Genomic DNA, 57,671 nt, shown 5'->3' on the forward strand with positions numbered 1-57,671 from the left:
CGCCAGGCCCGTCATGCCCGCGCCTCGCGGATCACGCCCCGGTCCGGCACCTCGTGGGCGGCCAGGAATGCGGCCACCGAGCGGTCCCAGCCGAAGAGTTCGGCGCGTGCTCTCGCCGTGGCGCGGCGCTCGTCGGCCGGGCGGTCGAGCAGCTCGCGCACGGCGGCGGCGAACGCCTCGCCGGTGTCCTCGGCGGCCGCTCCGGCGCAGCCGATCACCTCCGGGAGCGCGGAGCTCGCGCTTGCCACCACCGGGGTTCCGCAGGCCAGCGCCTCCAGGGCCGACAGACCGAACGTCTCGGCGGGACCGGGCGCCAGGCAGACGTCGGCCGCCGCCTGCAGATCGGCCAGGGTCTCCCGGTCCCGCACATGGCCCAGGAATTCGACCGGCAGCCGCTGTGCCCGCGCCCTGGCCTCCAGGCCCGCGCGCAGCGGTCCGTCGCCCGCGACGACCAGCGCCGCCCGCACGCCCCGACACCGCAGCGCGGCGACGGTCTCCAGGGCCCGGCCCGGACGCTTCTCGACCGAGAGCCGCGAGCACAGCAGGATCAGCACGTCCCGGCCGTGCAGGTGTCCGGCGCGCAGCACCGTGCTGCGGCGTTGCGGGCGGCAGCGCCGCAGGTCCACGCCGAGCGGTGCCCGCACCACATTGCGGGCGCCGATGCGCAGGAACTCCCGTTCCGCCCATTGCGTGGTGCAGACGATCCGGGTGTAGGCGTGGGCGCTGCGGGCGTTGAGGCGGTCGGCGGCGCGTCCGGCCGCGCCGGCCGGGAGGCCCCAGGTGCGCAGCACTCCGTCGGCGGTCTCGTGGGAGACCATCACGGCGGGCACCCTGGCGCGGCGCGCCCATTCGCCGGTCCAGCGCAGCGTGGTCCGGTCGGAGACCTCCAGCCGGTCGGGCCGCAGCGTCTCCAGGAGGGGGCGGAGCCGGTTCCGGCCGGCCAGTACGCGGTAGCCGCCGCTGCCCGGCACGACCGGTCCGGGGAGCGTGATCACCCGCCCCTGTTCCGTGCGCTCGTCGCCCGGCCGGCTGCCGGGGACGACGAGTACGGGTTCGTGGCCGGCGGCGAGGTAGCCGCGGCCGAGTTCGTGCAGGGCGGTGCGCAGCCCGCCGGACGACGAGGTGATGAAGTTCGCCAGCCGGACGATGACCATCCGCTCTTCGCGGCCGTTCATGCCGCCACCGCCGTACGGTCGCGGAGCACCTCGTCGTAGTGGTCCAGGAGTTGATCGCCGACCGCCTGCCAGCTCCGGCCCGCCACCGCGGCCCGGCCGGCGGCGCCGTAGGCGGCGGCTCGTGCGGGGTCGGCCGCGAGTGCGCCGACGGCGTCGGCCACGGCGCGGGCGTCGAGCGGGGGGACGAGCAGCCCGGTGCGCCCGTGGTCGACGAGGTCGAGCGGTCCGCCCGCCGCCGGGGCGATCACCGGCAGCGCGCAGGCCATGGCCTCCTGGACCGTCTGGCAGAACGTCTCGTACGGACCGGTGTGCACGAACACGTCCAGTGAGGCGAAGACCCGGGCGAGGTCGTCGCCGGTCCGGCGGCCGAGGAGGACCGCGCCGGGCAGGGCGGTCCGCAGCGAGGCCTCGCTGGGGCCGTCCCCGACGACCACGACCCGGATGCCGGGCATCGCGCAGGCCGCGGCAAGGAGTTCGACGTGCTTCTCGGGGGCGAGCCGCCCGACGTATCCGACGATCGTCTCGCCGCCGGGCGCGAGGCGGCGGCGCAGCGGCTCGTCCCACAGCGCGGGCCGGAACCGTGCGGTGTCGACGCCTCGTGGCCAGAGCCGCACCCGGGGCACGCCGTGCCCGGTGAGGTCGCGCAGGGCGGCGGTGGACGGGGCGAGGGTGCGGTCGGCGGCGCTGTGCACGGCGCGCATCCGGCGCCAGGCGGCGTTCTCGCCGGTGCCGAGGTAGGTACGTGCGTAGCCGGCCAGATCGGTCTGGTAGACGGCCACGGCCGGCAGCCCGAGCCGGGCGGCGGCTGCCATGCCCCGTGCTCCGAGCACGAACGGTCCGGCGAGATGGACGAGTTCGGCGCGGTGGGCGGTGAGTGCGGCGGTCAGCCGCCTGCCGGGGAGTGCGATCCGGACCTGGGGGTAGCCGGGCAGCGGGAGGGAGGGGACGCGCACCACGGGGCAGGGCGCATCGGTCTCGGGGACGTCGCAGGGGTCGCGGCGGGACGCGGTCGTAGTGCCGGCCGGGGCCGGGGCGATGACGAGCGGTTCGTGGCCGCGGGCGACGAGATGACGGGCCGTCTGCAGGGTGCAGTGGGCCACGCCGTTGACATCGGGAGGGAAGGATTCGGTGACGATGACGACACGCATGTTCGTGTTGTCGCCACGCCGGGCGTGACCGGGCCGACTTGGATCTTTCCGCCCGGGGAACGTCCCATGAGCGTTTGAGCCGGGGGGTGTGGCGCCGCCCGCCCGTACACGCCGCGCGCCCCCCGACGCGCGTCGCTGTACCGCTCGGTCAGGCCGCCGGGGTGTCGGGCCCGATCCTGCTGCGTACCGCCGTCTGCACCTCGGCCTCCTCGGCCGGGTCGGCGGCGAGGCGGCGGAGTCGCTCGGCGACCCTGATGTCCCCGGTCTCCGCGTGGAGTGCGGCGACCTCGCGGGTGGTCTCCTCGCAGTCCCACAGGCACTCGACGGCGAAGCCGGTGGCGAAGGAGGGGTCGGTGGCGGCCAGGGCACGGGCCGCCCGGCCGCGCAGATGCGAGGAGGACGTCTCCCGGTAGACGTGCCGCAGTACGGGAGCGGCGCAGCCGATGCCCAGCCGTCCCGCGCCGTCGACGAGGGTCCACAGCCTTGGTGCGTCCGGTCCGTCGCCCCGTACGGCCTCGCGGAGTGCGCCGAGGACCAGGGGGGCGTCCTGGGCGCCGCCCCGGCAGGCGAGCACACCGGCCGCGGAGGCGCCGAGCGCGTCGGGCCGCCGGGCCCAGCTCCGGGCGCGGTCCACCGCCGCGTCGCCGCACATCCGCTCGAAGGCGGCGACGGATGCGTCGGCGACGGTGCGGGAGGCGCTGACGGCTCCGGCCTCGATCAGGTCGAGCACGGCCGGGTCCCTGGCCTCGGCCAGGTAGTGCAGGGCGGCGCAGCGGGCGCCGTCGGGGCCGCTGCGGGCGGCCTCGACGATCACGGGCCGGTCCTCGGGGCCCGCGACGGCGGTGAGACAGCGGGCGGCCGGCACGTGGAGGGTGCTGCCGCGTTCGAGCCCCTGCTGGGCCCAGTCGAAGACCGCCTGGACGCTCCAGCCCGGGCGGGGGCCGCCGGGGCGCATCTGGCGCTGCCAGCGGTCGAACGAGCCCTGTTCCGAGGCGGCTCGGATCCTGGCGCCGACCTCGTCGCGCGGGTCGTCCGCCCACAGCCGCCAGGGGCGGGGCTCGTAGGCGTCCCGTACGGCGGCGGCCAGCTCGGCCGCGCCCTCCTCGGTGGCCGGGAACCGGCCGAGCACGGGCACGGCCAGGGAGTGGAGTCCCGCGTCGTCGTCGCGCAGGGCGAGTTCGTCGAGGGCCCAGGCCCAGTTGGCGCCGGTCGCGGCGTACCGCCGCAGCAGGGCCAGGGCGTCGCCGCGTCCGTACGAGGCGAGGTGGCCCAGCACGGCGAGGGCGAGCCCGGTGCGTGAGTCGTCGGTGTCGAGGTGGTCGTCGGGATCGCACAGGTGCCGTTCGATCTCTTCGATGCCGCCGTCGAGGTCGAGATAGAGGCGTGCGTAGTAGAGGGAGCGGTTCTCCACCTGCCAGTCGTGACGCGGATCGCTCAGGACGCAGTGGTTGAGAGCCGCCAGGGCCTCGGGGCGTGGTGCGGCGAGCGCGTGGAGCGTGCCGTCGCCACGGCCCCTCTGCAGCAGGCCGAGCAGGGTGCCGCTCGGCGCTATGAACGGATCAAACATGGAAAAAGCCTCACATCAAGCTGTCGACGCAACCGGGACTGTGCAGTTCCAAGTGCCGGGTGGGCACTACGCCGCGCAGCAACATGATCGGCCGACCGCCGTCTTCTGCTTGGTGTAGACCATCTTCCTCTGCCTCTCGTCGGTGGCCCGGAGCCGGGCCCGCGACGTCATGATGACCCAGCCATTTCGCCACCGCGACCACATTTACGCCTGTACCCGGTCAGCGGGAGCCGAAGAGTTCCAGCAGGTCGGCCTTGCCGAACATGCGGGCCGTGTCCACGGCGGAGGGCGTTCCGGCGGCCGGATCGGCCCCTGCCGAGAGCAGTGCCTCGACGACCCCGTCCTCACCCTTGAAAACGGCCCCGGCGAGCGGCGTCTGGCCCCGGTCGTTGGCCCGGTCCGGGTCGGCGCCCCGGCCGACGAGGGCCGTGACGGCGGCGGCGTGGCCGTGGTACGCGGCGAGCATCAGCAGCGAGTCACCCCGGTCGTTGGTGAGGTTCGCGGGGACACCCGCGTCGACGTACGCGGCGAGTGCGTCGGTCTCACCGCGGCGAGCGAGGTCGAAGACCTTCGTCGCCAGCTCGACCACCTCGGGATCGGGTGTTTCGCTCATCGGACGGACCGCCTTCCATCAATCGGTTTCACCGCTGTCGACCTGCCGGGGGCGTACGCCGTGGGAGCCGTACGAGTGAACCGACAGGGTACTGCCCGGCCGGGCACATGACTCCTGCCCACCCGTGGCAAAGGATCACGAATGGTGCGCCGGAACAGTACGCGACACCGGTTGTTCCGCCCCGTCGGGATCACCCGGGCAGCCATTCAAGTGAAAATAACGACTTTTCACCCGAATGCAGCTTTTATCGTATAGATACTTCCGGTGAACCTGGAAGGACTCATGGTGACTGTCCCCACAACCAGGAGAACCACTCATGATCCTGTCCATGTCAGGCGTCGTCATCCTCGGCATCATCGTCTTCCTGTTCTTCAGGAAGGACGGCCTCAAGGCATCGCACGCCCTCGTCACTGCCCTGTTCGGCTTCTATCTGGCAGGCACCGCCATCGCACCGAGCATCACCGCCGGCGGCGCGAGTCTCGCCGGCCTCCTGGGCGGGATCAAGTTCTGACCCTCCGCGACCGCTCCCACCCCTTCAGGAGACCGACGTGGCCCGGCGACCACTCCCCCGCATTCTGAGCAGCGGCAGCGCCTCGATCACTCGCAGTCGCGAGTTCGCGCGCACGGCCGCCGACAACGCCACGGACGTCCTCCATCCGCTGATCACGATCACCCGTGGCCTGCGGATGCTGGCCGCGACCGGACGGCAGAAGTGGGCCGCGACGCCCAAGGACAGGCGTGGCCCCACGCTGTCCGTCGTCGCGGCCTGCGTCCTCGCGTGCGCACTCATGCCGTACGGGGGCCTGATCGCCCTGGTCACGGTGATGGGCGCCGCCGCCTGGGCGGGGCGGGACCGGACCCCGGCGAAGACCGGCCCGGACGAGGCGGAGACCGCGCGGCTGCGGTCCCTGTACGAGGCGCTCGTGCCGTACTTCTCGGTGGCGGACGACCCGGGTCCGCTGTTCTCCCACGGCGGCGACTGGGAGAAGGCCTTCAGCGGCTACGAGTTCGACGCCGACGGGCGGGTGACCCGCCTCCAGGTGACGTATCCCGCCTATTTCACCGACAGCGAGGCCGCCTCCCGGGCCCGGATCGAGCAGCTGCTGCACGCCAAGTCCGGCCGCGGCCGCGAGTACCACTTCGCCTGGGACGAGGAGGGCAACCGGCTGGTCATGAGCGTCCTCGGCGCCCTGCCCACCTCGATCGGCGCCCAGCGCTTCGTCACCGCCCCCGGCGAGACCGTACTGGGCTTCACCGACGGTGACGCGGTGCAGCGCACGGTCCCGGTGCACGACGGCGACGCCACCCGCGACGCCTCTCCGGTCGTCTGGCGGACCGGCGCCCGCTCCACCGAACCCCATCTGCTGGTGATCGGGCAGCCCGGCAGCGGCACCACCACCCTGCTGCGGTCCATCGCCCTCCAGGCGCTCCAGCACGGCGACATCCTGATCGTCGAAGGCAGCGGAACCGGCGAGTACGCGTTCCTGACCGGGCGCGACGGCGTGCTGGCCGTGGAGTGCGGGCCGGCCGGCGCGCTGGCCACCCTGGAGTGGGCGGCCCACGAGACGGAGCGGCGGCTGCTCGCCACGAACCGGGCGCGGCAGTCCGGCCGTCCCGCGCCGCAGGACACCAGGCGCCCGCTGTGGATCCTGCTGGACCGCCCCAGCACCCTCGCCCACCTGGCCGCCGCCGACGGCGGGCCCGACCCGCAGGAGCTGCTCCAGGTGCCGCTGCGGCACGGCCGGGCGGCCAATGTCGTCGTCGTCCTGTCCGACCAGTTCGACGCCCTGGGCACCCTCGGCGAGACCGTACGCACGCACTGCCGGGCCCGGGTGGTGCTCGGCCACTGCTCCCGCGAACAGGCGGAGTCGGTCCTCGGCGCCGAGCCGCACACCACCCCCGCCCCCGATGTCCCGCCCGGCCGCGGCTACGCGCGGCTCGGCACCGCTCCGGTGCTCCGGCTCCAGGTCCCGGCCACGCCCGATCCGTACGACGAGGCGACCGGCGAGGCACAGCGGCAGGCGGTGCTCGGGCTGCTCCCCGAACGGCAGGCACCGGTCGAGGCGGCCGTGCCGGACGGGACGGGCGTTCCCGAGCCGGTGCCGCCGCGCGCCGTGACGGCGGCCGTGGCGGTCGAGGGCCTGGCGGTCGGCGACTGAACGGAACAGCACGAAGGGGTGGGGGGGGGGGGGGGGGGGGGCGGCCCCCCCCCCCCCCCCCCCCCCCCCCCCCCCCTTCGGTACGCCGGACGCCGGATCAGGCGACGAACGTACGCGGTGCCTCGATCCCCGCGCCCGCCCCCGAGCCGACCAGCTGCGCCGCCGCCGCGAGCCGTACCGCCGCCTCGTCCGCGACCGGACCCGCGACCGTGAACGGCAGCCGCACATACCCCTCGAAAGCGCCGTCGACCCCGAACCGGGGACCGGACGGAACGCGCACCCCGACCCGCTCCCCGGCCACCGCCAGCCGGGAGCCGGAAAGGCCGCCGGTCCGTACCCAGAGCGTCAGGCCGCCGCGCGGCACCGAGAACTCCCATTCGGGCAGCTCCCGGCGGACCGCGGCGACGAGCGCGTCCCGGTTCTCCCGTGCCTGGTCGCGCCGGACCTGCACGGCCTCCTCCCAGCCGCCGGTGCGCATCAGCCAGTTCACCGCGAGCTGTTCGAGGACCGGCGTGCCCATGTCGGCATAGGCGCGGGCGGCCACCAGGCTGCGGATCACGTCCGGGGCGGCACGCACCCAGCCGATCCGCATGCCCGCCCAGAAGGCCTTGCTCGCCGATCCGACGGTGATCACGGTGGAGCCCGCCGGATCGAAGGCGCAGACCCGGCGGGGCATCCGTACGTCGGGGTCGAGGCAGAGTTCGTTCATGGTCTCGTCGACGACCAGGACCGTGCCGGCGGAGCGGGCCGCGTCCACCAGTTCGCGCCGCTGGTCCTCGTCGGCCAGCGCGCCGGTGGGGTTGTGGAAGTCGGCGACGACATAGGCGAGCCGCGGTGCCGCGTCCCGCAGCACCTGGCGCCACCGGTTCATGTCCCAGCCGCCGAGCCCCTCCTCCATCGCCACCGGCACCAGCCGGGCACCCGCCTCCCGCATCAGCTGGAGGATGTTGGCGTAGCTCGGGGACTCCACCGCGATCCGCTCGCCCCGGCCCGCGAAGAGATGGCAGATCGCGTCGATCGCCCCCATCGCCCCGGTGGTGACCATGATCTGTTCGGGCATGGTCGGGATGCCGCGTCCGGTGTAGCGGTCGGCGATCATCTGCCGCAGCGCGGGCAGTCCCGCCGGGTAGTCGCCGTGGGTGTGGGCGTACGGCGCGAGCTCCTCGATGGCGCCCTGGACCGCCCGGGTCAGCCACGGCTCGGGGGCGGGCAGCGAGGCGCAGCCCAGGTCGATCATCGAGCCGAGCGATTCCGGGGGCAGCGGCTCCAGACCGCGTGCGGGCAGCGGGTTCCCGGCGGGCACCGCGGTCCAGCTGCCGGCTCCCCGGCGGGACTCCAGGAATCCCTCGGTCCGCAGCGCCTCGTACGCGGCGGCGACGGTGGTTCGGCTGACGGAGAGGGCCAGCGCCAGTTCGCGTTCGGCGGGGAGCCTGGCGGCGACGGGCACCCGGCCTTCGAGGACGAGCAGACGGACCCCGTCGGCCAGCGCACGATAGGCGGGCGGCCTGCGGGCGCCCGGTCCGGCGGGCCGGGGCTGTTGGGCCCGGAGCTGCCGGGCGAGCTGGGCCGCGCCCACTGCCGAAGTCCACTGAGCCATGGAAATCAGTCCACCTTCCTCGGATTGGCCATAGTTGGCAGCCAATCCCCTGCCACAGAGTGACATGCGGCAGTCCACTTCCACCACACCAGGGGGCACCTCTTGTCCATCACCGCCGTCCCTCGCGGGGCGCACCTCACCCGACGGCTGGTCCAGCTGTACGTCGGTCTCGCGCTCTACGGGGCGAGCTCGGCGCTGCTGGTCCGTGCCGGCCTGGGGCTCGAACCCTGGGGCGTGCTGCATCAGGGGCTCGCCGAGCGCACCGGTCTGTCCATCGGGGTCGTCTCGATCGTCGTCGGCGCGGCCGTGCTGCTGCTGTGGATCCCGATCAGGCAGCGTCCGGGCCTGGGCACCGTCTCCAACGTCTTCGCGGTGGGCATAGCCATGGACGGCACGCTGGCGCTGGTGCCCGATGTGCACGGCCTCGCCGCGCGGATCGCCGTGCTGACCGCGGGGGTCGTGGTCAACGGCGTCGCCACGGGGCTGTACATCGCGGCACGGTTCGGCCCCGGACCGCGTGACGGGCTGATGACCGGGCTGCACCTGCGTACCGGCCGCTCCATCCGGCTGGTGCGGACACTGATCGAGGTGGCGGTGGTGGCGACCGGATTCCTGCTCGGTGGCACCCTCGGCGCGGGCACGGTCGTGTACGCGCTGGCCATCGGCCCGCTCGCCCAGTTCTTCCTGCGCTTCTTCGCGGTCGGCGGGAATCCGGTCCCGGGGGGCGGGGCCGCCGCCGAGGTCACCGGGGCCGGCGCCGCGGACGCCGCCGGGGAGAGCGCCGTCGTCGCGCCCGCGCCGGACGGCGGCGACACCACCGTCACCGCCCGGACACCAGGGCAGGCCATACTTCCGCAGTGACCTCAGTACGCCACCCCTATCTGGACCATCCCGCGACGATCCCCTTCGCCCATCGCGGAGGTGCGGCGGACGGGATCGAGAACACCGCGGCCGCGTTCCGCCGGGCGTCCGACGCCGGGTACCGCTACTTCGAGACCGATGTGCACACCACGTCGGACGGCCGTCTGGTGGCCTTCCACGACGCCACCCTGGACCGGGTGACGGATGCCCGGGGCCGGATAGCCGAGCTGCCGTGGAGCGAGGTGCGGCAGGCCAGAGTGGCGGGCCGGGAACCGCTGCCGCTCTTCGAGGAGCTGCTGGAGATGTTCCCCGGGGCCCGCTGGAACGTCGACATCAAGGCCGGGTCCGCCCTGGCCCCGCTGGTCGGGCTGATCCGCCGGACGAACGCCTGGGACCGGGTGTGCGTCGGCTCCTTCTCGGAGGCCCGGGTCGCCAGGGCGCACCGGCTGGCGGGCCCCCGGCTCGCCACCTCCTACGGCGTCCGGGGCGTGCTGGGCCTGCGGCTGCGCTCGTACGGAATACCGGCGGCGCTGCGGGCCGGCGCGGTCTGCGCGCAGGTGCCGGAGAGCCAGAACGGCGTCCGGGTGGTCGACCGGCGCTTCGTGCGCGAGGCCCACTCGCGCGGGCTCCAGGTGCATGTGTGGACGGTGAACGAACCCGAGCGGATGGCCGCGCTCCTCGACCTCGGTGTGGATGGCATCATGACCGATCACATCGAGACGCTGCGCACGGTGCTGAGCGGGCGGGGAGCCTGGGCCTGATGCCGGCCGTGCGACGTCTTCACGGGGCGAGACGAGGGGGTGCGGGTTGAGCGCCGAGACCGCGGAAACCGCTGAGCCGACGGAACCGGCAGCGGATGCCGGCGAGGCCGCGAGCCGTAGACGCGAACAACGCGGCTGGTATTTCTACGACTTCGCCTGCTCTGTCTATTCGACGAGCGTCCTGACGGTCTTCATCGGCCCCTATCTCACCTCGACGGCCAAGGCGGCCTCCGACGCCGACGGCTTCGTGCACCCGCTCGGCATACCGGTCCGCGCCGGATCACTGTTCGCGTACGCGGTCTCGGTGTCGGTGGTGGTCGCGGTGATCCTGATGCCGATCGTGGGCGCCGCCGCGGACCGTACGGGGCGCAAGAAGCCGCTGCTGGCGGCCGCCGCCTACACAGGAGCCGTCGCGACCGCGGGCATGTTCTTCCTGGACGGCGACCGCTATCTGCTGGGCGCGTTCCTGCTGATCGTGGCGAACGCCTCGATCTCGGTGTCGATGGTGCTCTACAACGCGTACCTGCCGCAGATCGCCGGACCGGAGGAGCGGGACGCGGTCTCCTCGCGCGGCTGGGCCTTCGGATACACCTCGGGCGCCTTCGTACTGATCCTGAACCTGGTCCTGTACACGGGCCACGACTCCTTCGGCCTGTCCGAGTCCGACTCGGTACGGATCTGTCTCGCCTCGGCGGGCCTGTGGTGGGGTGCCTTCACGATCGTGCCGCTGCGCAGGCTGCGCGACCGGAACGTGGCACCGGACGGCGAGGGGGCCGTCGGTTCGGGGTGGCGGCAGCTGATGGCCACCCTGCGCGACATGCGCCGCCATCCGCTGACGCTCTCCTTCCTGCTGGCGTACCTGATCTACAACGACGGCGTGCAGACGGTGATCTCCCAGGCCTCGGTGTACGGCTCGGAGGAGCTGGACCTCGACCAGACGACCCTGATCACGGCAGTGCTGCTGGTGCAGATACTCGCGGTGGCCGGAGCCCTGGGGATGGGCCGGCTGGCCCGGGTGTACGGCGCGAAGCGCACGATCCTCGGTTCACTCGTCGTCTGGACGCTGATCCTCGTCGCCGGATACTTCCTCCCCTCCGGGGCGCCGGTCTTCTTCTATGCGCTGGCGTCGGCGATCGGCCTGGTGCTGGGCGGCAGCCAGGCGCTGTCGCGCTCGCTCTTCTCCCATCTGGTGCCGCGCGGCAAGGAGGCCGAGTACTTCTCCGCGTACGAGATGAGCGACCGCGGACTGAGCTGGCTGGGGCCGCTGGTGTTCGGGCTCGCGTATCAGCTGACCGGCAGTTACCGGGATGCGATCATCTCGTTGGTGATCTTCTTCGTGGTCGGTTCCGTGCTGCTCGCGAGGGTGCCGGTCCGGCGTGCCGTGGCGGCCGCGGGCAATCCTGTTCCGGAACGGATTTAGACGTTGAAGTGAAAGGCCGGTAGTGTACGCCTTTGGCCTGCCCGGAGGACCGTTACTGCGAGCGGAAGAAGCCGAACTGTTGGGTGACAACTTCCGCCAAATGTGACAAACCGGGCATCGCTGGGTACTTGAAACCCTGGGAAACCTGAAAAAGCAGCGGCACGACGGGCGACGCATGACCGGCAACGGGAATCTTTACCGCCGACCGGACGTTGACCGGATGACGACGACAGCGACACCTGTCCTGTGGGCGACAAGCCCGGGAGGCACGATTCATGAGTGAGCGAGCTCTCCGCGGCACGCGACTCGTGGTTACCAGCTACGAGACGGACCGCGGCATCGATCTGGCCCCGCGCCAGGCGGTGGAGTACGCATGCCAGAACGGACATCGATTTGAGATGCCGTTCTCGGTAGAGGCGGAAATTCCGCCGGAGTGGGAGTGCAAGGCGTGCGGCGCCATGGCACTCCTGGTGGACGGGGATGGCCCCGAGGAGAAGAAGGGCAAGCCTGCGCGTACGCACTGGGACATGCTCATGGAGCGGCGCACGCGCGAGGAGCTGGAGGAAGTGCTCGCCGAGAGGCTGGCGGTTCTGCGCTCCGGAGCCATGAACATCGCCGTACACCCGCGGGACAGCAGGAAGTCTGCCTGACCGCGTAACAACACCCGAGTACGACAGAGCCGCGGGCCGTGACACCGGATGTGTGTCACGGCCCGCGGCTCTTTCACGCCCGGACGGCTCTTTCGTGCCGCCCGTCCGGCGGCCGGGTCCGAGACCGGCCGCCGGACGGGTGTCCGGCTCAGGGAGTCAGCGGCGGCCGGGGGCCGTCGTCGGGGCGTGCGCCCGGCTGCGTGCCGTCCTCGCGGATGACCTCACCCTGGACCACCTTCCCGTCCGGCCGGTGAATGCGGGCCTGCTGGAAGGCGTCGGAGAGGCTGCCGGGGGTCGCGGCGCGCATCCGGCGCTCCAGCGACCGCTCCGCGTACCGGCCGAGCCGGGAACGGACCGGCGGCACGAGCAGCAGGAGCCCCGCCACGTCCGAGACGATCCCCGGAATGATCAGCAGCAGCCCGCCGAGCATCAGGAAGCCGTTGCCCCTGCCGCCCGAACCGGTGGCCGGAGGAACGTCGGCGGCGCCGGGCCGGCCCGGCGTCTGCTGAAGCGTCTCGGTGAGATTGCGGAAGGCCCGGCGGCCGGCCCGCTTCATCACGGCGGCGCCCAGGACGATCCCCGCCACCAGGAGCAGCAGCACGGTGAACCCGCCCGCCGCGTCGGCCACGACGGTGAGCAGCCAGATCTCCAGCACCGCCCAGGCGGCGATGGCGAGGGGGACGAAGGTACGGGCGCGGGAGCGCCTGCGGGCGGTCGGGGGCGGTGTGCCGGTCGTCATGGTCACCAGTGTGCCCGTACGGGCGTCCGAACGGCGCAAGGGGGTGATCACGGGCGCAGCCCCGATGCCCGCCGCCGGTCGCGGCGGGCGCGGTGGATCAGAGCGCCTTGCGGCCCAGGACCCGGTTCGTGCGGGAGGAGACGCCCCAGGAGGTGACCCGCCAGAGCGCCTCGACGAGGATGTCGCGGCTCATCTTCGAGTCGCCGATCTCCCGGTCGACGAAGGTGATCGGCACCTCGACGACGTGGTAGCCGGCCTCGACGGCACGGCGGGCCAGATCGACCTGGAAGCAGTAGCCCTGCGAGGCGACCTGGTCGAGGCCGATGCCTTCCAGGGTCTCGGCGCGGAAGGCCCGGTAGCCGCCGGTGACGTCCCTGGTCTGCAGTCCGAGGAGGAGCCGGGAGTAGGTGCTGCCGCCGCGGGAGATCATTTCGCGGGACTTGGGCCAGTTGACCACGCGCCCGCCCGGCACCCAGCGCGATCCGAGCACCAGGTCGGCGCCCTTGAGCGCGGTGAGCAGCCTGGGCAGTTCCTCGGGCTGGTGGGAGCCGTCGGCGTCCATCTCCACCAGCACGCCGTAGCCGTGCTCGGTGCCCCAGCGGAAGCCCGCGAGATAGGCCGCGCCCAGTCCTTCCTTGCCCTTGCGGTGCAGCACCTGGACCTGGCTGTCCTCGGCGGCGATCTCGTCGGCGACCTTGCCGGTGCCGTCCGGACTGTTGTCGTCGGCGACCAGGATGTCGGCGTCCGGCACCGCGGCACGTACCCGGCTGACGATCGGCCTGATGTTCTCCGCCTCGTTGTAGGTCGGAATGATCACCAGGATTCTGCCGAGCGGGCCGTACCGCCGCTGACCGCCGTCGTTCACTTACTGCCCCTTAAGTCCGTACGCAGATGCACACCATATCCAGCGCGCAGGGGCCGGTCTCCGACACGGTCGGAAGGTGCCGGGCGCCGCCGGGGACAGAAGGCCGGAAGTACGGACAGAAACACGGGTACGAGCATGTACGGGAACTACGGATGGGGGCCCGGCGCCCTTCGGGCCGACCTGGGACCCGCTGGCTGCGGGTCGACCTAGAGCCGTTGTCTACTGAACGTCCGGGCCCCACCCGGGTCGCACCGCCGTCCGGCTGAAACCTTCCCTCGCCCCCGAGGCGCGGGCGCTGAACCTGGCTGCCAGTGGTGGTGCGCCGGTGCGGCACACCACCCCATGGCCCAGCGGCGTTCGACGACTGCGTGGAGGTTTAACCGGTCGGACGTCCTGTGGTGGACTCGGCCGAACCTACCGGCCGGTGGGCGCGTTCTGTCAATAGCCGTCTGACCTGCAATATTTACGAAACTTGCCTGGTCAGTAGCGAAGATGCGCAGGTCGCGGCGGAACGGGGACCGCCGCGGGTGACGGCAGGGGACGGCCGGACGTCACTCGTTCGGCCGCTCGTAGACAGTTCGTCCGAACACCACCGTCCGCAGGCAGACCGGCAGATCGACACCGGGGGTGAGATCCGGCAGGCCGGGCGTGCCCGAGCGGGGGTCGGTCGACCAGCGGGCGACCCGGTCGTCCGGGGCCTGGACCACCAGGTCAGCGGTCCGCCAGACCGCGTAGTCGGCCGGGGCTCCGGGCACCAGGATGCCCGCGTCGTCCCGGCCCACGGCCCGCCAGCCGCCCCGGGTGTGGGCGGTGAACCCGGCCCGTACGGAGATCCGGTGCTCGGACGTGCGGTGGAAGGCGGCGGCCCGCACGGTGCCCCACGGGTCGAGCGGGGTCACCGGGCTGTCGGAGCCGAAGGCGAGGGGCACACCGGCCCGCAGGAGCGCCGCGTACGGGTTGAGGGTCCTGGCCCGCTCGGCGCCCAGCCGCCGGGCGTACATGCCCTCCTCGCCGCCCCAGGCGGCGTCGAAGGCGGGCTGGACGGAGGCGGTCAGCCCCAGCTCCGCGAATGCGGCCACGGTCTCGGGGGTGAGCATCTCGGCGTGTTCGACGCGGTGCCTGGCACCCCGGATCCGGGGCAGCCCGAGCGTCCGGGCGGCGGCCCCGACCCCGTCCACGACGGCGGAGAGCGCCGCGTCCCCGATGGCGTGGAAACCGGCCTGGAGCCCCGCCTCGGTGCACGCGGTGACATGGGCGGCGATCTGCGCCGCGTCCAGGTGCGCGGTGCCGGTGCCGCCGGCCGGGCCGTCGGCGTACGGCTCGTGCAGGCAGGCGGTGTGCGAGCCGAGCGAGCCGTCCACGAAGAGGTCCCCGGCCGCTCCGACGGCCCCGAGTTCCCGGATCCGGCGGGCGTCCTTCTCGTCGGCGACCTGCTCGGCCCAGTAGCCGAAGACCCGCGGTCCGCGCTCGGCGGCGGCGATCTTGAGCAGTCCGGCGAAGTCCTCCTCGTCGGAGATGTCGGGGCCGCCGCACTCGTGGACGGTGCCGATGCCGAGCGACGCGGCGTGCCGCAGGGCGGCGCGCTGGGCGTCGGCGCGCTGGCGCGGCGAGAGGGCGTCGTGGGCCGCGGCGCGGACCGCGTGGTGGGCGGCGCCGGTCAGCGGGGCGTCGGAGTGATAGCCGGTCAGCCCGGTGACGCCCGGGACCAGGTCGAGCAGGGCGGTGGTGACGACCGCGGAGTGCACATCGACCCGGGGCAGGTAGACCGGGTGCCCGCCGGCCGCCGCATCCAGCTCGCCGCGCGACGGGGGGCGCTGCTCCGGCCAGCGGGCGGCGTCCCAGCCGTGGCCGAGGACGACCCGGTCCGCGGGGTGCGCGGCCACGTACGCGCGCAGCAGGCCGAGCGCCTCGTCGAGGGTCCGGGCGCCGGACAGGTCGAGGCCGGTGAGGGCCAGGCCGGTCGCTGTGGTGTGGACGTGGGCGTCGGTGAACGCGGGGGTCACCAGCGCGCCGTCGAGGTCGATCACTTCGTCGACGCCGCTCGCGAAGGCGTCGGCGGCCCCTTCCGAGCCCACCCAGGCGACGTGGCCGCGTTCGACCACCATGGCGGTGGCGAAGGGCTCGGCGGGGCTGTGGACGTCTCCACCGCGCAGCAGCACGGTGCGGTGTTCGCTCTGGGGGGCGGTGCTCTCGGTCATGGGACCAGTCTCGCGCCTGTCCGGAGCCGCGCGGTCCGCGACCCCCTCAGATCTGCGGCGGCCGTGCCTCGTACGGCGTGGACAGGACGACCGTGGTGCGGGTGGAGACTCCGGCCAGCGACCGGATCCGGGTGAGCAGGTGCTCCAGCTCCAGGGGGGTCGCCACACGCACCTTGAGGATGTAGTTCTCGTCACCCGCGACGCTGTGGCACGCCTCCAGCTCCGGGACGTCGGCCAGCCGCTCCGCGATGTCGTCCGGCGCGCTGGGGTCGAAGGGTTTCACCGAGATGAACGCGGTGAGCGGCAGGCCGACGGCCTCGGGGTCGACGACCGCGGCGTAGCCCCGGATCACCCCGCGCTGTTCCAGCCTGCGGACCCGCTGATGAACCGCCGATGTGGACAGGCCCGTGGCCCTGCCCAGGTCGGTGTAGCTCATCCGCCCGTCCTTGACGAGCAACTCCACGATCTGTCGGTCCAGCTCCTCCATACGGACCAACCTATTGCCCCAGGTCCCTCCAGGCACAGCCGCAGGGGCCCCGGAAGGGGCACCTGCGGCGGGCATGTGACGAATGCCACAGGTTTACGGGTCGGTAGCCGACCCCCTCGCGGTTACGGCCGATGCGCGACGGGAAGTGCTTGCTGTGGTCGAGGCCGTGTCGCCTGGTCGGCCCACCTGAGGGGGGAATTTCCCATGCAGAGCCTGAAGCTCACCGGACGCAGCGAACCGGATCCCGGCGGGGACGCCGTCGACGTCGAGGACACCGCTCCCGACGCGTACGACACCTTCGAGATGTACCGGGTGATCTGCCCGGACTGCGCGCAGCCGATCGCGCTGCTGGCGGACGAGGACGTGCTGCCGGAGCACGCGCTGTGCCCGACGCCGTGGAATCCGTTCGTGCTGACCGTCTGTGCCGGTACCGGCCGCGCGGCCGCGCAGTCGCGGCCCGCCGACGAGTCGCTCGACGTCCAGGAGCAGGAGACGGGCCTGCTGTTGACGCTCCCTCAGGGGCTCGACTGGAGGACGCAGCCGTTCTCGCACGCCGGTGGCCCCGGCTCGCGCCCGCTGCGGATGCCGCAGATGCGGCGTCACGCCGCCTGACGGCAGCTCCGCGCGCGACCGCCCGGACCCCGTCCGGGCCCGCCCCGCACATCAGCGCCGCACCACGACGGCCCGGCCGGCGTGGTGCCCGCGGCGACGACCGTCCGCCGCGCGGGGACGGGCGAACGGGCTCTCGAATCCGCCGGACAGTGACCGGGGTCCGCCCCGCACCGTTGGCCAGTCATGACCCCGCTGCATTCAACGGCCGGTCCCGGCCGTCGCCGTCTCGCCGCTTCCACCGCCGAAGAATCGGTTCCGCAGCCCATGGCTCCGCGGTCGGTGCCGCGACCCGTGCCGCACTCCACCGATCCGCCCATCTACCGGGCACTGCTGAGTCGTTGGGAGAGCGCGGACCGGACCCTGCCGGGCCGCCATGACCAGGAGTGGAACCGGATCATGACGACGCCCGTGTGGTCGGACCGGCCGCTGCGGGTCAGCGCGTCTCAGGACCCGCGAGGTGGCGCGCGATGACCATCCGCTGGATCTGATTGGTGCCCTCGACGATCTGCAGGACCTTCGCCTCGCGCATCAGCCGCTCGACGGGGAAGTCCTGGGTGTAGCCGTACCCGCCGAGCACCTGGACGGCGTCCACGGTGACCCGCATGGCGAGGTCCGTGCAGAACAGCTTGGCCATGGCCGCCTGGCGCGAGAAGGCCTTGCCCTCGTCGCGGAGCCGTGCCGCCTCCAGGTACAGCGCCCGGCCCGCCTCGATCTGGGTGGCCATGTCGGCGAGCATGAAGCGCAGGCCCTGGAAGTCCGCGATCGGGCGGCCGAACTGCTGCCGTCCGGTGGCGTAGCCGACGGCCTCGCTCAGGGCCGCCTGGGCGACACCGATGGCGCAGGCCGCGATGCCCAGGCGCCCGGAGTCGAGTGCGGACAGGGCGATCGCGAAGCCCTGGCCCTCCTCGCCGATCCGGCGCGCGTCGGCGACCCGTACGCCGTCGAAGTTCAGCTGGGCGGTGGGCGAGCCCTTCATGCCCATCTTCTTCTCGGGGGCGGCCGCGTCGAGCCCCTCGGCGTCGCCGGGGACCAGGAACGCGGTGATGCCGCGGGGGCCCTCGACGCCGGTGCGGGCCAGGACCGTGTAGAAGTCGGCGATGCCGCCGTGCGTGATCCACGCCTTGGTGCCGGTGACGACCCAGTCGTCGCCGTCGCGTACGGCCTTCGTGCGCAGCGAGGCGGCGTCGGAGCCCGAGGCGGGCTCGGAGAGGCAGTAGGCGCCCAGCAGGCCGCCTCCCAGCATCGCCGGGAGGTGTTCGGCCTGCTGCTCCTTGGTGCCGTATCCGGCGACCGCGTGACAGGCCAGGGAGTGGACGCTGACGCCGAGGCCGACGGTCAGCCGGGCCGCCGCGAGCTCTTCGAGGACCTGGAGGTAGACCTCGTACGGCTGGTCGCCGCCGCCGTGGGCGGAGTCGTAGGGCAGTCCCAGCAGTCCGGACTCGGAGAGCAGCGAGAAGACCTCGCGCGGGAACCGGCCCGCTTCCTCCTCCTGGGCCGCCCGGGGCACGATCTCCCGCTGGGCGATGTCGCGGACGAGCGCGACGAGCTCCTTGGACTCCTCGGTGGGCAGACGGCGTTCCACCAAATACGGGGCACGGTCGGACATGACGGCGCTCTCCTCCCTGTCGGGCGTTGCGACGGTCGCGCGCGAGGGGTGTGGGCGGCGCCGCCGGGGGCTTCCGGGCCGGGCCCGGAGAAGCACTGCTACCCAGCCGACGCCGACCCCCTCGGATTACGAGAGATGCTGGCCAGCGGCTGTGGCGGCTTGAGTATGCCCGATCGGACGATATCCGTCACGGGGTCACCGGGCGACTCGGCGCCGGACACGACGATCACCGGAAATGGTCCGAACCATTGACCTCACTGGTCTAGTCCATCTACGGTTCCCAGCGAACGGCCTTTGCACGTTCATGCCAAATCCACGCGATGGCCGACTGCTCGCCCCCACAAGCAAGTTCCCTCCCCCACGAGGAGACAAGATGTTCGGCAAGCACCGCCCCCGCGCCCGCTTCCGGGCGCTCGCCGCAGCCGCCTGTACCGCCGCCCTCGGCGCCACCCTGCTGGGTGTCGCGGGCTCCGCCTCGGCCGGCACTCCCCCCACCGACGCGCGGGCCGCGGCCCCCGCCTCCGCCGACGCGGCCCCCACGGCGGCCGGCGACAAGGTGGTCGGATACTTCACCAACTGGGGTGTCTACGGCCGCAATTACCACGTCAGGAACATCGAGACGTCCGGCTCGGCCGACAAGCTCACGCACATCAACTACGCCTTCGGCAACGTCACCGGAGGCAAGTGCACGGTCGGCGACTCGTACGCCGACTACGAGAAGGCGTACACCGCCGACCAGTCCGTCGACGGCGTGGCCGACACCTGGGACCAGGATCTGCGCGGCAACTTCAACCAGCTGCGCAAGCTGAAGAAGCTGCACCCGGACCTCAAGATCATCTGGTCGTTCGGCGGCTGGACCTGGTCCGGCGGCTTCGGTGAGGCCGCGAAGAACCCGGCCGCGTTCGCCGAGTCCTGCTACAACCTGGTGGAGGACCCCCGCTGGGCCGATGTCTTCGACGGCATCGACATCGACTGGGAGTACCCCAACGCCTGCGGCCTGACCTGTGACACCAGCGGCCCGGCCGCGCTGAAGGGCCTCACCTCGGCGCTGCGCTCGAAGTTCGGCAGCAACAACCTGGTGACCGCCGCCATCACCGCCGACGGCTCCGACGGCGGCAAGATCGACGCCGCCGACTACGCCGGCGCCGCCCAGTCCCTGGACTGGTACAACGTGATGACGTACGACTTCTTCGGCGCCTGGGACGCGAAGGGCCCGACCGCCCCGCACTCCCCGCTCACCGCCTACGAGGGCATCCCGAAGGAGGGCTTCAACAGCGAGGCCGCCATCGACAAGCTGAAGGCCCAGGGCGTCCCCGCGTCCAAGCTGCTGCTCGGCATCGGCTTCTACGGCCGCGGCTGGACCGGCGTCACCCAGGACGCCCCCGGCGGCACCGCCACCGGAGCCGCCCCCGGCACCTACGAGGCCGGCATCGAGGACTACAAGGTCCTCAAGAACAGCTGCCCCGCGACCGGCACCGTCGCCGGCACCGCGTACGCCCACTGCGGCACCAACTGGTGGAGCTACGACACCCCCGCCACCATCGCGTCCAAGATGGAGTACAAGAACCAGCAGGGGCTCGGCGGCACCTTCTTCTGGGAGCTCAGCGGTGACACCACCGACGGCGAACTGATCAAGGCGATCAAGTAGTTGCCCGACTCCGGGACGGGGCGGCGGGCCGATCGGCCTTCCGCCCCGTTTCGCCTGTGATGAGGCGATCCGCGCGGGGGTCGACGCCCCGTGGTTCACGAGCCGTTCCCGCTCCGGCCGAGGCTCTCGCGGCTCACTCCGGCATGATGGAGCCGCACCCGCTCCGACAATGTGTTCCCAGGACCGCGGTGTGGCCCCAAGGAGGAGGATTCCGCTTGTCACGCCAGGTTCTGACGGTCTGTCCCGAGCGGCCCGACGGCTTTCGAACGATCGGTGAGGCGCTCGCCAGGGCGCGCAACGGCGCCGTGATCAGTGTCCGTTCCGGCACCTACGCCGAGAGTCTGGTCATCACCGTCCCCGTCACCGTCGTCGCCGAACAGTCCCGCGGCAGCGTCGAGATATGCCCGCCCCACGGCAGTGCCGTGGTGCTCCAGGCCGAGGCCGTGATGCTCACCGATCTGGTGCTGCGCGGCCGCGACGAGGAGCTGCCGGTGGTGGACGCGCCGCGCGGCCAGATCGCGATGGACGGCTGCGACATCACCGGTGCCGCGTGGACCGCCCTGCTGGCCCGCGGCTCCGGTTCGGTGGCGCTGCGGGACTGCCGGGTGAGCAATCCGCGCGGCGCAGGAGTGGTGGTGACCTCGGCGGTGGAGAGTTCCGCCGAGTCCTGCACGGTCGAGCACCTGGGCACCTCGGGCGTGGTGATCGGTGAACGCGGCCGGATCACACTGCGCGGCTGCACCATCCGTGACGCGCGCGCCAATGGAGTGCTCGCCAACGGCGAGGGACAGGGCTCGGTGGAGGAGTGCGACATCTCCTCCACAGACAAGCCGTCCATCGCGCTGGAGGAGCAGAGCACCACCCGGGTCCTGCGGACCGTGGTCCACGACACCGGGGTGGGCGTCCATCTCTCCTCGTCGGCCCGGACGGTGCTGGAGGACCTCCGGGTGACCGGTACCAACGGGCCGGGCATCGTCCTGTCCGGCGGCACCGATCCGCTGCTGCGCCGGTGCCGTACCGCCCGTACGAAGGGCCCCGGCCTGCTGGTGTCGGACCGGGCCCGGGGTACCTTCGAGGACTGCTGGCTGGATTCGGCCGAGGACGCCGCGCTGCACGTGCGGGGCTCGTCCTCCCCGGTGCTGGTCGGGCTGACCGTCCGGGACAGCGTGCAGACGGGGGTGCTGCTGGAGGAGGAGTCGGTCGCCGAACTGGACCGGCTCGAAGTGCTCGACGCGGGCGGCGCGGGCCTGCGGATACGCAGCGGCGCCAATCCGCTGGTGCGCAGGGCCAGGATCGGCGCCGCGAAGGGGCACGGCGTCGAGGTCGTCAAGGACGGCCGGGGCCGGCTGGAGGACTGCGAGATCGAACGGCCGGGCGGCAGCGGGATCCGGGTCGCCGACAACGGCAACGTCTATGTCGGCGGGGGCGCCGCGCACGGCGCCGCGCACGGCATGTCGGTGGCGGCGGGCGGCAGCGCCACCGTCCGGGACTGGGACGTCCGGGAGGCCACCGACTCGGGTGTGGTGGTCGAGGACGGCGGCGAACTGACCGCGACCCGGCTGCGGATCGCCGCCGCGGCGGGACACGGGGTGCTGCTCGCCCAGGGCAGCCGGGGCGCCTTCACCGCCTGCGAGGTGAGCGGCTCGGGCCGGGACGGCTTCCGGGTGGAGACCACGGCCGCGGTGTCGGTGGTCAACTGCACGGCGCGGGACAACGAGGGCGGCGGTCTGGTGCAGGCCCTGGCGGGCGACCGGCTGGCGGTCGAGCACCTTACCAGCACGGAGAACGGCAAGCGGGACGCCTGGGGGCTCGGCGAGGCCGAGGGCACCGATCCGGCCGGCACGGGCGCCTCGGGCACCGGCGCGGGGGCGGCGCGCGAGGACGGCCCGCTGGCCGAACTGGACGCGCTGATCGGTCTGGAGAACGTCAAGCACCAGGTGCGTACGCTGGTCAACCTGATCCAGCTCGCCCAGCGGCGGGCCCGGCTCGGTCTGCCGGCCCCGCCGATGAGCCGGCACCTGGTCTTCTCCGGGCCGCCCGGCACCGGCAAGACCACGGTCGCCCGGCTCTACGGGGCGATCCTCGCCGAGCTGGGCGCGCTGCCCTCCGGCCATCTGGTGGAGGTGTCGCGCGCGGACCTGGTGGCGCAGATCGTCGGTGGTACGGCCATCAAGACCACCGAGACGTTCAAACGGGCGCTGGGCGGGGTGCTGTTCGTCGACGAGGCGTACAGCCTGCTGTCGGACGGACGGGGTTCGGGCGCCGACTTCGGCCGGGAAGCGGTCGACACGCTCCTGAAGCTGATGGAGGACCACCGCGACGACGTCGTCGTGGTCGCCGCCGGGTACGCGGACGAGATGCGGGACTTCCTCGGCTCCAACCCGGGTCTCGCCTCGCGCTTCTCCCGGACGGTCGAGTTCGAGAACTACGCGGTCCCCGAACTCGTCGCGATCATCGACAGCATGTGCGCCCAGCACCGTTACGAGCTCGACGAGTCGACGCTCGGCGCGCTCGCCGCTCACTTCGAACGGATGCCCAGGGACGCCGGCTTCGGCAACGGCCGGGCCGCCCGGCAGGTGTTCGAGGAGATGGTGGACCGTCAGGCGTACCGGCTGGCCGCCCTGCCCGACGCCGACGAGCAGGACCTCACCCGGCTGCTGCCCGAGGACGTCGGCGAGGAGGCGGCGGCCGCGGTGTCCGGCCGGCCGGGCGACGGCGGGGCGGAGAGCGACCCGCTGGCCCGGCTCGGGGACATGGTGGGCCTGGCCGCCGTCAAGCGCGATGTCACCGACCTGGTCAATCTGCTGGCCACCGCGAAGAAGCGGGAGGCGGCCGGGCTGCCCGCGCCGCGGATCAGTCACCATCTGGTCTTCACCGGGCCGCCCGGCACCGGCAAGACCACGGTCGCCCGGCTCTACGGCGAGCTGCTGAAGTCGCTCGGCGTGCTGCCGCGCGGCCAGCTCGTCGAGGTGGCCAGGGCGGACCTGGTCGGCCGGTACGTGGGACACACCGCCCAGCTCACCCGGGAGGTGTTCGACCGGGCCAGGGGCGGGGTGCTGTTCGTCGACGAGGCGTACACGCTGACCCCGGAAGGTTCCTCGGGCAGCAGCGACTTCGGGCGCGAGGCGGTGGACACGCTGCTGAAGCTGATGGAGGACCACCGCGACGAGGTGGTGGTGATCGTCGCGGGCTACACCGGCGAGATGGAGCGCTTCCTGGCGTCCAACCCCGGTCTGTCCTCCCGGTTCTCCCGGCGGGTGGAGTTCGTCGACTACTCCTCGGACGAGCTGGTCACCATCGTCCGCCAGCACGCGGCCGCGTCCGGCTACGAGTGCGCGGCCGGCGCCGGTGCGGTCATGCGCGAGTACTTCGACGCGCTGCCCAGGGACCGTTCGTTCGGCAACGCGCGGCTGGCCCGGCAGGTCCTGGAGGGCATGATGACCCGCCAGGCCGGCCGGCTCAGCACCATGGCGGCGCCCGGCCTGGACGATCTGCGGATGCTGCTGCCGCAGGACGTCGTACGCCCGCAGGCGGTGCCCGAATGAGGGCCGGACGCCGTGCCGGACGGGTTCCGGCCGCCGCGCTGCTCGCCGCGGCGATGGTGCTGCCGGCCGCCGGTCCCGCCGCGGCCGAGGGCGAGAAGGTCAGGCTGCCGGTGATGCCCGCGCGGCTCGAAGCCGGCGATCCGTGCACCGGCGGGTCGAAGGCGCGGGCCACGGCGGTGCCGTGGGAACAGCAGAACCTCCAGCTCGCCCGGACCTGGACCTTCGGCAGGGGTGCGGGGGTGAAGGTCGCGGTGGTGGACACCGGGGTCTCGGCGCAGGCGCCGACGCTCGCGGGCCGGGTCTCGGCGGTGGGGTCCGCCGGGGCGGACTGCGTGGGCCACGGAACGTTCGTGGCCGGGCTGATCGCCGCCGCACCCGCGAAGAACGTGCGGGTCGCCGGGGTGGCCCAGGAGTCCCGGATCATCGCGGTGCGGGGCACCGACGAGCGCGGGGCGGCGACCGCGGCCTCGGTCGCCGCCGGGATCCGGGCGGCCACCGACGCGGGTGCGAAGGTCGTCCAGGTCTCCCCCGCGCTGGCCGCCGACTCGGCCGGGCTCGCCTCCGCGGTGAAGTACGCGGCCTCCCACGACGCGCTGATCGTGGCCGCCGCGACCCCCGACCCGGCGCGTTCCTCGCCGGGCCGGGAGCCCGAGCCGCCGCGCGACTACTGGCCGGCCTCGGCCCCCGGGGTCCTCTCCGTCATCGACATGGACGCGCGGGGCACCCGCCCGGACGGGGCACCGGCCACCCGTGGCGCCGACCTCGCCGCCCCCGGTGACGGGGTCGTGGGCGTGGGACCGCGCGGGACGGGGCACTTCATCGGGTCGGGGGCGTCGTTCGCCGCCGCGTACGCGGCGGGCACGGCCGCGCTGGTGCGGTCGGCACATCCGGAGCTGTCGGCCGCGCAGACGGCGCAGCGGCTGACCCGTACCGCCTACCCGGCGGACGTGCCGCGGCTGGACCCGTACGCCGCCGTCACCTCCGTGGCCGGTCCGGTCGGGCGCACGGAAGCGGTGCGGGACGACTCGGTGGTGATGCCGCCCGGCAACGGCAGCGGGGGCGCCACCCGCAGGGCGGTGTGGATCGCGGTGGGCGGCGGTTCGCTCGCGCTGCTGGTCGCGTGGGCGGCGCTGGTCGCGCCCCGCGGCCGCGCCCGCGGCTGGCGTCCGGCGGGCCGCCGCCCGGTGGCCGGGACGACGGGCGACTGAGCGGCCACCGAAACACGAGGGGCCCCGGGGTGCGCGCACCCCGGGGCCCCTCGTTGTGCGGCTCAGGCCCCGGCCTCCTCGGCCAGTGCGGTCTGTACGAGGGTGGCCTTGCGCCGGACGATGTACTGGGCCCGGCCCGGCGGCAGGTTGCGCGGCTTCACGTTGCCGAACACATAGCCCTCGGACGGCGGGCAGGACAGCAGCATGCCGGGTGTGTTGACCTCGTCCAGGCGGCGCAGCAACTGGTCGTTGAGGCCGCGGCCGGAGCCGGTGGCCGACCGCACCGCCACCACGTGCAGACCGACCTCGTAGCCCAGCGCGAGATGGTCCAGGAGCGGAGCGAACGGGTGGTCGTAGGAGCCGGTGCCGCCGACCATGTCGTAGTCGTCGATCAGGACGAACAGCCGGGGCCCGGTCCACCAGTCGCACTGCCGCATCCGGGACGGGGCGATGTCCGGGCCGGGGAGCCTGGTCTTGATGGCGCGGGACGCGCCGCCGACCATCTCGCGCAGGGCGTCGACCGCGACAACGTGTCCCAGGCGGTACTCCTCGGGTACGGCGTCGACCAGTTCGCGGCGGTAGTCCACCACCAGGATGCGGGCCTCGGCCGAGGTGTACCTGGCTGTGATGGAACGGACCAGCAGGCGCAGCAGGTTGGTCTTCCCGCTCTCGCTGTCGCCGATGCCGATCAGGTGCGGGGTGCGCCCGAAGTCGTGCCAGACCGGCGAGAGGGTCTCCTCGTCCAGGCCGATCGGGACGCGCAGCCCCTCGGTGCGTTCCGGCGCCGGGAGTTCGGCGGCCGGGAGGCGGTGCGGCAGCATCCGTACCGGCGGGGCCGGCGGTCCCTGCCAGTGTCCGGCGATCCGGTCCACCAGGTCGGCGACGCCCTCGGCGAGGTCGTCGGCGCTGTCGCTGCCGTCGATGCGGGGCAGGGCGGTCAGGAAGTGGAGCTTGCCCTCCATGGTGAGGCCGCGGCCGGCACCGCGCGGCACGGTGGCCGCCTTGCGGATGTCGATCATCGAGTCCATCGGGTCGCCGAGCTTGAGCTCCAGCCTGGTCAGCGACTGGTCGCGGACCTGGGCGGGGAGTTCGATCCAGCGGGCGGTGGTGACGACCAGGTGGACGCCGTAGTTGAGGCCGCGGGAGGCGATCTGGTGGAAGGTGGGGATCAGCGAGTCGAAGTCCTGCTTGACCGTGGCCCAGCCGTCCACGACCAGGAAGACGTCGCCGTGCGGTTCCTCGGGGAACTCCCCGGCGGCGCGGCGGCGCCGGTAGGAGGCCATCGAGTCGATGCCGTGGTCCTGGAAGAACTGCTCGCGTTCGTTGAGCACGGCGGTCACCTCGGCGACCGTACGGCTGATGCGTTCGGTGTCGAGCCGGCCCGCGACGCCGCCGACGTGCGGCAGCCGGGACAGTGCGGAGAGTGCGCCGCCGCCGAAGTCCAGGCAGTAGAACTGCACTTCGCGCGGGGTGTGGGTGAGGGCGAGCGCGCTGATCAGGGTCCGTACGACGGTCGACTTGCCGCTCTGCGAACCGCCCGCGACCGCGACGTGGCCGCCGGCGGCGGAGAGGTCCACCGTCAGCGGGTCGCGGCGCTGCTCGAACGGCATGTCCACGAGCCCCAGCGGCACCTTGAGCCTGCCCGGCCCCGCGGTGCCCGCCGGGGTCAGACCCCGTTCCGGATGGGGCTCGGGCGAGGGCAGCAGCAGGTCCAGGGCGGGCGGCAGGTCCAGCGGCGGCAGCCACACCTGGTGGGCGGCCGGTCCGGAGCCGCGCAGCCGGTCCAGGGCGACGGAGAGCAGTGTGTCGCCGGTGTCGGGCTCCTCGGCCGAGGCGGCCGGTTCGGGGTCGGGGGTACGGGCGGGCGCCCGCGGCACGACCCAGTCGGTGGTCCAGGGCATCACCTGGCTGGCGACCCTGGCCTGCACTGCCGCGCCGCGCCGCTTGCGGTAGGGGCCGGAGACGTAGGCCGCGCGGAAGCGGGTCAGCGCCTCGACGCCGCTCTTCAGGAAGCCGCTGCCGGGCTGGGAGGGCAGCTGGTAGGCGTCGGGCACGCCGAGCACACCGCGCGACTCCATCGCGGAGAAGGTGCGCAGCCCCACCCGGTAGGAGAGGTGGCTCTCCAGCTGGTGCATGCGGCCCTCGTCCAGTCGCTGGGAGGCGAGCAGCAGATGGACCCCGAGTGAACGGCCGAGCCGTCCGATCATCACGAACAGGTCCATGAACTCGCGGTGCGCGGAGAGCAGTTCGCTGAACTCGTCGACGACGACGAAGAGGCTGGGGAGCGGTTCGAGATCGGCACCGGCCGCGCGGGCCTTCTCGTACTCCAGCGCGGAGGTGTGGTTCCCTGCGCTGCGCAACAGCTCCTGGCGGCGGACGAGTTCGCCGTGCAGGGCGTCCTGCATGCGTTCCACGAGGGCGACTTCGTCGGCCAGGTTGGTGATCACCGCTGAGGTGTGCGGGAGTTCGTCGAGGCCCAGGAAGGTGGCGCCGCCCTTGAAGTCCACCAGGATGAAATTGAGTGTTTCGGAAGAGTTCGTGAGGGCGAGGCCGAGCACGAGGGTGCGCAGCAGCTCGCTCTTGCCGGATCCGGTGGCGCCGATCAGCATGCCGTGCGGGCCCATGCCGCCCTGCGCGGACTCCTTGATGTCCAGTTCCACCGGGATTCCGTCGGCGCCGACGGCGACCGGGACGCGCAGCCGGGCGGCGCCGGTGGAGCGTTCCCAGAGGGTGGCCGGCTCGTGCCGGTACAGGTCGGGAATGCCGAGCAGGGTGGTGAGTTCGACGTCGGTGTCCAGCGGCTGGGCGGCGTCCGCCGACAGGCTCATCCGGTACGGCGCGAGCAGCCTGGCCAGCGCTTCCGCGGCGGCCGGGCCCATGGCGTCGGGGCGGCCGAGGAGGGTGGTCTGCTCCTTGCGGCTGCGGTCGGTGCGTACGAGGTTCAGGGCGTCGGGCTGCACGTCCAGGCGCAGGGTGGTGCGGCCGGGGCGCCAGCTGAGGGCACCGGACAGGTCGAGCACGACGACGTTGCGCAGTCCGGGACCGTCCAGGCGGTGGCCGGTGGGCACGGTGGTGCCGTCGACGACGATCACGGTGAACGGTTCGTCGCGGCCGGGCACGGCCTCGGGGTCGAAGACGGGCCGCTCGGAGAATTCGGCGCCGAGCAGCTCCTCCAGGTCACGGAAGGCGGAGGCGACCAGCCGGGAGGGGCCGGCGCCGTCCTGTTCCTGGGCGTGCTGGCTGTGCGGGAGCCACTTGACCCATTCCCATTCGGCGCGCCGCTCGTCGGCGACGCACAGGGCGATCCACAGCTCCTCCGGCGGGTGGAAGAAGGCGAGCTGGGACAGGACGGCACGGACGGTGTCCCGTACGGCCCGCTCGTCGCCGCGGAACAGGATCCGGGTCCAGGACCGCAGGTAGAGGCCGGTGGGCTGGTCGGGGACGACTCCGTACGCCTTGATGAAGCGGCGCAGCGCGTGGGCACAGAGCGGTTCGAGGTCCTCGACCGGTTTGGTCGCCGTCGGGGTGAGGCGCAGCGCGAGCTGCTGGTCGCCGACGGCTATCCGCACCTCGGCGAAGTCGTCGTCGGAGACCCGGCGTTCCCACAGCCGGGTGGAGCGCACCATGGTGCGCAGCACCCTGGGTTCGGGGTGCCGCCAGGCGAGGGCTTCCTGCTGGTCGCTGACCGCCTCGTGGACGCTGCGCCGGATCTGCGACAGGTAGCGCAGGTAGTCGCGCCGTTCGCCGCGCAGTCGCTGTTTGCGCTCGCCGCCCTTGCGCATCATCTGGCCGACGAGCATGGCGGCCGAGGCGGTGACCATCATGCCGAGTGCCAGGTAGGTGAACACACTGCTGCCGCCGCCCGGACGCATGAACATCAGCATCATGGACACCGACATCATGGCCATCGGGAGGTAGGTCCAGATCGCCGAGGAGTCAGGAACCGTCTCCGGCAGGGTCGGTGGCTCCTGGAGGTTCAGCTCTCCTTCGGGCATGTCCGGGCCGCGACGGCGGGCTGGGCGGCGGAAGAGGACCACACTCAACGAACAGACTCCTTCGACGACGGCGACGGCAGGCCGCGGACGGCGGCGGGCCGCCCGCCGTGACGGGTGGACCGGACCGGGATGGGCGCACAGGAGTGCCGGCCGGCGCACAAGCCGGACGGTTCCGGACCAACAGGGACTCGTGAGAGGTCCGTTGACGACGGCCCGGATGATGATCAGTAGTCTGCATCCGAATCACCAAGCGCGTCCACGTCGCATCCGACACGTCCCCGAGAACGCGAGCCCTGACCTTGACCGACAGCTCCGTGGCGGGCCTGTGCCGCCTCACCATACGTGCCCCCGAAAAGACCATCGACCTTGCGGTGCCCGCCGATGTGCCGGTCGCCGATCTCCTTCCCACCGTGCTGCGTTACGCGGGTGAGGAACTGGAGGAGAGCGGCCTGGACCACAGCGGCTGGGTGCTGCAACGGCTGGGCGGACCGGCCCTGGACGACGAGGGGACGCTGGAGACCCTCGATCTCAAGGACGGCGAGGTGCTGTATCTGCGCCCGCACACCGACGCCCTGCCCGAAGTGCGGCTGGACGATCTGGTCGACGGCATCGCCAGTGTGGTGCGCGACCGGCTGCACGGCTGGAGTGCCGACTCCAGCCGGCGGCTGTTGCGTGCCCTGTGCGTGCTGACGCTGGTCGCCGGACTGGCCCTGCTGGCCTGGCCGGGCGGCCCGGCCGGGGTGCGTGCCGCCGGGGCGGGTGCGGTGGGGGCGCTGTTGCTGGCCGGGGCCGCCTCGGCGAGCCGGGCGGTGGGTGACGCGGCGGCCGCCGCGGTGCTCGGGTCGATGGCGAGTCCGTATCTGGCGCTGGCCGGCTGGCTGCTGCCGGGCGGCGATCTGGGCGGACCCGATGTGCATCAGGTGCTCGGGGCGCGGCTGTTGGCGGCGGGGGCCGCCGGTGCGGGTGGTGCGGTGCTGGGGCTCGCGCTCGCGGCGGTGTCCGTGCCGTTCTTCCTGGCGACGGCGGTGTTCTGGTGCGCCGTCGCACTGGGCGGGGCGCTGGCCGGGCCCGCCGGTCTGACGATGGACGGCGCTGCGACGGTGCTCGCCGCGCTGGCGGTGGTGCTGGGTGGTTTCGTTCCGGCCCTGGCGTTCAAGCTGGCGGGGATGCGGATGCCTTCGCTGCCGACCAATTCGCGGCAGCTCCAGGAGGGCATCGAGCCCTACGCGGGTGGTGATGTGACCGCCCGCACCGAGCTGGCGAGCGGCTGGATGACCGCGCTCTACGGGGCGGCGGGCACCGTCTGCGCGGCCTCCCTCGTGGTGCTGGCCGACGATCCGAACCTGCCGGAGACGCTGACCGCCTCGGTGCTCTCGCTGCTTCTGCTGCTGCACGGGCGCGGCATGGTCAATGTGCCGCAGCGGCTCGCGCTGCTGCTGCCCGGCATCTGGGGCGCCGCGCTGCTGACCCTGGCCCTCGCCGCGTCCCTGACGGCCGACGAGCGGCCGCTGCTGGTGGCGGGGCTCGTGGCGTTCACCGCGCTGCTGGCGATCGTCTCGTGGACGGTGCCCGGGCGCCGGCTGGTGCCGTACTGGGGCCGCGCGGCCGAACTGCTGCACTCGGCGCTGGCGATCAGCCTGCTGCCGCTCGCGCTCTGGGTGCTCGGCGTCTTCGCCGCGCTCCGGGCGATCAACGGCTGACCCGGAAGGTATGCGACATGCAGTCCAAGCGTGACCAGGTCCAGGCCCACACCTTCGTGATGGGCCGGCTGACCTCGGGGATGCTGCTCGCCGACCCGGACGCCCCGGAGAGCCCGCTGGGGCGGACCACCCGCGGGGTGCTGGTCGGTGTGGTGATCACCGCGCTGGTGGCCGCCGGTTCGCTGGTGTACGGCCTCATGTCCCCCGGCGGCAACGACGCGTGGCGGGCGTCGGGGACGCTGGTGGTGAACCGGGAGACCGGTGCCCGTTACGTGTACGTGGACGGTCGGCTGCGTCCGGTGCGCAACTACGCCTCCGCGCTGCTGGTCGGCGACGGGAAGCTGAAGTCCGAGGACGTGGGCACGTCGTCGCTGAAGGGCACCGCGGTGGGGGCCCCGGTCGGGATACCGGGTGCGCCGGACTCCGTACCCGGTGTGCGGGACCTGGAGAAGGACCCGTGGCAGGTGTGCTCGGTGCTGGCGTCGGAGGCCGGGGCGGGGGCCGGGGGTTCGGGCGGTGCCACCGGCGGGAGCGGTGCGTTCACCGCGTTGGTGGCCGGTGCGCCGGTCGAGGGGCGCGGGATGGGTGCCGGGCAGGGCCTGGTGGTGTCGGGGCCGGACCGGGCCCGGTACCTGGTCTGGCAGGGCAGCCGGCTGCGGCTGGACCGGAGCGGTAGCGCCGCGGTGTCGCTGGGGTACGGGTCGGTGACGCCCCGGCCGGTGTCTGCCGCGTTCCTGGACGCGCTGGTGCAGGGGCCGGACCTGGTGCCGCCGGCCGTGCCCGGCCGCGGTGGGGCGGGGCCGTCGCTGGGCGGGCGTCCGTCGAAGCTCGGGCAGGTGTTCCAGTCGCACACTCCGGGGGCGGCGCGCCAGTACTACCTGCTGCGCAAGGAGGGGCTGGTTCCGCTGACCGAGACCGGGGCGGCACTGGCTCTGGGGGCCGCCGAGACCAAGGACCGGGCGTACGGCGGCGCGGCCCCGGCCGCGGTGGTGATCGGCGCGGCCGAGGTGAAGGCCGGGCTGGCGCCCGGCGCGGAGGGCAGCGAGCCCGTGCCGGCCGGTCTGCCGGCCACGCCGCCGCGCGCCGAGGCCGTTCCGGCGGGCTGGGCGGCCTGTGCCCGGGTGCGGCCCGATCACGGGGACGGCACCCGGGTGACCGGTGCGCTGGTCCCGCTCGGCGCGCTGCCGCCGGCCTCCGCGGCGTCGCCGGAGCACATCGTCCCGGCCTGTCTGCCGGTGGACGCGACGGCGGTACGTCCGGGGCACGGGGCGCTGGTCAAGGCGCTGGGCGCCGGTGGCACCGATGTCGGCTCCACCACCTACTTCGTCGCCGACGACGGGGTGAAGTACCGCCTGCTCTCCCAGGCGGCGCAGAAGGCGCTGGGGTACGACGGTGCCACCGCCCAGGCGCTCCCGTCACCGCTCCTGGCGATGCTGCCGTCCGGTCCCGACCTGAGCCCGGAAGCGGCCGCGGCGGGGCGCACGGTGGGCACCACGGCGCCCTCCTGCCCGCAGGCGGAGGGTGACCGGAGCGTCGGCAAGGGCAACGGAACATTGCCGACGGGTAAAAGAAGTTGATGGATCCTCAGGAAAAGCTCAGATGCGGACGAGGATCATTGAGCACACCACGGATCTGATCATAGGATCACCGCCATCCAGCAGTTGAGGCATGGGAGACACCGTGGCAGAAGCAGGCGCTCAGGCGGCACCGGGCGGCAACCTCCAGCAGTCGAGCGAGAGCTCGACCAGGAACGGCATTCAGGCGCTTGAGGCCGCATACAGCGGAATCCTCAAGTCCCGCCAGGACGTCGACGACACCCGCAACAACCTGAGCAAGGGGTACCAGGGCAGCGACGGCGGCCAGTACGGGGCCCTGCTGAAGCAGTGGGACGACCAGGTCAACATCATCCTCCGCAACCTGGAGGACATGGTCGACAAGCTCAACACCAGCCTGGTGGAGCACGGCAAGACACAGGGCTCGTCCAACGACGCGATCAACCAGGCGTACAGCGCCTCGCAGAAGGCGTTCGACGACCTGATGGCGTAGGAACCGCCCTGGACGACGGATCCCGTCGTCCCGTCCGCCGGACGACCGGCACCCCTCGCCGCCATCGCGGCGGGGCACTCTTCCCAGGCAGTGAAGCGAGGTCTCCCCGATGCCCGACAATCTGACCGACGGTTACATCCTGGTCGACTACGGCCACATGAACAACGCCGGCGACGACATGGTCCGCCAGACCCAGGCGATCGCCCGGACCCTCGCGTCCCTGGAGGCGGAGCTCGGCGAGCTGCGCAAGACGTGGTACGGCTCCGACGCCGACACCTACCGGCAGAAGCAGGCCGCCTGGGACCAGGCGGTGCGGAACATGGAAACGCTGCTCAACTCGCACGCGGCCCTGCTGACCGACATCTCGGGCAACTACAAGTACAGCGAGAACTCGCTGTCGCAGATGTGGTCCGAGATCGCCATCGGCCGCTGAGCGGGAGCCCCCGATGGCCGATCTGACCCACCTCGACGGCAAGAGCCTCAAGTCGTTCGCCGAGAACGACGTCACGGATTTCCAGACGGCGCTGGACAAGATCCGCAAGGACGACCCCAACGGTCTCAGGGCGCTCAAGAGCATCCTCGACGGGCGTACCACCCCGGGGACGCTCCAGCAGGACCCGGCGCTGGCCATCGGTCTGATGGGGACGGACGACAGTGTGCACGGCCAGTCCCTGGTGGCGGCGGTCAAGAAGGCGGCCGGCTCCGTGGACGAAATCTTCGAGAGTCAGCAGACGCTGTTCAAGCACATCAAGAGCGATCTGCTGACGACCATCGAGAAGCTGCTCAGCACTCAGGGCAAGAGTCTCGAATCGATCGACGGCGCCGCGCTGCTCGACATCTTCTCGGACGTGGACAAGGAACTGGGTCCGACCACCAAGACCGGTACCTGACCCGCCCGCCCCCGCCGGGGGCGGTCCGCTCCGGCGATCCGCCCGGGCCGCTTTGGCGGTCCGGGCCGGCCCGTCTGTGCACCGCCTCCTCTCCCGCCCGCCCCGATCCTCCTTCTTCGCCCCCGGAGCGTTCCGCATGTCGACCCCCACTTCACAGAATTACGACGCCGACGACTACTGGGGGCAGGCCGTCACCAAGCTCACCGGCTATCCGATGCCCAGCCGCAAGGGCCTGTTCACCGGCCTGAGCAGCAAGGAGAAGAGCCCGCTCTTCCGGATGAGCCTGGACAAGATCGGTGTCCAGTCGGTGATCAACGCAGCCACGCAGGGTTCGCTGAAGAGCGACGGCCAGGACTACGACCTGTACTTCTACTCCAACAAGAACGGCCGCGTGGAGATGTACCACGCCCGGCTGGTCTTCATCGGCTCCTTCATGTCGGAGAAGGGGCGCAGCCGGGGGCTGGAGGCCAATGAGTCGCTGAGCGGCGGGAAGTACAAGGGCAAGTACGGCGACGACTTCGACATCGGCCCGCTCGGCCAGTACATGGGAGGGCCGGGGGCGGCCCTGGGCGCCCTGATCGATTCGAAGACCACGCACGGCGCGTCCTTCAACGGCGCCTCGGTGCCGGACGCGAATGTGGTGGACCTCAACTCCTTCCAGCGCACCGCCCAGGCCTTCGACCGGGCGGCCCAGTTCTTCGTCGACCAGGCGGCGGTCCTCGCGGGGTGGGAGAAATCGCTGGGCAGCGAGCAGTCGGCCTGGAAGGGCCAGGCCGCGGGCATCTTCTGGCAGCTGGTGCATCAGCTGAACGGGAACTACGACAACTACAAGGAACAGCTGGGCGCGGGGGACAAGTTCGACGCGGTCGGGGATCCCGCGTTCACACCGAAGTCCAACCATTCCAAGCAGCTGATGGCGGCGCAGCAGACGCTGCTGACCCAGGCGAAGTCGCTGCGGACGGCCTGGAACGCGTGGATGGGGCGCAACGAGCACGACCCGCACTTCCACCTGATCCAGGTCCTGGACGACATCCTGAACTGGCTGACCCAGCACAACATTCCGTTCATCACGTCGACGACCTCCACCGGGAACGTCATCAACCCCACCACCACGACGACGTACTCCACCAAGGACGGTTTCCAGGAGCCGCATCCGACGTACGGCGATCTGACCGACATCCAGAACTGGGCCGCGGTGGGCAATGAGGCCGTCAAGCGGTGGAACGACTTCATCGAGCAGCCGCACCCGGACATCGAGGGGCTCCAGGCCGGCCTGAACGGCACGGCGATGACGGTGCTGTCCGATCTCAACAACTCCTGGATCGACGCCACCACGCCGTTCGAGTCGCCGCTCACCACCAAGAACACCGGGTCGCTCACGGAGTTCTACACCAAGGAGAAGACCGAGAAGGCGAAGGAGGAGGCGGACAAGAGCAGCAAGGACCTCAACACGGCCCTGGACAACCTCAACAAGGGCATCGGTGACATGGGGAACAACGTCACCAAGTCGCTCAACGACTTCGGTGGCGGGCCGGACGGTCTGAAGGATCTGCTCGGGGGCAACACCGAGACGAAGGATCTCAACGGCGGCTCGGGCAACGGCCCCGGCGGTGACACCGGCAAGGACGTGACGAGCGACCTCAACAAGAACATCGACAAGATCCTCAACCCGGGCAACGGCGACCCGACCCAGGGCAATGGGGACACGACGCACACCGGCCCGCTGAACCCGACGATTCCGCCGCCCAGCCTCCCCGGCAATTCGGTCCTGAGCCCCGGCGGCGGGACCACCTCGCTCGACAAGAACCGCAATCTGGTCACAACGTACCCGAACGGCGACCGGGTGACGTACGACCCGAAGACCGGGAAGTACACGGTCACACCGCACCAGGGCAGGACCACGGTGCAGGACCTCAACCCGGGCCAGAGCGTGACCAACCCGGACGGCAGTGTCACCAAGCTGAACAAGGACGGCACGCTCACCACCACGTTCAAGGACGGCAGCCGGCAGATCGTCGATCCGGAGACCGGCAAGGTCACGAGCATCGACAAGAACGGCAAGGAGACGGTCACCGACCTCAATCCGAGGACCGAGTACCAGTGGCCGCCGAAGACCAACAACCACCTCACTCCCCCGCCGACCCATCAGGATCTCAATCACGACCTGAACCGTGACCTGAATCGCGATCTGAACCACGCCCTGGACCGGGACCTCAACCGGGACCTCAACTCCCTCGGTGGGAACTCCCACACCTCGTTGAACAACTCCTCGTCCGGCGGCGGCCAGAACCGTTCCGGCAACGGCGACTACGAGGAGTACGACAGCACCTTCCACCCGGGCGGGACGCTGGGAGCGCCGCCCGGCGCCACCGGCAGCCGGCCCCCGGCCTCCCTGCCGGACACGGGCATCGGTTCGGGTTCGGGTTCGGGCGCGTCGTCGGACGGCTCCACACCTCTCAACCCGATGATGCCGATGGGCGGGATGGGCGGCATGGGCGGGATGGGTGGCATGGGCGCCGGTGGGCAGGCAGGCGGCTCGTCGGGCGAACGCGTCCGCAACGTCCTGACGGAGAGCGGCCCCGGCACGCGCGGCGGATCGTCCCGCTCCGGCGGGCGGCGCGGCGCGGACGAGGAGCGCAGTGCCCGCAGGGCCCGTACCGCCACCAGTTCCACGGCCGTCGCGGGCGGTACGGGCGGCGGCACCCAGGGCGGGCAGGCGACCGGCAGCGGTGAACGCGACCGGGTGCACTGGGTTGCCGAGGACGAGGACGTGTGGGGCGCGGAAGAGGGCGGCACGCCCACGGTGATCGGGCGGTGAGCGGGCTGATGGGCGGAGCGATGGACGAGGCGCCGAAGAGCGCGGGGCGCGGTGAGGTCTCGCCGTACGCCAGGTCCGTGGAGGCCCGGCTCGCCACGGCGATGGCCGAGCTGGAGGCCACCGAGAAGGGGGTGGCGAAGGCCGAGGCCGAACTGCGGCAGGCGACCCGCACCGTGCGGTCCGCGGACCGGTCGGTGGAGGTCACGGTCGGGCCGCAGGGCGAGCTGACCGCGCTGCGGTTCCTGGAGGGGAAGTACCGGACGATGTCGCCCGGCGAGCTGTCGAACGCCGTGCTGGACGCGTTCGGCCGGGCGCGTGCGGAGATGGCCCGGCAGGTCATGGAGACCTTCGAGCCGTTCACCCGGCCCAGCACCGCGGTGCCCGAGCTCACCGGGGTGGACATCGACTGGGCGCGGATCTTCGGGCCCGAGGTGCTCCAGGACCCACAGGAGCGGGCCCGGCAGGAGTCGGGCCGCCGACTGCGGGACGAGATCGACGAGGACGAGGAGCGCTGAACACCCCATGAGCGACGGATACTTCGCCGAACCCGCCCGGATCCAGGCCGGGTTGCGGCAGATGTTCTCGATCAGCACCTCGATCGGCGCGATGGTGGACGACTTCGTCGTCGACGTACGTGCCACGAGCGACTGGCCGGGGCAGGACGACAGCTTCGCCAAGGAGGTCATCCCGCAGGAGCAGAAGGAGCGGGAGAGCAGCAGCGAGACGGCGATCGCCCTGTCCGAAGCGGTCAACGGTGTGGCGCACGGGACCTCGGTCAACCTGAAGTCGATCACGTCCAACCAGAACAACATCCTGGACGCCATCCGGGACCACCGGATCAAGCCCAACAACAGCGGAAAGCGCTGACGGCAGAGAGCACGGCCCCATGTCGATCAAGGCGACGCCCGAGCTGAACAACCTGCTTTTCGTCCTCATCGGCGAGCGGTTGCTGCAGGCGGACGAGGACCTGGCGTACGCCAGCCGGCGGCCGTACCACCGGCTCGCCGACCGTCTCACCGACCTGTCCGGTGAGATCGAGCAGTCGGTCGTCGGGATCAGCAGGTCGCTCCCGCCCAAGGTGGGCGCGAGCTATCTGCAGTCGATGAAACTGTTCATCGACAATGGGGGCACCAACCATCTCCGGGACTTCTCCGACCAGTTGAAGACCATCGGCGACGGTCGCACCGACACGTCGATGAACATCATCGAGTCCAAGTGGCAGATCATCGCCGAGCTGATCAGGTTGATGATCGAGCTGCTGGTCATCTTCGTGATGTCGTTCTTCTCGGGCGGGGCCTCGGCGAGCGACGCGGCGGTAGCGAAGGCGCGCAGCCGAGTGGTGTTGCTGACGGTGCTGGACACGCTGCTGAAGCGTACGCATCTGATGCCGAGCCTGAGCGAGGCGTTCCAGGAGGCGTTCCAGACCTTCGCGGTGCGTCTCGCCCTCATGATGGCGGGGCCCGACGGGCGCCGGCCGAAGGGGTTCGACTGGAAGGCCATCGCACAGGACGGTGTCTTCGGCGCGTTCGCGGGGTTCTTCCACAGCGCGTTCTCGTCCGGGCTCGGGAAGCTGCTGAAGAACTTCACGGGCAACGGTCCGGTCAAGAACCTCACCAAGGACGTGACGGACAAGGCGCCCCGGCCGAGCAAGTTCTCCCCGAAGAACCTGGCCAACACCGCGCTGAACGACACGAAGGACTTCCTGACCTCCGGTGGCTCGGAGGCCGTCGCGGAGATCGTGGCCGGTGGTCTCATGACGGGGAACTGGACGACGAGCTGGGACACCTTCCTGGGCTCCGGGATCAGCAGCAAGGCCGAGCATCTGCTGGGGAACGGCGCGTCCAAGCCCGGTACCTGGGTGAAGAACAACTTCACCGAGAAGAACGTGCCGACGTCGAGCCAGTCGGACGGGGACGGCACAGGGCCGAAGTCCGGGAGCGGAACGGACTCAGGGAGCGGAACGGACTCCGGCACCGGGAACACGGTGACTACCGGCACCGGCACCGGCACCGGGAGCGGCGGGGGCTCGGGGAGCGGGAAGAACGGCGGCAGCACGAACGGCGCCGGTTCCCCGAACCAGACGGAGTCGACGCAGGAGACCGGGGCGACGGACGAGTCGGGGCAGACGGGGAACGACGAGCACACGGGGCCGACATCGAAGTCTCCGTCGTCGGGCTCGTCGGGGCCGTCCGGCTCCAACGGGGCGGCCAGCAAAGGGTCCGTCAACACCTCCAGCAACGACGACCACGGCCCCACCTCTCCCCACGACGACACCGACGACACGAACGGCGCCGAGGAGGAGTCCCAGCAGACTCCCGACGAGCGCACGGTCCCCCCGGCGAACTCCGATTCGCACGGCGGCCCGAAACCGAGCCACAACCCGACTCCCACTCAAGGCCACCGGCCGCCCGACGCACAGCAGGGCGAAGAGCGGGACGAGGAACAGGTCGAGGAGCAGGGGGGCCGGCAGGAGACCGGGCCCGAGTCGGAGCAGAAGGCCGGCACACCGTCCGCGCAGCCCGACACACAGCCCGATTCGCAGACCGACGCCTCGAAGAACCAGAACCAGAACGAGACCGAGAACGAGAACGAGACCGAGCCCAGCACTGGGTTGCTCACCGAGGACGGCTCGTCCGACAACGGACAGGCTCTGTCCGACGCCGGCTCCTCGTCCACCCCGCAGGTCACCCCCCACACCGCCACGGTGCCGGAGCATCAGCTGTGGTCGCAGCTCCTCGGCACCCCCGGTCCCCCGACGCAGCAATTGCTCGACGACATCGCCGCGCACCGCCGGGGGGCCGCACCGTCGCCGGAGGAGATCGGCCTCCGCAGGGAGCTGCGGCAGAAGCTGAACGACACCGAGGGCGGTGTCACGATCTTCATCGACGACGCGGCCAACTTCGGTCATCAGGCCGCCGCCACGATGCTGATGGACTCCCTGAACGAGCTGGGCTACCAGGGGCCCATCACCGCCATCGCCCCGGCCAACGTGCAGCAGAAGCTCGCGCTGCTGCTGAGTGACGAGCTCAACGCCCGTGTCACCTGGCAGACCCAGACCTTCGACCCCGACCGGCCGGTGCCCGATCCCCGGGCCTCCGGGAGGCCCGGGGCTCAAGGGCTGGTCATGGTCGCGGCGAGCGACCGGCTCGACGGCGGCGAAGAGGTGGCGGAGCAGTTCCTGAACTTTCTGGGGATCGACCGGGCGATCGTGCTCAAGCCGTACGCCTGGGACACCTCGCACCGCTATCTCTACAGCAGGCCGTCCCCGGACTCCGACGTCGAGGTCACGGATCTGGAGGAATCCGAGTCGTCCGGCAACACCATCGCACCCGACGCCCTGTTCAATTTCCACACCCCGCTCCTCACCCAGGACGAGCTCAATGACCTAATCGACCGGCGGGTCACCGCCTCCGACGTCGCCGAGGGCCTCAAGGAGATCGTCCGGGCCGTGCACGAGAACGGCACCGAGGTCATGCCGGTCTACGGCCTCCACAACGTCACCGAGTCGGGCCGGGCGTCGGCGCTCAGCACCCTGGCCGCCGGAATCAGCAGATCCGGGATCGACAGGCCGTCCGTGATCCTCTCGTTCGGCCGCACCACGGTCGACTTCGCTCCCGTGCACACGGACACGCAGCTCAGGCGTACCGACATCACCGCACCCGACCTCCGCGAACAACTCGAACAGCTGAGGCCGAACGACGTCCTCGTCGTGCAGAGCGCGGGCCTCCCGCAGGACGTGTTCCGGCAGGTCTTCCAGCTCGGCACGCTGCCTGCGGTGCTGGAAGGTGCCAACACCACCAACCTGATGCAGCTGCTGGGCCGCCCGTACTTCTCCGCGCTGACCAACCACACCCCGTACGACCGGCTGGACGAGGTCGCGGCGAGCCACCTCGAACAGGTGACCAAGGCCATCACCCATCCCAGCCAGTGGGGGCGCAGGGCCGCGAAGCTGACGAGCGAGCAGCCGACGCGCGCGTGGAAGGCGCTTCAGAACGTTCACACGGCCCAGTCCGTGACGTCGGCCCTGCCCAGGGACGGGGACGGACACGTCCTGACGCAGGACGAGTGGATGCGCCTCAAGGCGGACGGGGTGCTGAGCGTCGGCGAACTCAAGTCGGTGCTCGGGAACGGCGCGGACGTTGTCGCCATGATCGCGGACGTCGGGTACACCGGCCGCACCGCGACCATCAGCCAGGAGCAACTGGCCACGCTGCGAACCCGGCTGGGTGAGCTCCGGGCCGAGCATCTGGTCGAGGTCCGCAACGCGATGGACCACCTGTCGGTCGTGCCGGAACCGGGAGCGGCCGAGGTCATAGCGGAGGCCATAGACGAACTGAGGCAGGCCGGCTCCCGGCTCCACGACTACTTCGCCGGCCTGCGGGCCAAGGCGCACGACCCGGACAACGACCAGACCCTGCAGGCACTTCGCCTGGTGCTCACCGATCGTCCGGCTCTGCCCCGGACCGAGTCCCTCGTCCAGGGCCAGGAAGGGAACAACCAGCAGGAGACGCCTCGCTGGCAGACCGACTGGGACCGGGTCGACGACTCCGACGACGACATCGAGTACTCCGAGCGCTCGGGGCCCCATTCCGTCGCCACGTCCAGCAGGTCCACTCCGACATCCAGCCGTTCGCAGAGCCCCGCCGGCAATCGGCCGGCCACCGAGAGCCGACAGCAGAACACATCCCCGAACGAGAACGAGAACGAGAACAACGACGGAGACGAGAACGAGAACGAGGGCGGGGGCGAGATCGAGGACACCGACAGCGACACCAGCAGCGACTACGACAGTGACTTCGGTGGAGACACGGACTTCGGTTTCGGGTTCTTCGGCGACATCGGACCCGGAACAACACCGGACAACGCCTCCGGGTCGGCCGTGCAACCGTCCGATGTAAGCGACTCCTCCGAAATTGTTCCTCCCCGGCTCGTACTCAGGTCCGCCCGCTCGGCGGACGACGCCACGACCGACTCGGACGACATCGTCAAGCAGACGGTCGCGACCGGCTCGTCCGGCTCCTCGCTCCTCGCGTCGTACACCCTGTCCGACTGGGCCGCCCGGAACGAGCGCTACAGCACCGTCATCACCTCCGACACCTTCCAGGACCACCACCACAGCGAATCGTCCATGTACCGCAAGCAGCGCCGGACCCCCTGGAGCGGCCAGAAGGTGTCGTTCTTCGCGGCGCACGGCACTCCCACCCGGGTGAAGCTGACGCGGCAGGACGGGACGAGCATCGTGGTCAGCGGCAGGGAGCTCGGCCGCTACCTGGAGCACTCCACCGACCTCGGTCCGAAGGACCGCCCCATCGTGCTGTACGCCTGCTCCACCGGCGCCTCGCCCACGCACGGCGGGCTCTCCGTCGCCCAGCACGTCGCCAATGTGACGGGCCGGCCGGTGTACGCCCCCACCACCTCCGCAGGTACGGCGCTCGACTCCGAGCAGCAGCCGCGCCCGGTCCTCTTCCGCGACGACGCGGAGAATTCCGGCCAGTGGATCACGTACACCCCGGAACCGACCGGCGCCGAACTCACCGCGCTCGCCCGCACGGCGGGCCTGCTCCCCCCGGCGGGCACCACAAATGCCACGGACACCGCGGCCGGGACCAGCTCCTCCAGTCCCGCGACGACGTCGGAGGGCGCCCCCAGTCCCTGGGTCACGACGCGAACGCTCCAGCTCGTACGTACGCTGCGCGGCACCTTCGGTACGCAGATCGGGCAGTCCCCCGACCACGATGCGCTGCTGGCGGCGCTCGGCGCACTGGACAGTGAGCGCTTCGGGGGCGACGACACCGTCTGGGCGCCCTACCGTGACGGGCGGATGACGCCCGATCTGCTGCGCCGCATCAGCGAGGAGCTGGCAGGACGGGGCACACCGGGCCTGGACCGGTACTCCGCCCTCTTCGACCGGGTCAACCAGGAATCCGGCGGGAACGGACCGGCGGCCGGATCGTCGCAGGACGACCTCCGGTCCCCGTCCCGCGACCTCACGCAGGACGTCGTCGAACCCGCGTCGGCACAGCAGTCGCAGCAGATACAACAGACACAGGTGACTCAACAGGCGCAGCAGGTGTCCACATCCACGGACACCGATGCCTCCACCACTGTGGTCCAGCTGGTGGCGGCCCAGCTCGACACCGATCGCCCCGCCGAGGTCGACGACAACATGCTGCCCGCCCCGGCCCGGGGAACGGTCCAGCGGTTCCCGGGCGATCTGACACTGCCCACGTACATCACCGGGGACGGTGTGGAAGACGATTCCGCCTTCACCTACGGCCAGAGCCAGGTGATCCAGCGGGGTGTCGACAACGTACTGAGGCGCATAGCCGGCTCGGCCCTGCCGGTCCCCGCCCGGAACCCCGGCACCACCGACAACCCGCTCGCCGAACTCGAACGGGCGCTCAGGCAGACGCCCCATCTGTTCCACGGGGACGGCTGGGTCTCCGCCCCCTTCAAGGACACCTCGGGGCGCATCCGCCAACTGCGGGTCTCCCAACGGCCGCAGGCCCCCTGGTCCATGATCACCAACGAGAAGGGCGGGGCGATCTCGCTCGATCCGGTGAAGGTGGACCAGATCCACCGCAGCCAGATCACTTCCGGGAAGTCCGAAACGGCAAGTTCCTCAAGGCAGTTGGGCGTGGCGGTTCCGCTGGGACCACCGATCGGCCCCGCGAACATGTTCGGGCGGGTGGGCCTCACTCTGGGCTTCACGAAGTCGGTCGACTTCAACCTCCAGGACCAGACCCTGAGCCAGGTCGAGAGCCGTCACTCCGACGAATCGCATCTGTACCTGAGCGATGTGATGTACAGGGTGGAGCTGACGGACCCGGCGCCCGAGAAGTACGGGAAGCTGAAGCAGTTCACCCAACGGATCAGGCCGGCCACCCGGTCCACAGCACCGGTCCGGGACAACGGATCGCAGACCACTCTCACGTTCGGTGTGAAGGACGGGCTGCTGCTGCGTCTGCCGGACAACCTGACCGCCAAACGCAGTCACGAGCACGCACCGCAGAAGATGCGGCTCGGCGAGCACAGCGACTACCGCATGGTGCACACCGAGGGACACGGCTCGGTGGCCGCGATCCAGGAATGGGCGGTGGGCCAGGCCAAGGCGGTCGTCGGCTCGTCGATGCACGCGGAGATCACCCGCTTCTTCAGCTCGGAGAACTTCATCCGGACCGCGGACCGGATGGCGCACGGGACGGTCACCAGTCAGCCGATGTTCACGGAATCCGGGCAGCCCGGCGGTGTGTTCGCCGTGGACAAGATCGTGCCGGTCGAGGCCACCCAGATCTCGGAGACCGACTCTGCAGAGCTGCGCAACGCCATTCAGCGGGTCATCAAGAACGACCGGAGCACGTCGACGGCGTACAGCCAGGACCTCCAGTTCACCGTCGGTCCCAGCTTCTCCTTCGACGAGTACGCGACGAGCGCCGCCCAGCCGCGCCTCCAGTTGGGCGGCTTCGTCCAGTTCGGCAACCGGTCCACCCGGACCACCGGCTTCGGCGGCTCGGGCAGCCGCAAGATCGTCGGACGGGCCAAGAAGGTGCGTACCGAGCTGTACCTGGTGAAGAAGACCGTCCACGTCCGCAAGTCCGGACAGGACAGGGCCACCGAGTTCGACGTCTGGACCCTCGACCGGATGACCCGCGCGGAGGCGCGCCGCCTGGCCGGCTGGGACGACGGTACGAAGCTCCGTACCCGCTCCGCGGAACACGCGGCCCTCAACTCCGCCCAGGCCGAGAGCGACAACGGCGGCAGCAGCAGTTCCGTCACCCCTGTCACCCCCGTACCGCCGAACACCGGTGAGCCCCCGGCCCCGGTCTATCTGCCCCAGGATCATCCGACGCTGCTCGGCATGGCGCGGGTGGAGGCGTTCCTCCCCGACACCGACTCCGTCGAGGGCGCTGCCACGGACACCACCGGACCGCCCACGACGCCGCCCGCGGCCCAGTCCACGACACCGCCGCCCGCAGCGTTCCTCAACGGGCTGACGGAGAGTGTGATCGCCGCCATCGCCCAGCAGCACCCCGGTCTCGTCGCCCCGCTGGCGGACTTCACGACCCCCGACGACAAGTCGAAGGGCTGGCGGGGCAAGAACCACTTCAGCGCCGCCCTGCAGAACACCCTGACTGTGATGGACGCCCTGAGCCATCACAGTGTGGCGGGGCAGCTGGAGTCCTTCACCACCGACGGAATCCCGATCCGGCTCGTCGACAACACGGGCACCAAGCGGAAGTACCGCTGGATCCGGGCCAAGGGCGAACTGACCGGGCGCCGCTACGAGGGCACGCGCAACGAGCTGATCCTGCGGAGCAGCACCCCCGGAGCCCAGCGGCTGGACAGCTCGGCCACCGTGTCCCACACCAGGGAGATCGGGGTCGACGTCGGCATATCGGCGCGTGAGAACAACGCCGACGCGTTCAAGCAGCCGATCAACAGCGGAGTGATCACCCCGGCCGGACGACTCGGCTGGCAGAAGGCCCGGAAGACCGGCTCCGGTGCCACCGTCTCGTACGAGCCCCTGCACGCCACGTCGGGCCCGTCCCATGTGTTCAGCTACCAGCTGTCGGTGACCGTCACCAGCGGCGGGTACTGGCGGTTCCGGGAGCCGCTGCGGGTGCTCGGGGTGCTCGGCACGGGGCTCTCCGTGGGACGCAACGCGGAGGTCGACCTGATCGGTGGCACGGCACGCCGTCCGGCGGTGACCGGACGGATCCTGCTCGACGTGCCCGACGAGCACATCCCGCCGACCGCCCCACGCCCGCAGCAGGAACAGGTTTCGACACCGCCCGCCGCCGCCCCCGTCGCCGTCACACTGAACACGGAGGACGTCCGTAAGCTGCTGGGCGACCCGGAGAAGCCGGCCGTCGTGACCGACCCGGGCCGGGTCACCGGTGCGCAGGCGAACCCGCACGAGAACGACGAGGAGAACGCCGGGGAGAACGCCGGGGAGAACGCCGAGGAGATCGAGCTCCGAGATCAGGAGACCGCGCCGGCTCCGTTCGGCGATCTGCCCCACCAGGTCATCGCCGTCGCGGGCAGCTCCGAGCTGAGCCGGGGCGTGGAGACCGCGCTCAAGGAAGGCTCCGGCGACGCCTGGCAGTTCAGCCTGCACGGAGCCGCTCCGCACGACGCGGTGATGCGCCAGTTCCAGCCGCAGGTCCTGGCCTCGTTCCTGGACCAGTCGATCAGCCGTGCGGGCATGCGCATGGTCGAGCTGTTCGGCGCCGGACCGTACGTCAACCGGATCGGCCGGCTCGTCCATCGTGTCACCCTGCGGAATCCGGTCGTGCAGTCGAAACCGGTCGCGGTGGAGACCGAGGTGACGCTCGGCGCCGAGACCCAGGTCACCCATGCGCGGACCTCGGTCACGGTGGCCAAGCTCAACCTCGGGGTCGCCTACGCGCGCAGCCACGACCAGGGGCCCTCGTTGGTCGGTACGTACGGGCTCGTCCTGAACGGGGCGTGGACCAAGGGAAGCACCGCGACCGCGACGAACACCGTGTCGGTGGAGAACGACCGGGACGACGAGAACCTGAAGTACCTGGTCACCGCGGACGTCGATCACGAGGTCGGGTTCACGACGCGCGCCAATGGGCTGGCCGGCCCGCTGCGTGCCCTGCTGCCGGCGCTGCGCACCCACTTCGCGGGGTTCACACTCACCGTGCCCGGCGGCTGGCTCGGCCATGTGCCGGAGAAGGTCGCGCACCGCCTCGGTCTGGTCGGCAGCACACTGCCCGCCGCGCCCACCTACAGCGAGGACGCCTGGTCCCCCTCGCCCTGGCTGAAGGACACTCCGTTCGGTTCGTTCCCGGTCAACTCCCTCGACTCCGCCGCGGCCTCACGGCACTTCGCCGAACTCCTCAAGTCGCGGGGGGTGGACGACGCCGGCCGGGACCACGTCCTGGACATGGTGACGCCCCGTGCGCTGCTCGCCCTGCGGCAGCAGATGGCCGCCGCCAAGGGCGGGGTCACCGCGGTGACCCGCACCGCCTGGACGAAGCTCGGCGAGGTGTCCATCGGTTCGCAGCGTGCGACGGTACGCATCGAACTCATCCCGGAGGATGCGACGTTCGACGGGATCGATCACAGTGTCACGTTCCAGGAGACCCTGGGCATGACCGAGACCGTCGAGGTGAACAGGGTCAAGGCGGTCACGACCACGACCGGACTCTCGGTCACCGAAGCGGTGCGGACCCAGAACACGGCCGCTCCCACCGCCGGTCCGAGCCTCTCCGAGTCGCTCGCCGTCACCCAGCAGAAGACGGTCGCCACTTCGGCGAGCCGCATGAAGAACTACACGTTCTACCCCAACGAGCCGTTCGCCGACTTCCTCACCACGTATCGGATCCGCATGGTGCTGGTGAACGCGGACGGGACGGAAGTGCCTTCGCGGGAATTCCCGGTCGGCACCCTGCGGGAGCAGCTGCCGCTCAGTCTGGCCGTGCCGTACGCCGCGGACAACACCGGCGGCAATCCGGTGACGGAGGGGAACCAGCCCCCCAAGGTCACGGTCCGAAGGCCGGGACAGCTCACGAACGAGGCCATCGAGCGATGGCGACGAGCGGGGCAGACGAAGGCGTTCACCATGCCGGCCAACGGCTTCATGCCACGCCGGATCACGGACACCGACATGGCGTTGGACGCGGCCCACCTCGCCCTGGCCAAGGCCCACAACACCGATCTGCCGCACCTGCCCAAGTCCGGCGGCGGAACCGTCGAACTCACCGGCACGAATCTGGCCGCGGCGACGGGCAAGGCCCGGAAGTCCGGTCTCGCCCGTCAGGGACGGGCCTCGGGGCAGGCCCTGTCCGACGGGTTGGCGAGCACCCAGACGGCAGCCTTCTTCGGCAACACCGCGACGGGCAACGGCTACCTCGCCGCCACGATGCACGACGCCACCGTCGCGCTGGACACCCAGGGCAGCTACCGGCTGTTCTCCCGGCCCCGGTTGAGCGAAGCGGTGCTGCTGAGCGTGGCGGCGGACGCCACGATGGAGAGCCCCGAGCGGCAGACCGTGAGTTCGGACCTGTCGGTCACGGAGACCGGTGCGCAGGGCACGACGCTCGGCGCGACCGTCGGCACGTCCGTACCGGAGGTGGGCACCGTCTCGCCCGCGCCGACCGGCAGCGGGGGCAACACCGGTGAGTCGACGACCCTCAAACTCGCCTCCGCGGACGGCACCCAGCAGAACATAAAGCCCAAGACGGGCCGGGCACTGCTGTTCTCGATTCCCACGGACTGGCTGGGCGAGGCGACGGTCACGCACGGGCGGGCCGCCAGTGTGTTCGTCCAGGGCAGCAGGTCGCAGACCGTCGAGTACCGGACCAATGTCCTGGCCTGGGTGCGGGAGGACGTGGCCCGCGATCTCGGACTGATCGACGACACGACCTTCCCGTCCGACGTCACCGCCGCCTGGACCTCGGTGACGAAGGCGAGCAAGGCGTGGGTGGACGCGGACAAGGCGTACTGGAAGGTCAGACGCGCCGTCACCGAATCGACCGGGGACGCCGACCCCACTCCCGAGCAGGTGGAACAGATGACGGTGCTGTCCGAGCGCGCCCGCGCCGCGATGCGGGAGTTCCGGCGGGTACGGGCGGCGACGGACCGGCTCACCCAGTGGTACCACCGCACACCGCGCAATGGCCCCCGGCCTCCCGCGGTGAGCTTCACCGCCCCCGAAACGCCGTCGACTACGTTCCCCAAGTACACCGGGACGGCGTTCACCTCGGACCCGGCGACGGCGACGCCCTCCGTCGACGCGCCGCACACGCTGGTCTCCCCGGACGGCGAGACGTACACACTGCACAACGTGCCCGAGGACGGCGACGCGTTCTACCACGCGCTCGCTGCGGGGATGCGGCACACGAACACCACGCTGCCGGGCGCGACCGGCAGCGCCACGGCCACGACGCCGGACGTCACCGAGCTGCGCGACCGGTTGACGGACACCCTGACGAACGACTCGGGCGACCTGCTGGACTTCATGACCCCGGATCTCCTCGATCGGTTCGACCCCGAGGAACTGGCCAACGGTGGCCCCACGTTCGCCGCAGGGTCGCCCGAGGCCCATGAGTTCGCGGACGATGCGCACACCCTGCCGCTGTACGCACGGCTGTCGGCCGGCGAGCGCAGGGCGCTCGCGCTGGCGCAGTTGCAACGTGCCGGGGACTCGGGCGACGAGCGCGGCTGGAACCACGGGGCCGCGGACCTGTTGCCCGCGCTCGCGGCCCGGACCTTCGGTGTCAGGGTGACGGTCGTCCGGGACGACGGCACGTTCCAGGACTTCGAGCCCGAGACCGCCGGGACGCCCCCGGCGCATGTCGTGCTGTACCTCAAGGACCGCCATTACCAGGCGGCCCTGGCGCCCATACCCACGGTCCGGGAGACGAACCACCAGTCGGATTCGGACGACGACTCGGAAGGCCTGGAGGCCCCGAAGGCCCTGGACGCGCTGGAGGACCTGGAGGCGCTGGAAGACCTGGCGACCCCGAAGGACCTGGAGGCCCCGGAGGGCTCGGAGAACTACGACCAGGACGACGACGAGAACATCCAGGAGACCGAGACCAACGCGGAGAACGACGACCAGGACGACGACGGGAGCGCGTCGGAGACGGACTACGACGGGGACAACGACACGAACACGTCCACAACGCCCCCGTCGCAACGGACGAAGCACATACGGAAGCGCAAGCTCTCCGAGCAGAACGACGACTCGACGACGGACACGGAACCGGACACGGAACCGGTGCCACCGTGGACACCCTCCGTCTCCAGGGCCGACTCCCCGACTCCGTCCGAGATCGACAACGCCCCCGACGAAATATCGACCCCGGCACCCGCGACCACAGCCTCCGAAACCAACTCCACCACCGAATCCCGGACGGACTCCGAGCACAACACCAGCACCGACGACGAGACCGCGTCGGAGACGGACTACGACGGGGACAACGACACGAACACGTCCGCAACACCCCCGTCGCAACGGACGAAGCACATACGAAAGCGCAAATCGCCCCAGACGTACGACGGTTGGACGGCGGACACGGACACGGACACGGACGACGACGCGGCGCCTTTGCGGACGTACTCCGCCTCCAGGACCAACTCCCCGGTCCCGTCCGAGAACGAGAACACGCCCGACGACACGACCGACGAAGCAACGACCCCGGCGCCCGCGACCACAGCCTCCGAAACCCACTCCACCACCGAATCCCGGACGGACTCCGAGCACGACACCACCACCGACGACGAGAGCGCGTCGGAGGCGGGCAACGACGGGGACGACGAGACGAGCACGTCCACAACGCCACTGACCCGACGGACGAAACGAATACACAGGAGCAGGCCCCCGGCGAGGAACGACGGCTCGACGACGGAAACAGACACGGGCACGGATGACGACGCGACACCGCCGCGGATACACACCGAGGACGAAGCCACCGACGGGTGGGTGACCGAGTACGACTACGGGCCCCTCAGTGACGGTTCGTCGCCGCCCCCGGCCCCACCGCCGACCCCGGTTCCGTCGACGCCCCCGGCGTCCCCGGTCCTGCCGGCAGTCCAGCCGTCCCCGGACTCGTCCACTACCCCGCCACCACCGCCTCCGCCGCCCCCGCACGCGGATGGCGACAACGGCACGACGGACTCGAACGGTTCCTCCGCCGATGTTCTCGGCCGGGTCTTCGACACGTACGCGGTGCGGGACGTCCTCGTACGGCAGGTGAATCTGCGCCAGCTCCACGATCCGCTCATCTCCGCGAGGGCCGCGCTGGACCTCGCTCCCGGTGGCCTGACCATGCGCGAGCTGGAGCTGACCGACACGCAGGTACTGACGGTGCTCGCCCATCACCGCCACCTGTCCCCCGAGGCGGTGCAGGAATTGCTCAAGCACCCGTCGTACGCGGCGGTCCTCCAGCACGAAGACGAGGCTCCCCAGGCGTCATGACGGAAGCGAACCGAGGCACCCAGATGCAGCACACCAACGAGCAGGCCGGGCAGGAGCTTCCGCCCGTTCCCGATCACATCCGCGAGGCCGCGCGGGAGGCGCCGGACCACTGGATCGGCGTCGTCGATCCGGCCTGGACCGATGCCGCCCCGCCGCCGCCCTGGGCCGTGGCCGGTGAATGGCGTTCCGGGCTCGACGGCGAAGTCGCGGAGTGGCAGCCGAACGAGGAGTACCGGCCGTCCCCGTCGGCCCTGGGCTGGCCCGAGCCGACCGATCCGGTCGACGCCGCCGTGCAGTTGGCCGTCACCGGATACGGCCCGCTGAGCGACGCCGTGGAGGCGCTGGCGGGTGCGGAGGCGGTGGTGCTCCGGGCACCCGGCGGGGGCCCGTTGACGGTTGCCGGGGCCGACGGTTCGCCCGCCGTGCCGCTCTTCACCGCCGTACCTCACCAGCCGTTCGAAGGTGCCCTGGCGCACGACACGGTCACCGTCGCCGACCTGGTGCGCGACCTCGCCGTGGACGAGGGCCGCCTCTCGGTCAACCCGGCGGGCCCGGCGCGCCTCCTGCTCGACGCGCGTCTGATCCTCGACGCCGTCCGGCCCACCGTCCCCACCGCCCCGGCCTCCGCCCCCGTCTCCACCGGCGGTTCCCCCGATTCGTCCCACCAGCTCCCCACCAGTCCCGTCACCCAGAGGACCCCATGACCACGTCCAGGAACGAAGAAACAGCGGCCGCCTCCGAGCCGGAGGCGCCCGCCACCGCCGAGGCCGCCGCGGGCGAGACCCCGGCACGGACCGCTCGCGCGGCTTCCGCGAAGGGCAGCGGTACGGCCGCGGCGGCGGAGCCGTCCGCGGCGCCGCAAGCTGCGGCCGGAGAGGCTTCGCAGGAGTCCACCGAAACGACCGCGTCCACGGGAGCGGCAGCGGCGGAATCCGCGCTGAAGGGCGAGTCGGAGCAGAAGGAGGGGCAGAAGGAGAAGGAGAAGGAGAAGCAGGAGCAGGAATCGGAGGCAGAGGCACAGGGAGAGGCCGCAGGCGCCGCCGCCACCGAGGGCGAGGGCGAGGCCGCCACCGCGACCGCCACCGCCGAGGCGGACGCGGAGGCGGAAGCCACCGCGACCATGACCGCCACCACCACGGCCGACACCCCCGAGAAGACGGGGCGTCCCAACAAGGCACTCCTCGCGGGCGCCGCCATCGCCGGTGTCCTGCTGGTGACCGTTCCGTTCCTGGTGCACACCGGTGGTGGCGACGACGGCAAGCGCTCGGCGGGCAGCGGCGAGGCCCCCGGCACGATGCTCGGTGCCGGGAACGGCGACGTTCCCGGCGCGTTCGCCTCCGCGGCCCCCTCGCCACGCACGGGCTCGGCCGAGCAGCCGCCCGCCGGCAAGGACGGGAAGGGCGGCTCGGGGCCCTCCGCCGACGGCGCGGGCGTGTCCAAGCCGCTCAATGAGGGCGGCGGAAGCACGGGCGGGGACACCGGCGGCACCGGGGGCAAGGGCGACGGCTCCGGGGGCGGGAAGTCCGCCGGCGGTGAGAAGTCCACGACCCGGAAGACCACCACGGGCAGCGGCAGCGGCAGCGGCTCGGGCAGTGCGGCGGGCGGCACCGCACAGAAGGCGGCCCCGCAGTCGACCGTCGTCTACACCGGGGTCACCGGCCACGGCTGTCCCACCCCCTCGGGCGGTGGCTTCCAGCAGGACCACTACTTCACCGACGGCAGCGCCGGCTGGTACACCCGCCCCTCCGGTGGCTGGACGGGCAACGGCTGCAACGGCAGCTACTCCTCCATACCGATGTCCGGCGACACCTCCACCGACATGCAGAACCGCGTCAAGTGGTGGTGGAAGCCCGGCACCCAAGCCCGGACCTGTCAGATCTCCGTGTTCATCCCGAACAGCAACACCAACCTGTACGTGGGCGGGCACCCCACGAAGTACCACGTGCTGGTCGACGCCAACGACCGTACGACCATGTACAGCAGCTTCTCGATCAACCAGACCGCGCACCGCGGCCAGTGGGTCGACGCGGGCACCTTCGCCATGAAGGGCGCCACGATCGGGGTGAAGCTGCTCGACCGCGGTGACGACTGGTCCAAGGGCTGGGAGAAGGCGCATCACGCCGCCGCGCAGATGCGGGCGACCTGCCGTTCCTGAACGCGTTCCACTTCGGGCCGGCCCCTCCCCGGGGCCGGCCCGTCGCGTTTCACGGCGCCAAATGTTGCATGATCATGCGAAGTGATGCATAGTCTTCCTATGTCCAAAGTCCTCACCTCCCTCCCCACCGGCGAGCGCGTCGGCATCGCCTTCTCCGGCGGGCTCGACACCTCCGTCGCCGTCGCCTGGATGCGCGACAAGGGCGCTGTCCCCTGCACGTACACCGCCGACATCGGCCAGTACGACGAGCCCGACATCGCGTCCGTGCCCGGCCGCGCCTCCGCCTACGGCGCCGAGATCACCCGGCTCGTCGACTGCCGTGCCGCGCTGGTCGAGGAAGGGCTTGCGGCGCTCTCCTGCGGCGCGTTCCACGTCCGGTCGGGCGGCCGCCCCTACTTCAACACCACGCCGCTGGGGCGCGCCGTGACCGGCACGCTGCTGGTGCGGGCCATGCTTGAGGACGGGGTGCAGATCTGGGGCGACGGCTCCACGTTCAAGGGCAACGACATCGAGCGGTTCTACCGCTACGGCCTGCTCGCCAACCCGCACCTGCGGATCTACAAGCCCTGGCTGGACGCGGACTTCGTCACGGAGCTCGGCGGCCGCAAGGAGATGTCGGAGTGGCTGCTCGCGCACGGGCTGCCGTACCGGGACTCGACGGAGAAGGCCTACTCCACGGACGCCAACATCTGGGGCGCCACGCACGAGGCCAAGACCCTGGAGCACCTCGACACGGGCGTCGAGACGGTCGACCCGATCATGGGCGTGCGGTTCTGGGACCCGTCGGTGGAGATCGCCACCGAGGACGTGACGGTCGGGTTCGACCAGGGCCGTCCGGTCACCATCAACGGCAAGGAGTTCGCCTCCCCCGTCGACCTCGTCATGGAGGCCAACGCGATCGGCGGCCGCCACGGTCTCGGCATGTCCGACCAGATCGAGAACCGGATCATCGAGGCCAAGAGCCGCGGCATCTACGAGGCCCCCGGCATGGCGCTGCTGCACATCGCCTACGAGCGCCTGGTCAACGCGATCCACAACGAGGACACCCTGGCCGCGTACCACAACGAGGGCCGGCGGCTCGGCCGGCTGATGTACGAGGGCCGCTGGCTGGACCCGCAGGCGCTGATGATCCGCGAGTCCCTGCAGCGCTGGGTCGGCGCGGCGATCACCGGCGAGGTGACGCTGCGGCTGCGGCGCGGCGAGGACTACTCGATCCTCGACACCACGGGCCCGGCGTTCAGCTACCACCCGGACAAGCTCTCCATGGAGCGGACCGAGGACTCGGCGTTCGGCCCGGTGGACCGGATCGGTCAGCTCACCATGCGGAACCTGGACATCGCCGACTCCCGTGCCCGGCTGGAGCAGTACGCCGGTCTGGGCCTGGTCGGCGGCGGCCACCCGACGCCGATCGGTGCCGCGCAGGCCGCCTCGACCGGTCTGATCGGCGCCATGGACCAGGGCGGCGCCCAGGCGATCGCCTCCCGCGGCGAGGCCACGGACGAGGAGACCATGCTGGACCGCGCCGCGATGGAATCCGGCACGGACTGACACCGGTCACGGCCGGCGCCGGTACGGACTGACACTGGTCACGGCCGGCGCCGGTACGGACTGACACTGGTCACGGCCGGCGCCGGTGCGGACCGGCACCGGTCACGAACCGATAAGGGCCACCGGGGCCGGTCACCGGCCTCCGGCCGTACGCACCCGGGCAGTGGGCCCCGGCGGATTCCCTTCCGCCGGGGCCCCGCGCCCCCCCCCCCCCACTGCCGTACGGCGACCGGGTACGTGCCCCGATGCCATGTTCCGGCAGGAAGAACGCGGCTTCCACGTCACCGATGGTTCACCCGCCGCTGGTGAGGTGATCCTCGTCGGTGCTCCCCGCCGGCCGGATCAAGGAGATTCCATGCCCAGTAAGCGCCTTTCCCGCGGTCACCTGATAGCCACCGGTGCGGTCCTCGTAGCCACCGCCACCGCCGCTGCCGCTCTCACGGCGACGGCCGGTGCGTCCGGCACGAAGGAGCACGCCAAGGACGCCATCAAGGGCGGCAAGGCGAAGAACGTCATTCTGCTCATCGGTGACGGCATGGGCGACTCGGAGATCACCCTCGCCCGCGACTACACGGTGGGCGCGGCCGGCCACCTGAACATGGACAAGTTCCCGCTGACCGGCGCGTACACGACGTACGCCGTGCACGCCGACGGCACGCCGGACTACGTCACCGACTCCGCGGCCAGCGGCACCGGCTGGGCGACCGGCGTGAAGACCGTCAACGGCCGGATCTCCAAGACGCCGGGCAAGGACAAGGCCGTGCCGACCATTCTGGAGCTGGCGCAGAAGGGCGGCTACGCGACCGGCTCGGTGACCACCGCCGAGCTGACCGACGCCACCCCGGCCGTCCTCGCCTCGCACGTCACCGACCGCTCCTGCCAGGGCCCCGCCGACATGGCCAAGTGCCCCACGGACACCATCGCCAAGGGCGGCCCCGGCTCCATCGCCGAGCAGAGCGTGAACCACAAGGTCGACGTCCTCCTCGGCGGCGGCAAGCAGCGCTTCGACCAGAAGATCACCGAGGGCCGGTACAAGGGTCTGACCGTCACCCAGCAGGCCCGGAAGCTCGGCTACCAGGTCGTCACCGACAACACCTCCCTGAAGGCGGTCAAGGGCGGCAAGCCGGTGCTCGGGCTCTTCGCGCCGGGCAATGTCGCCACCGAGTGGACGGGCAAGCCCGCAGCGGTCGGCGGCACCGCCCCGCAGCGCTGTGTCACCTCCAACCCGGGCCGCCCCTCCGGCACCCCGAACCTCGCCGACCAGACCACCAAGGCCATCCAGCTCCTGGAGGCCAAGCAGAAGCGCGGCCACAGCAAGAAGGGCTTCTTCCTCCAGGTCGAGGGCGCGTCGATCGACAAGCAGGACCACGCTGCCGACCCGTGCGGCCAGATCGGCGAGACCGCCGCGTTCGACCGCGCGGTGAAGACGGCGCGCGCGTACGCCGCCAAGCACCCCGACACCCTCGTCGTCACCACCGCCGACCACGGCCACAGCAGCCAGATCGTGCCCCTGGAGGCCCAGCCGCCCGGCCTGACCTCCACGCTGATCACCGATGAGGGCCAGCAGCTCAAGGTCAACTACTCGACCAACACGCCCGGCCAGTCGCAGGAGCACACCGGCACCGAGGTCCGGATCGCGGCGCAGGGCCCGCAGGCCTACCGGGTCCTGGGCGTCACCGACCAGACCGACCTGTTCACCACGCTCCGCGAGGCGCTCCGCGTCCGCTGACCCCTCGGAGTACCCGCCCCGGCCCCGTCGGCACACGCAGCAGGCCGACGGGGCCGGGGCTTCGGCGTGCCCGGCACGGCCCGGCCCCGGTGTCGGGGCGGCGCGTTCGACGGCGATCGGGACGGTCCGGGTGCGGCGGCGCCGGTCGGTGAGGCCCGGCGCGATCAGCGGCAGCAGGGTCGGGGCCGTGAAGGCGGCGCCGACCAGGGCGGGTCCGGTGACTTCGAGGGAGGAAGCGAGGGCCGGGTCGGGGCTTGAGGAGGGACCTCGCGGCGCGCCAAGATCACCTCGGAGCGGGCCGGGCCGCCCGCCGGCCCCCGCCGTCGCGTACCGGGCCTGCGGCGCAGCGAGGTCGCGGCGCCGGCCGATGTGAGCGTGGAGTACTACGCGAAGCTGGAGCGCGGCAGCCTCGCCGGGGTCTCCCCGGCCGTCCTCGAAGCGGTCGCCCGGGCAGTGCAGCTGGACGACACCGAACGCGCGCACCTGCTCCACCTCGCGCAGGCGGCGGACGGCTCGGACGTCCTCACCCGGCCCCGGCGCCGCAACCCCCGGCAGTGGACCCCGCACCGCAGCCTGCGGTGGACCCTCGGCACGATCACCGCCGGACCCGCCTTCGTCCGCGACGGGCGCATGGACCTGCTCGCCGCAAACCAGCTCGCCCGCGCCTTACAGCGACGTTCACACCTCCCCGGCCAACCGGGCGAACCTGGCCAGGTTCAACTTCCTAGCCCCCGCCTCCCACTGCTTCTGCCCCGACTGGGACCAGGCCGCCGATGTCGCCTTCGCCATCCTGCGCACCGAGGCCGGCCGGAATCCGCACGACAGGGGCCTGCACGACCTCGTCGGCGAACTGTCCACCCGCAGCGACGAGTTCCGCACCCGTCGGGGCGCCCACGACGTCCGCCACCACGGCACCGGCACCAGGCGCTTCCACCACCGGGCCGTCGGCGAACTCACCCTCGCCCACGAGGGACTCGACATGGCCGCCGAACCCGGCCCAACCCTCACCATCCACACCGCCGAACCCGGCTCCCCCGCCGAAGAGGACCTGCGCCTCCTCGCTTCCCGGCCGCCACCCGGGAGGCGGACGAACCCGCCTCCTCCGTGCACTTCACCTGACAGGCACCTTCGGCGCCCCGCTCGGAACGGGTTCGGTCCGGGGTGTCACGCGCTCCGGGGGTCCACGGCTTCCGGCTGCCGCGCGCCGGGGCAGCCGCCCTGCCCGGCCGGGCCGAGGAACCGCTCGGCCCAGCTGCCGAGCTCTTCCAGGGCCGGCCTCAGGGCTTCGCCCGCCGGGGTCAGGCGGTAGGTGACGCGCAGCGGCGGGCCGGCGTCCACCTCCCGGCTCACGAGGCCGGCCTCACCGAGTTCGGCGAGACGGTCGGAGAGCATGCGCTCGCTGATCCCGCTGACGGCGCGGCGCAGCTCGGCGAAACGGCCCGGACCGCTCATCAGGCTGGCGAGGATGACGCCGTTCCAGCGCTTGCCCAGAAGGACGAAGACGCCTTCCACCGCCCCGCCCACGCCCGCGCACTGCCCAGCGTTCCGCTGCCCATTTGCCATGCGCTCATCGTATCGCCACCCGTCAGAGTACTTCTAAAAAGTAAGTTACTATACTTTCATAAGCAGCTTACGAAGCTGAGGCCCGGCGCTTCGTCATGCCGGTTCCACCGCATCCGCGCACCGCGCGGCCACCTTGAGGAGTGCCTTCCATGGCCGTCCTGTTGCACATCGACTCGTCCCTCTTCCCGCTGAAGGACTCCGGATCCCGCCAGGTCACCGATGCCTTCCGCAAGGCCTGGGAGACGGCCCACCCCCAGGGCAGCGTCATCTACCGCGACCTGGCCGCCACACCCGTGCCGCACCTCGACGCCGCCACCGTGACCGCGGCGACCGTCCCGGCCCTGCGCGAGGAGCTCATAGCCGAATTCGAGAAGGCCGATGTCATCCTCATCGGCGCCCCCATGTACAACTTCACGA

36 protein-coding genes and 1 pseudogene (1 of these 37 running past the window's edge) are annotated in these 57,671 nt (G+C 71.5%); 25 read left to right on the plus strand and 12 right to left on the minus strand.

What is annotated here, in order from left to right; genetic code table 11:
* Nucleotides 1-11: 11 nt before the first annotated feature.
* The 4 genes from AADR41_RS06830 to AADR41_RS06845 form a co-directional block, all read right to left on the minus strand.
* Nucleotides 12-1,175, minus strand: coding sequence for a glycosyltransferase (locus tag AADR41_RS06830; protein ID WP_342280465.1), 1,164 nt, complete (start codon nt 1,173-1,175; stop codon nt 12-14).
* On the minus strand, nt 1,172-2,323 hold the full coding sequence (locus tag AADR41_RS06835; protein WP_342280466.1) for a glycosyltransferase family 4 protein: 1,152 nt from the start codon (nt 2,321-2,323) through the stop codon (nt 1,172-1,174). The genes AADR41_RS06830 and AADR41_RS06835 overlap by 4 nt, the downstream gene beginning before the upstream one ends.
* A gap of 148 nt (nt 2,324-2,471) precedes the next feature.
* Nucleotides 2,472-3,890 carry a HEAT repeat domain-containing protein gene (locus AADR41_RS06840; protein ID WP_342280467.1) on the minus strand — a complete coding sequence of 473 codons (1,419 nt, stop codon included), beginning with the start codon at nt 3,888-3,890 and terminating at the stop codon, nt 2,472-2,474.
* A 220-nt stretch (nt 3,891-4,110) separates the two neighbouring features.
* Nucleotides 4,111-4,503 carry an ankyrin repeat domain-containing protein gene (locus AADR41_RS06845; RefSeq protein ID WP_342280468.1) on the minus strand — a complete coding sequence of 131 codons (393 nt, stop codon included), beginning with the start codon at nt 4,501-4,503 and terminating at the stop codon, nt 4,111-4,113.
* Between the two features lie 316 nt (nt 4,504-4,819).
* Here AADR41_RS06845 and AADR41_RS06850 point away from each other — a divergent pair, with 316 nt between their 5' ends.
* Both AADR41_RS06850 and AADR41_RS06855 read left to right on the plus strand, forming a co-directional pair.
* A complete protein-coding gene (locus tag AADR41_RS06850; protein WP_018103962.1) occupies nt 4,820-5,014 on the plus strand; it encodes a hypothetical protein in 195 nt (64 codons plus the stop codon).
* A 37-nt stretch (nt 5,015-5,051) separates the two neighbouring features.
* Entirely contained in the window at nt 5,052-6,662 is a 1,611-nt protein-coding gene (locus tag AADR41_RS06855; RefSeq protein ID WP_342280469.1) for a hypothetical protein, read from the plus strand.
* A 97-nt stretch (nt 6,663-6,759) separates the two neighbouring features.
* On the opposite strand, the gene AADR41_RS06860 is transcribed toward AADR41_RS06855, so the two are convergent.
* Nucleotides 6,760-8,259, minus strand: a complete 1,500-nt coding sequence (locus tag AADR41_RS06860) for an SCO1417 family MocR-like transcription factor (RefSeq protein ID WP_342280470.1) — start codon at nt 8,257-8,259, stop codon at nt 6,760-6,762.
* A 102-nt stretch (nt 8,260-8,361) separates the two neighbouring features.
* Between AADR41_RS06860 and yczE the strand changes: the two genes are divergently transcribed.
* From yczE to AADR41_RS06880, 4 genes are all read left to right on the plus strand, one after another.
* On the plus strand, nt 8,362-9,120 hold the full coding sequence (gene yczE / locus AADR41_RS06865; protein ID WP_342280471.1) for a membrane protein YczE: 759 nt from the start codon (nt 8,362-8,364) through the stop codon (nt 9,118-9,120).
* The gene (locus AADR41_RS06870; RefSeq protein WP_342280472.1) at nt 9,117-9,881 is read left to right on the plus strand and encodes a glycerophosphodiester phosphodiesterase; all 765 of its coding nucleotides are present in this window, start codon (nt 9,117-9,119) and stop codon (nt 9,879-9,881) included. The genes yczE and AADR41_RS06870 overlap by 4 nt, the downstream gene beginning before the upstream one ends.
* Before the next feature lie 46 nt (nt 9,882-9,927).
* Nucleotides 9,928-11,301, plus strand: a complete 1,374-nt coding sequence (locus AADR41_RS06875; RefSeq protein WP_342280473.1) for an MFS transporter — start codon at nt 9,928-9,930, stop codon at nt 11,299-11,301.
* A gap of 275 nt (nt 11,302-11,576) precedes the next feature.
* The gene (locus AADR41_RS06880) at nt 11,577-11,951 is read left to right on the plus strand and encodes an RNA polymerase-binding protein RbpA (RefSeq protein ID WP_007262928.1); all 375 of its coding nucleotides are present in this window, start codon (nt 11,577-11,579) and stop codon (nt 11,949-11,951) included.
* A gap of 148 nt (nt 11,952-12,099) precedes the next feature.
* Here the strand turns inward: AADR41_RS06880 and fxsA are convergent, their stop codons facing one another.
* The 4 genes from fxsA to AADR41_RS06900 form a co-directional block, all read right to left on the minus strand.
* On the minus strand, nt 12,100-12,690 hold the full coding sequence (gene fxsA, locus AADR41_RS06885) for an FxsA family membrane protein (protein ID WP_342280474.1): 591 nt from the start codon (nt 12,688-12,690) through the stop codon (nt 12,100-12,102).
* A gap of 97 nt (nt 12,691-12,787) precedes the next feature.
* Nucleotides 12,788-13,555, minus strand: a complete 768-nt coding sequence (locus AADR41_RS06890) for a polyprenol monophosphomannose synthase (protein ID WP_342280475.1) — start codon at nt 13,553-13,555, stop codon at nt 12,788-12,790.
* Nucleotides 13,556-14,106: 551 nt separating this feature from the next.
* Nucleotides 14,107-15,753, minus strand: a complete 1,647-nt coding sequence (locus AADR41_RS06895) for an amidohydrolase (RefSeq protein ID WP_342280476.1) — start codon at nt 15,751-15,753, stop codon at nt 14,107-14,109.
* Between the two features lie 46 nt (nt 15,754-15,799).
* A complete protein-coding gene (locus AADR41_RS06900) occupies nt 15,800-16,240 on the minus strand; it encodes an Lrp/AsnC family transcriptional regulator (protein ID WP_342280477.1) in 441 nt (146 codons plus the stop codon).
* Nucleotides 16,241-16,444: 204 nt separating this feature from the next.
* On the opposite strand from AADR41_RS06900, the gene AADR41_RS06905 reads away from it, so the two are divergent.
* Nucleotides 16,445-16,852 (plus strand): hypothetical protein, encoded by a 408-nt coding sequence (locus AADR41_RS06905; RefSeq protein ID WP_342280478.1) that lies wholly within the window; start codon nt 16,445-16,447, stop codon nt 16,850-16,852.
* 433 nt (nt 16,853-17,285) lie between these two features.
* Here AADR41_RS06905 and AADR41_RS06910 read toward each other — a convergent pair whose 3' ends face one another.
* Complete coding sequence (locus AADR41_RS06910) at nt 17,286-18,458, minus strand: acyl-CoA dehydrogenase family protein (RefSeq protein WP_342280479.1); 1,173 nt, start codon at nt 18,456-18,458, stop codon at nt 17,286-17,288.
* Between the two features lie 373 nt (nt 18,459-18,831).
* Between AADR41_RS06910 and AADR41_RS06915 the strand changes: the two genes are divergently transcribed.
* The 3 genes from AADR41_RS06915 to AADR41_RS06925 all read left to right on the plus strand — a co-directional run bounded on the left by AADR41_RS06915 (nt 18,832) and on the right by AADR41_RS06925 (nt 24,859).
* Nucleotides 18,832-20,106 (plus strand): glycoside hydrolase family 18 protein, encoded by a 1,275-nt coding sequence (locus AADR41_RS06915; RefSeq protein WP_342280480.1) that lies wholly within the window; start codon nt 18,832-18,834, stop codon nt 20,104-20,106.
* A 215-nt stretch (nt 20,107-20,321) separates the two neighbouring features.
* Entirely contained in the window at nt 20,322-23,651 is a 3,330-nt protein-coding gene (locus AADR41_RS06920; RefSeq protein WP_342280481.1) for a right-handed parallel beta-helix repeat-containing protein, read from the plus strand.
* Complete coding sequence (locus tag AADR41_RS06925; RefSeq protein ID WP_342280482.1) at nt 23,648-24,859, plus strand: S8 family serine peptidase; 1,212 nt, start codon at nt 23,648-23,650, stop codon at nt 24,857-24,859. Before AADR41_RS06920 ends, AADR41_RS06925 begins: the two co-directional genes overlap by 4 nt.
* 62 nt (nt 24,860-24,921) lie before the next feature.
* Here the strand turns inward: AADR41_RS06925 and eccCa are convergent, their stop codons facing one another.
* The gene (gene eccCa, locus AADR41_RS06930; protein ID WP_342280533.1) at nt 24,922-28,854 is read right to left on the minus strand and encodes a type VII secretion protein EccCa; all 3,933 of its coding nucleotides are present in this window, start codon (nt 28,852-28,854) and stop codon (nt 24,922-24,924) included.
* Between the two features lie 299 nt (nt 28,855-29,153).
* On the opposite strand from eccCa, the gene eccD reads away from it, so the two are divergent.
* The 14 genes and pseudogenes from eccD to AADR41_RS07000 all read left to right on the plus strand — a co-directional run bounded on the left by eccD (nt 29,154) and on the right by AADR41_RS07000 (nt 56,810).
* Entirely contained in the window at nt 29,154-30,554 is a 1,401-nt protein-coding gene (eccD, locus tag AADR41_RS06935; RefSeq protein WP_342280483.1) for a type VII secretion integral membrane protein EccD, read from the plus strand.
* Nucleotides 30,555-30,571: 17 nt separating this feature from the next.
* Nucleotides 30,572-32,131, plus strand: coding sequence for a type VII secretion protein EccB (eccB, locus tag AADR41_RS06940; RefSeq protein WP_342280484.1), 1,560 nt, complete (start codon nt 30,572-30,574; stop codon nt 32,129-32,131).
* Nucleotides 32,132-32,234: 103 nt separating this feature from the next.
* On the plus strand, nt 32,235-32,600 hold the full coding sequence (locus AADR41_RS06945) for a hypothetical protein (protein ID WP_342280485.1): 366 nt from the start codon (nt 32,235-32,237) through the stop codon (nt 32,598-32,600).
* A gap of 109 nt (nt 32,601-32,709) precedes the next feature.
* Nucleotides 32,710-33,033 (plus strand): WXG100 family type VII secretion target, encoded by a 324-nt coding sequence (locus tag AADR41_RS06950; RefSeq protein ID WP_259930064.1) that lies wholly within the window; start codon nt 32,710-32,712, stop codon nt 33,031-33,033.
* Nucleotides 33,034-33,046: 13 nt separating this feature from the next.
* Complete coding sequence (locus AADR41_RS06955; protein ID WP_342280486.1) at nt 33,047-33,490, plus strand: type VII secretion system-associated protein; 444 nt, start codon at nt 33,047-33,049, stop codon at nt 33,488-33,490.
* Between the two features lie 136 nt (nt 33,491-33,626).
* Nucleotides 33,627-36,308: an AAWKG family protein gene (locus tag AADR41_RS06960; protein WP_342280487.1), complete on the plus strand. Its 2,682-nt coding sequence runs from the start codon at nt 33,627-33,629 to the stop codon at nt 36,306-36,308.
* Between the two features lie 20 nt (nt 36,309-36,328).
* Nucleotides 36,329-36,823 carry a YbaB/EbfC family nucleoid-associated protein gene (locus AADR41_RS06965; protein ID WP_342280534.1) on the plus strand — a complete coding sequence of 165 codons (495 nt, stop codon included), beginning with the start codon at nt 36,329-36,331 and terminating at the stop codon, nt 36,821-36,823.
* Nucleotides 36,824-36,830: 7 nt separating this feature from the next.
* Nucleotides 36,831-37,175, plus strand: a complete 345-nt coding sequence (locus tag AADR41_RS06970; protein ID WP_342280488.1) for a hypothetical protein — start codon at nt 36,831-36,833, stop codon at nt 37,173-37,175.
* Nucleotides 37,176-37,194: 19 nt separating this feature from the next.
* The gene (locus AADR41_RS06975; protein WP_342280489.1) at nt 37,195-50,259 is read left to right on the plus strand and encodes a hypothetical protein; all 13,065 of its coding nucleotides are present in this window, start codon (nt 37,195-37,197) and stop codon (nt 50,257-50,259) included.
* Entirely contained in the window at nt 50,256-50,963 is a 708-nt protein-coding gene (locus AADR41_RS06980; protein ID WP_342280490.1) for a type VII secretion system-associated protein, read from the plus strand. Before AADR41_RS06975 ends, AADR41_RS06980 begins: the two co-directional genes overlap by 4 nt.
* Nucleotides 50,960-52,414 carry a hypothetical protein gene (locus tag AADR41_RS06985; RefSeq protein WP_342280491.1) on the plus strand — a complete coding sequence of 485 codons (1,455 nt, stop codon included), beginning with the start codon at nt 50,960-50,962 and terminating at the stop codon, nt 52,412-52,414. The genes AADR41_RS06980 and AADR41_RS06985 overlap by 4 nt, the downstream gene beginning before the upstream one ends.
* 99 nt (nt 52,415-52,513) lie before the next feature.
* Complete coding sequence (argG, locus tag AADR41_RS06990; protein WP_342280492.1) at nt 52,514-53,962, plus strand: argininosuccinate synthase; 1,449 nt, start codon at nt 52,514-52,516, stop codon at nt 53,960-53,962.
* Nucleotides 53,963-54,317: 355 nt separating this feature from the next.
* Entirely contained in the window at nt 54,318-55,691 is a 1,374-nt protein-coding gene (locus tag AADR41_RS06995; RefSeq protein ID WP_342280493.1) for an alkaline phosphatase, read from the plus strand.
* Between the two features lie 282 nt (nt 55,692-55,973).
* Nucleotides 55,974-56,810, plus strand: a pseudogene (locus AADR41_RS07000) (helix-turn-helix transcriptional regulator).
* A 45-nt stretch (nt 56,811-56,855) separates the two neighbouring features.
* Here the strand turns inward: AADR41_RS07000 and AADR41_RS07005 are convergent.
* Nucleotides 56,856-57,254, minus strand: coding sequence for a winged helix-turn-helix transcriptional regulator (locus AADR41_RS07005; RefSeq protein WP_342280494.1), 399 nt, complete (start codon nt 57,252-57,254; stop codon nt 56,856-56,858).
* Nucleotides 57,255-57,403: 149 nt separating this feature from the next.
* On the opposite strand from AADR41_RS07005, the gene AADR41_RS07010 reads away from it, so the two are divergent.
* Nucleotides 57,404-57,671: the beginning of an FMN-dependent NADH-azoreductase gene (locus tag AADR41_RS07010; RefSeq protein WP_342280495.1), read on the plus strand. The gene runs 344 nt beyond the window's last position; only the first 268 of its 612 coding nucleotides appear in the window; its start codon is at nt 57,404-57,406; the stop codon falls past the right edge of the window.

Origin of the sequence: Streptomyces sp. CLV115, from assembly GCF_038448545.1 — a bacterium.
Classification (GTDB): domain Bacteria; phylum Actinomycetota; class Actinomycetes; order Streptomycetales; family Streptomycetaceae; genus Streptomyces; species Streptomyces sanglieri.

Coding starts and splice junctions, on each gene's coding strand:
- AADR41_RS06830 (WP_342280465.1), bottom strand. CDS start 1,175: ATGAACGGCCGCGAAGAGCGGATGGTCATCGTCCGGCTGGCGAACTTC.
- AADR41_RS06835 (WP_342280466.1), bottom strand. CDS start 2,323: ATGCGTGTCGTCATCGTCACCGAATCCTTCCCTCCCGATGTCAACGGC.
- AADR41_RS06840 (WP_342280467.1), bottom strand. CDS start 3,890: ATGTTTGATCCGTTCATAGCGCCGAGCGGCACCCTGCTCGGCCTGCTG.
- AADR41_RS06845 (WP_342280468.1), bottom strand. CDS start 4,503: ATGAGCGAAACACCCGATCCCGAGGTGGTCGAGCTGGCGACGAAGGTC.
- AADR41_RS06850 (WP_018103962.1), top strand. CDS start 4,820: ATGATCCTGTCCATGTCAGGCGTCGTCATCCTCGGCATCATCGTCTTC.
- AADR41_RS06860 (WP_342280470.1), bottom strand. CDS start 8,259: ATGGCTCAGTGGACTTCGGCAGTGGGCGCGGCCCAGCTCGCCCGGCAG.
- AADR41_RS06880 (WP_007262928.1), top strand. CDS start 11,577: ATGAGTGAGCGAGCTCTCCGCGGCACGCGACTCGTGGTTACCAGCTAC.
- fxsA (WP_342280474.1), bottom strand. CDS start 12,690: ATGACGACCGGCACACCGCCCCCGACCGCCCGCAGGCGCTCCCGCGCC.
- AADR41_RS06895 (WP_342280476.1), bottom strand. CDS start 15,753: ATGACCGAGAGCACCGCCCCCCAGAGCGAACACCGCACCGTGCTGCTG.
- AADR41_RS06900 (WP_342280477.1), bottom strand. CDS start 16,240: ATGGAGGAGCTGGACCGACAGATCGTGGAGTTGCTCGTCAAGGACGGG.
- AADR41_RS06905 (WP_342280478.1), top strand. CDS start 16,445: ATGCAGAGCCTGAAGCTCACCGGACGCAGCGAACCGGATCCCGGCGGG.
- AADR41_RS06910 (WP_342280479.1), bottom strand. CDS start 18,458: ATGTCCGACCGTGCCCCGTATTTGGTGGAACGCCGTCTGCCCACCGAG.
- AADR41_RS06915 (WP_342280480.1), top strand. CDS start 18,832: ATGTTCGGCAAGCACCGCCCCCGCGCCCGCTTCCGGGCGCTCGCCGCA.
- AADR41_RS06925 (WP_342280482.1), top strand. CDS start 23,648: ATGAGGGCCGGACGCCGTGCCGGACGGGTTCCGGCCGCCGCGCTGCTC.
- eccCa (WP_342280533.1), bottom strand. CDS start 28,854: ATGCCCGAAGGAGAGCTGAACCTCCAGGAGCCACCGACCCTGCCGGAG.
- eccB (WP_342280484.1), top strand. CDS start 30,572: ATGCAGTCCAAGCGTGACCAGGTCCAGGCCCACACCTTCGTGATGGGC.
- AADR41_RS06950 (WP_259930064.1), top strand. CDS start 32,710: ATGCCCGACAATCTGACCGACGGTTACATCCTGGTCGACTACGGCCAC.
- AADR41_RS06955 (WP_342280486.1), top strand. CDS start 33,047: ATGGCCGATCTGACCCACCTCGACGGCAAGAGCCTCAAGTCGTTCGCC.
- AADR41_RS06960 (WP_342280487.1), top strand. CDS start 33,627: ATGTCGACCCCCACTTCACAGAATTACGACGCCGACGACTACTGGGGG.
- AADR41_RS06965 (WP_342280534.1), top strand. CDS start 36,329: ATGGACGAGGCGCCGAAGAGCGCGGGGCGCGGTGAGGTCTCGCCGTAC.
- AADR41_RS06970 (WP_342280488.1), top strand. CDS start 36,831: ATGAGCGACGGATACTTCGCCGAACCCGCCCGGATCCAGGCCGGGTTG.
- AADR41_RS06975 (WP_342280489.1), top strand. CDS start 37,195: ATGTCGATCAAGGCGACGCCCGAGCTGAACAACCTGCTTTTCGTCCTC.
- AADR41_RS06980 (WP_342280490.1), top strand. CDS start 50,256: ATGACGGAAGCGAACCGAGGCACCCAGATGCAGCACACCAACGAGCAG.
- AADR41_RS06985 (WP_342280491.1), top strand. CDS start 50,960: ATGACCACGTCCAGGAACGAAGAAACAGCGGCCGCCTCCGAGCCGGAG.
- argG (WP_342280492.1), top strand. CDS start 52,514: ATGTCCAAAGTCCTCACCTCCCTCCCCACCGGCGAGCGCGTCGGCATC.
- AADR41_RS06995 (WP_342280493.1), top strand. CDS start 54,318: ATGCCCAGTAAGCGCCTTTCCCGCGGTCACCTGATAGCCACCGGTGCG.
- AADR41_RS07005 (WP_342280494.1), bottom strand. CDS start 57,254: ATGGCAAATGGGCAGCGGAACGCTGGGCAGTGCGCGGGCGTGGGCGGG.